The sequence below is a fragment of the Microcoleus sp. AR_TQ3_B6 genome (assembly GCF_036702785.1).
GTDB lineage: Bacteria > Cyanobacteriota > Cyanobacteriia > Cyanobacteriales > Microcoleaceae > Microcoleus.
In genome coordinates this window covers 1-42,930 of record NZ_JAUBVJ010000071.1, presented here as the reverse complement: position 1 = coordinate 42,930, position 42,930 = coordinate 1, and the positions used below count along the sequence as shown (strand labels likewise).

Genomic DNA, 42,930 nt, shown 5'->3' with positions numbered 1-42,930 from the left:
GGAATTAGCGATAGGGAAACAGTAGAACAGATACGTGAAAACCCCTATCTACAATACTTTATTGGTCAATCAAGCTATAGTAATGAGCTACCCTTTGACCCATCTCTATTAGTTCATTTTCGCCAAAGAATTAGTCCGAACCTAATTAATAAAGTCAACGAACGAATGGTTGAAAAAATCCGCTCCATCACTAAGCGTCAAACCCGAAAAAAAAAAAGGATTCGGACGCCAAAAATGAGTCACCCAATCGCGGTAAGTTGATCGTAGATGCAACCTGCGTCCCAGCCGACATTAGTTATCCGACCGACTTAGGACTATTAAACAGAGCCAGAGTTCATACAGAAAAAATCCTAGACATTCTGTATAAACAAATTAAAGAAAAAACCACTAAAAAACCAAGAACCTACCGTAATCTCGCCCGAAAAGATTACTTAGCAGTAGCCAAACAAAGAGGATCCACCCGAAACAAAAGAAGACAGGCAATTAAAAAAGAACTTCAGTACATCAAAAGAAACCTAGTTCATATTGAACAGCTAATCGATTTAGGTGCGACCCTAGAAGGTCTGAATAAAAAGCAATATAAAACTTTGCTAGTCCTCACAGAAGTCGCTCGCCAACCACAGTGGTTATTTGACAACGATAAATAGAGTATTGAGGATAGAATAGTAAGTTTAAGTCAACCCCATATTCGTCCTATAGTCATAGGAAAAGCAGGGAAAAGCGTAGAGTTTGGAGCCAAACTATCAGCCAGTTGTTTTGAAGTATATGTATTTTTAGACCGAATGAGCTGGGATAACTTTAACGAATCAGGGGACTTAAAAGCACAAGTAGAAGCTTATTAGAGATTTACAGGATATTATCCAGAGTCAGTTCATGCGGCTCGGATTTATCGTACAAGAGAAAACCGAGCTTGGTGCAAAGAAAAAGGAATTAGAATCAGTGGATCGCCTTTAGGAAGACCCCCAGCAACTGTCAGTAAATCAAACAAGAAGCAAGCCTGAGAAGATGAAAGAATTAGAAATGCAATTGAGGGCAAATTTGGACAGGGTAAACGAAGATTCGGTCTGAATAGAGTGATGGCAAAACTTGATAATACTTCACAAACAGTTATTGCTATTACTTTTTTAGTAATCAACCTTTCTACCTGGTGGCGCCGGTTTTTTTTTGTGTTTTTATGTCGTTCGGGCAAAACAACACCTGTTTTTGGATTGGAGATAACGTCCAATTATACTTGGAGGGAATTAACACAGGAAAAAATTATCTTAAATCGAGCTTGAATATATCGATCGCTCCTGTTATTGGGAAAGCGATCGCTTATTCAGCAAGCCCTAATTGTATTGGTTAATCTATTTTACACCATAAACTCAGGAGAGCCAAAACCTTTACGTTAAGGGCATGGTTCGCAACCACACACTAGCTAAAGCAATGGATGATGTAGGTTGGGGAATGTTTGTCAATTTCTTGCATTACAAACTAGACCGCGAAGGCAAAGTGTTGGTAGAGATTGACCGATGGTTCCCTAGCTCGAAGCTCTGTTCAAATTGTCACTATCAGGTGAATGAAATGCCATTAGATGTTAGGGCATGGACTTGCCCTAGTTGTGGTACTTATCACGATAGAGACGGCAACGCTGCAACCAATATCAGAGCAGAAGGAATCAGAATGCTATCGGTCTTGGGAACCAAGACTGCTGCTGATGGAGGGGATGTGAGTCCGAAACTGGGACGTAAGTCTAAGTTAACGCAATCCCCGTTGAAGTCAGAAGCTCACGCTGTACCTTTATGTCAGCGCTGGGTAGTTCACACCGACTTTACACCCGACCGCCCCACAGCGATCGCATCTCAATCAAAAATTTGCAGTTAACCCTCAAAATCTCGATCGTCCAATTGCTGTAGAGATCGATCGAAGACCTGGCAGCTGCAAGTAATTACCCCCGAGCTTGCAAAAATGTCAATTTGCATCCCCCATTTCTAATTCCTTGTGTTATTCTGATAATTGTGACTACTCGAATGATACTCAGAACGCAAGTTCTTTCGGTAACGCTGGCAATGGCTAGCGCACAAATCATCACCTTAAATCTTGTATTTAGGTGATGTGCGTTCAAATATGAAGCCATTTAGCTAAACCTGGAGGTGATGCCCATGATAGAAAGTAGTAAACGCATGGGTCATCAGATTGGAAACTACCGGCTGTGCGCCGGGGCCGCTCACTAGCAGTCAGCCGTCGTCTCCAACTGGAAACGGCTTCCACGGGGAACCAGGCTGAGCTAGGGATTCTCCCGGCAGTCAGGTTCTAATCTGAAGACCCGCTAGACCGCTCTCACCTCAAATAGTGTTAAATCTTGAGTATTAAAACTTGAGCTTCAACACTAGTGGTGAGAGCGGATAGTTATGTGTCAGGTCTTCTAGAGGTGGCAGATCGATTTAACCCGGTAAATCTAGGACTTGTCCCAAATTTACAGTGTATAGTCGCCCATCGGGTCTTGCCGTAAGGTCGATCGATGGGGAGTTATGTCTCAAAGCTTTCAACAAAATAGGGAAAGCGCTATTAAACACATTGTCTTTCGGGTGACTATTCCGTTACGTTTACTACAAAACTTCTGTAAGAAGCCTGATGCTTCAACGCTAGTTTTAAACGGTAGCTTATGTACTCATACCTATTACTACCGGATGATGAACGGAATTTACAAAAATTAATATTCTCTACGGATTCAGTTAATCTGCCATGGGTAATAAAAAAAATTATGGCTGACCTACTTAACCCTACTGAAATTCAAGAGCGAGCCAGTCAATTGTCAGACCCGACGGTTGAAGGCAAGCAACTGCGCTGTACAGGTTATTTAAAGATTTTACCCTTAGCGATCGCCTTTGTGAATAAGTTGGTCGCCCCCTCAGAAGCCGCAGGACATCACCCAGACATAGAAAACTCCCACAACAAAGTTACACTTAACTTGACAACTCACGATGCCGGAGGCTTAACTGAGAAAGACTTGACCTGCGGCCCAAGAGATTTCTACGCTAGATTAAAAGAGTTCCTGTTGGTCCAACAAGAGCCACTGTATCTAGAGACAGTCCCCGCTCGCGGAAAGCTCGCAAATAAAAAATCGACTCGGGGTTAGCATCAGGTGTAAAAAAGTCGAGATGCCAAAAGTCCAATGTATAAAAGGCTATTCCCCATCATCCGACCATGATCGTATTTGAAAAGCCAGAGTTCAAGAACGAGTCTGCTGTAGAAAAAACCGATCTGATAGAAAAGCTTTTAGATATTGGCGCGGCTCTGTCGAGCGCCCAAGATTTGGGCGAGTTGTTAAACTTAATTTTATCCAAAAGTAGGGAAATTACCTACAGCGATGCTGGCAGCGTTTACTTAGTAGATCACAGCCAGGAAACATCTAAGCTGTTGTTCAAGGTAGCCCAAAACGGTTCTAAACCCAGACTGTCGTTCAAGGAGTTTTCCCTGCCGCTGACAGACAAAAGCTTGGCGGGATACGTGGCAATTACAGGTCAAAGTTTGAACCTGTCTGATGCCTACGACTTACCCTCCGGCGTACCCTACCAGCTAGATACCAGTTTTGACAGGGATATTAATTACCGCACTTGCTCGGTAATGGTACTGCCGATGCAAAACCGACAGGGCGACACAATCGGCGTACTGCAACTGATCAACCGCAAAACAAAGGCAGATACGGTGCTGACAGCAGACAATGCCTGGGAATCGACGCAGCAGTATTCGGATTGGGAAGAAAGGATAGTTCGCTCGCTCGCTTCTCAAGCAGCAATCTCGATCGAGCGCAATCAACTCCAAGAAAGCATAGAACATTTGTTCGAGGGCTTCGTTAAAGCCTCGGTGCAAGTCATAGAAGCCAGAGACCCCTGTACCTACGGCCATTCAGAACGAGTAGCAGCCCTCACAGTACGCCTGTCAGAAGAAGTAAACACAGTCAGCAGCGGACGACTGCGCTCAATTTACTTTAACAACCGCCAAATTCAAGAAATTCGCTACGCCGCCCTGCTGCACGATTTTGGCAAAATCGGAGTGTCCGAAGCAGTTTTGACGAAGCAGAAAAAGCTCTACCCCGCACAGCTAGAAATCATTCGCCACCGCTTTGGCTTAGCTCAGCGGACTATGGAAATGGAATGCGTCCAGTCTAAATATAAATACTTGCTGGAGCATTCAGCCTACCGAAAACACCCGAGCCAGGAGCCAGAGTGCGCTCAATGCCAGGAAATCGAACAGCTAGACACAAAGCTAGCAGAGGCGAAAACCAGATTAGCCGAATACTGGGAAGTTCTGCTAGAGGCAAACGAGCCTCACGTTTTGGCAGCAGAACCCCTAGCTCAACTGCGAGAAATTTCTCAACAAACTTACAGAGATATAGACGGCGCCAAGAAACCCCTGCTGACCCCAGACGAGATCGTGCAATTGATGGTGTCGAGGGGCAACCTGACGCCGGAAGAACGAGCGGAGATAGAATCTCATGTAAGTCACACTTATGACTTCCTCAAGCAAATTAATTGGACAAAGGATTTAAAAAATGTTCCAGAAATTGCCTACGGACATCATGAAAAACTAGACGGCACAGGCTATCCGCGAGGTTTAAAAAAGTCAGAAATTCCAATTCAAGCGCAATTGATGACGATCGCCGATATTTACGACGCCCTGACAGCAGGCGATCGACCCTACAAACGAGCTTTGCGAACAGATGCAGCGATGAAAATTTTGTGGCAAGAAGCAGCTCACAACAAAATCAACGCTGATTTGTTAGAATTGTTCGATCATCGCCAAGTCTTTAGCGTCCTAGGACACAACTTGGATGTTAAAGTCGAATCAGCCTAGACGAGTCGGGCGTGCTGTGGTAAAAAGTAAATAAGGCGATCGGGCGCCCGACTTGTGTCATCCGTCAAATCAATAGACAGCCCAAGTGTGGTAGGTTTTTGAGGCGGTTGAGTACAGGTTAGAAAACAGGCTCTGTGCAGCGGCCAGTCAGATACATACACTCGGTCAGCCAGAAAGAATCAAAAGAAAAAGTGAATTTTAGGTCTCTTTTTAGAGTATGCTAGTTGAGCAACGACTGACCACATAGAAGACTAGAAAAGTTTCTCTGTAATCGGTGTGAGGATGAGAGTGAATATGTCGAAATTTTTGTGGAGTTACTTACTAATCAGCCCAGCAGTCTTAGGAGCTACCCTAGTAGTTTCTTCGAGGGCGATGGCAGCAGACGCTCAGCAGGCTGCTGAGGCGCTCAATCCCGCTGTCGCAAAAGCTGAAACCGCTGAAACCTCCGAAGCGAAACTAAATGCTTTAGCTGCTGTTTCCGAAACAACCGCAGCCTCCGAGCCAGTCGAAGAAATTTCCCAACCCTCCGCGGGCAACCAAACCCAGGCAGCGATTGCAGATTCGGGCACGGCTGCAACTGAAAGTGCGATCGCCAGATCCAACACATCCCCAGCAGCGGCAAATCCCGAAGCGGCATCACAACCTACAAGTGAATCTTTAGCGGCCGCCGGGCCCACAGTCGCTAAACCAGTAGAAAATTCTGCCCCGGCAGCCCAACTAGAAACTCCAGCCCCGGCAGCTACCGCTGGAGTGGAGCAAATCGGTGCAGCTCAATTAGAAACTCCAGCCCCGGCAGTGGCAGAGTCGGCAGCACAAAGTTTGCCCAAACCGGCTGAATCTTTAGCCCAAACTGCCGCACCACAAAATCAAAACCCAGCCGCCACATTAGAACAGCTCAACCAGTACAGCAGCGAAGGTGCGGCCAGCGGCGAAACTCAAGGTCAAGTTACCTCCGTATCTCAACTTTCCGACGTGCGGCCCACAGACTGGGCATTCCAAGCACTGCAATCCCTAGTTGAGCGCTACGGCTGTATTGCCGGGTATCCCGACGGCACCTTCCGCGGCAACCGGGCCATGACCCGCTACGAATTCGCAGCCGGTTTAAATGCTTGCTTAGACAAGGTTAGCGAGCTAATTAGAGGAGGCAGTGGCAACTTAGCTACGAGAGAGGACTTGGCAGCCCTCCAACGGCTCCAAGAAGAGTTTGCAGCGGAACTGGCAACCCTGCGCGGTCGCGTCGATGCTCTGGAAGCTCGGACAGCCGAACTCGAAGCCAACCAATTCTCAACTACTACCAAGCTAACTGGGGAAGCAATTTTTGCCCTCACCGACGACTTTAGTGGTGACTTGGGTGGCGGTATTAATAACTTGCTGGGCAAAAAGCGCAGAACAGTCGGCAGCGACAACAACGAAGCTGTCTTCCAACAGCGGGTGCGTCTGAATTTAAACACTAGCTTCACCGGCAGAGACTTGCTGCTGACGAGGCTTCAGGTAGGCAACGGTCAACCCTTGAACTTAGGCTTGACCCGCGAAGGGACTCAAACTTGGAACGTAGTCGGCAGAACCGACAACGTTGTTTCCCTCGACACCTTGCTGTACAAGTTCCCCGTCGGTTCGAGACTGAACGTTACCCTTGCAGCCAACGCTGTCGTTTGGGACGACATTCTGCCGACTGTCAACCCTTACTTTGAAGACTTTGACGGCGGCAACGGCGCATTGAGCACCTTTGGACAGCGGAACCCGATTTATCGCTTGGGCGGTGGCTCAGGTATCGGCTTTGACTATGCCTTCGGTGGCAGGGGCTTGCTGGGCGGCGTGTTCGGCCCGACTTCTCTGTCCTTCGGCTACTTGGCATCAAATGCAGCCAATCCTAGCAAGGGTGCAGGCTTGACGAACGGCGACTACGCGGCGATGGGTCAGTTGACTTTTACCCCCGGCCGCAACTTCCAAGTTGCTTTCAGCTACAACCACGGTTACTTTGGTAGAGGTAACTTTGGCTTTGACAACGGTTTAGGGAACGGCCCAGATAAGCTTGGCGGTTACACCGGTACCGGCACGGCTAATACTCTCGGCTATTTGAGTGAGGGCATTACGTTGTCGGATGGCACCTCCTTGCTCCGGGCTCCCAAAGTGGTCACCAACTCTTACGGCGCTCAAGCTTCGTTGCGGCTGAGCCCGAGGTTTATCATTGGGGGCTGGGCTGGTTTAACCAATGCTCGCATTCTCGGCATCGGCGATGCGAGAATCTGGAATTACGCTGTCACATTGGCTTTGCCAGATTTAGGGAAAGAAGGCAACTTGCTAGGCCTTGTGGTAGGTCGCGAGCCTTACTTGGATAAACTTAAGGTTCCGAGCGATTTGCGGGGCTTCACAAATGACCAGTCGTGGCACGTTGAAGGGTTCTACAAGTTTCAGCTCTCGGACAACATTTCTGTTACTCCGGGCGTGATTTGGGTGACGAATCCCGATCAAGATAGCAGTAACGACGACATCATTATTGGTACTCTGAGAACTACTTTCACGTTCTAAGAGCAGGTTAGAGGAGGCAGGGCGGGTCATACCCTCTCTGCTAGCAACTCTAGATCCGACGTTTAGCCCTGCCTGCCGCAGGGCTTTCTTGTGGGGGGACGAATTGGGCTCCCAGAATCTATTAAAAATTAAAAATTATCAGTCATAGACGCAGAAACCCGGTTTCTTGAGGTAATGCCGTCGTGGAAGCGTAGGGAGTCGAAACTACCAACTCGGTTTCACAGAAGCAAGAGTGCCTATCGTCCTCACGCTTCTGTGATGAAAGTCGATTAAGTTCAGTGGAAAACCGGGGTATAATAAAAGGTAAAGTTAGGATTTAGAATTGGGAACTCAATATTGAGTAGACTTTTAACATCTGACTTCGGAGTTGATAATTCTGATATTTGAAGCAATTATGGTAGAACTCTCCTGTAAAAGCGAATACGCAATCTTAGCTTTGCTGGAGCTTGCCGATTGCTACGATGAAGGCGAGCCTCTGCAAATTCGCCAGATAGCGGCTCAGCAAAATATTCCCGATCGATATTTAGAGCAGTTGCTGGCTACGATGAGACGCTGCGGGCTGATTCGCAGCCAGCGAGGAGCTAAGGGAGGTTATATCTTGGCGAGGGAACCCTGGAAAATTACACTCCTAGAAATTATCAACTGTCTCGAAGGCTCAGATTTCGATCGCTCTGAAAAAGACTCGCCCGCTCAAACTGTAGAAAGTGCTGTGATTTGGGAAGTTTGGCAAGAAGCCCGATCGATTGCCAACTCAGTGTTGCAAAAATACACGCTACAGGATCTGTGCGAAAAGCGCAATGGCAGACGGCAGCTCGATATCATGTATTACATCTAGTTAATATTCCCAACTAGGAATTAACATTTACTTAATTACAAACTGACAAAGATTATGCGTATTGCTGGCGACATCACAGAATTGGTAGGGCGGACCCCTCTGGTGCAACTCAACCGCATTCCCCAAGCTGAAGGCTGCGTGGCTCGGATTGTGGTAAAACTCGAAGGCATGAATCCGGCATCATCGGTGAAAGACCGCATCGGTGTCAATATGGTCAATCAAGCCGAGGCCGAAGGGCTGATTAGTCCAGGGAAAACGGTTTTAGTAGAACCGACTTCTGGCAATACCGGAATTGCTCTGGCAATGGTGGCCGCGGCTAAGGGCTATCAGTTGATTTTGACGATGCCGGATACGATGAGCACGGAACGCCGATCGATGCTGCGAGCTTACGGGGCCCAACTAGAACTGACTCCGGGAATTGAGGGCATGAGCGGCTGCATCCGCCGCGCTCAAGAGATTGTGGACAAAACTCCCAATGCGTATATGTTGCAGCAGTTTCGGAATCCAGCGAACCCGCAGGTTCACCGTTCGACAACGGCTGAGGAAATTTGGGAAGATACAGACGGCGAGGTGGATTTCCTGATTTCGGGAGTCGGCACCGGCGGTACGATTACGGGTGTCGCAGAGGTGATTAAGTCGCGGAAACCCGAGTTTAAGGCGATCGCCGTTGAGCCGGCCAACAGTCAGGTATTGTCGGGCGGAAAGCCAGGACCTCACAAAATTCAAGGTATCGGTGCTGGTTTTGTGCCGCCGGTGCTGAATGTGGATTCGATCGACGAAATTATAGTTGTTACGGATGATGACGCGATCGCCTACGGCCGCCGCTTGGCAAGAGAAGAAGGAATTTTGTCCGGTATTTCCAGCGGTGCGGCACTATGCGCTGCTGTGAAAGTCGGCAAGCGTCCGGAAAATGCAGGGAAATTGATTGTGATGATTCAGCCTAGCTTCGGCGAACGCTATCTGAGCACTCCCTTGTTCCAAGATCCAGAACTCAATCTGGCGATGGCCCTCAACTAGCTCAGGGTCCGACCCAGGTCGCAGAAACTGACAGCAGGGCGTACACTGTACGCCCTGCTTGGCTTGGCTTTTTAGCTTAAAGAATTGCCATATATTGTAGCTGCATCGATCGCGATCGATGCCAAATTTCTCAAGGGCTTTTTTTTTGAACGAACCGCTTTCGGCGCGTTATATGAATTCCGGTTGCATTGGAATGATTAAACCGCAGAGTAGGCTCCAGAACGCAGAGTTCGAGAACAGAGAGATGAATACAGGACGATGAAGGGGGGATTTGATATTATATCGTTTCCGGTTGCATGGAAATGATAAAGTCAAGGTCAATAATTCCATATTCCCCGACTCCCCACGGACCACTCCCTACTCCCCATCATAAGGAGTGTAACCGGAATTGATATTAGGGAAGCAACCGGTAAGCGCTCTTGTCGGGAAGGAGGCAACTAACAATTGCTGGGAGGAGGGCTAGATGAGTCCCCAATGTCGATCGGCTTGCCACTTCAAAACCATCAATCTTTTTCTAAAATAGATTTATGATAATTTGAAAACTGATGTTTTCAACTTACACTTTTTGGCATTTATATCAGATAAATACCTAATAATATAGCAAATAATGATATTTTTGTCAAGCTTTTTTTCGCAGATTATCCAGATTTCAAGGAAATAACAGCGTGTCTTCCGTTACCAATCACTACAAAACCCTAAAGATTAGCCCAACCGCAACACAAGCCGAGATTAAACAAGCATACCGCCGTTTAGTCAAAGTATTTCATCCAGACAGCCACAGTTCCAAAGCCGATCACGAAGAGATTGTCCGCCTCAATGCAGCCTATGAAATATTAGGAGATGCCCAGCACAGACAATCTTACGATCGCCAATTTTCCGAGCAAAGCCAACACCAATCACCAGTCGCAACAAACGTCAGCCGCCAGCAAACACAAACAGCACGGGACGCTGACGAACAAATGGAAGAGTGGCTGATTAAAGTATACAAACCTGTCAATAAAATGCTCAACAGCATCTTGAAGCCGCTTAAAAAGGAAATAGACGAGTTGTCCGCAGATCCGTTTGATGACGAACTGATAGAAAAGTTTCAACTTTATATCGAAACCAGTCGCGAGTTTCTCAAAAAAGCTCATAACTTTTTTACATCGATGCCCAATCCCTCTAATGTAGCCGGAGTTGCGGCTCATCTCTACTACTGCATCAATCAAGTAGGAGACGGAATAGAAGAATTGCAGCTATTTACCCTCAATTATGACGATCGCCACTTGCACACTGGTCAAGAACTGTTTAGAATTGCCGCTAGACTGCGGCGGGAAGCACAGGATGAATTAAAATTTAAAAGTTAGTTAGTCAAGGAGAGGGAAGAGTGGGAGAGGGGGAAAGGGGGAGAGTGAGAAAGTGGGGGAGTGGGAAAGTGGGGGAGTGGGAGAATTGCCCAATTACCAATTCCCAATTACCACTTCCCTTAACATTCATCCGTTAAATCCGTTAAATCCCTTACAGTGCAACGGAAGCCGAACTTCTTTCCCGTATCAAATTCCAAAAAGAACTTGAATTCGCTTGCGAATTTTAAGAAAAGGAGTTTGTTCCAGAGAGTCGCCATCTAACAATCCCAAATCTCTCAAAGCTTGCTGGCGTTCCGACAATTTTTGAGCAATCTGATCTGCTAAATTCGGCTGTTCTATTAAAAGTTTTTGCAAGTCGTGGCGTTCCACCACAAACAAAATTGCATCTTCGCTAGTTTTAACAGTCGCCGTTCTCGGAGTTCCCAACAGCAAAGATATTTCCCCAAAAAATTCGCCCTCATGAAGCGTAGCAATATACTTATTGGCTTTTTGAGAAAGAACTTCTACAGTACCCGAAAGAATAATATAAAAAGAATCGCCAGGATCCTCTTCTTTACATACAATCTGTCCCGCTGAAAACAGTTGTCGATAGCCGTATTCAATTAACTGTCGCAGTTCTAAATCCGTACACTGTTCAAAATAAGTTACTCGCCGCAACAAATCTCGCAGCGTCCAATTACTAGGCGATTTAGACGCTGATTTTTTTGGCTCAGAAACCGTGGGATTAGGTTTGAGTTCTGCTGAATGTTTTGTCTTCTGCGGAAAAAGTTTGCCGTTGGAATTATCATCTTTGTTGTTGTGAAAAAATTGAGTTAACTCTTTGGGGTTTCGCAGCCACAAATCGCGCTGGGGAAAGGGAATTTCGATATTTCGGTTGCGAAATTCGTAATCTATTAAAAAATTCACGGCGCTTTTAATGGCATCGCTTTCCTGTGGCTGGTCAATCCAAACTAAAAGTTCAAAATTTAAAGCGTTATCTCCAAAACCGCGAAACCATACTTTAGGAGAAGGATGGGACAAGACATTCGATTCCATCCGCGCCGCAATTAACAGCGCTTCCGTAACTATTACTGGGTCAGATCCGTAAGCAACGCCGACGGGGATGTGGATGCGGCATCTGGGGTCTTTGTAACTCCAGTTAATAATGTTAGTTTCGACAAACTTAATATTTGGTATGATTACAAATAGTCCGTCAATTGTTTTGATAATTGTGGAGCGGATCGAAATTGTTTCTACTGTTCCTAATAACTTGTCTATTTCAATAAAGTCTCCGACTCTAATTTGGTGTTCAAATAGCAGGGTGAGACCGCTGATAAAGTTGGTGGCGAGATTTTGCAAGCCGAAGCCGAAACCAATGCCGACAACGCCAGCTAAGACGGTGAGAGAAGTGAGGTTGATGCCGGCACCTTGCAGGACGAATATACAGCCAAAAGTTGCTAAAATATAGCTAATGATGGTGGAAATTGCTTCTCGACTGCCGCGATCCAATCCCATCCGAACTAGCAGGCTGCGCTTGATTCCTTCACTGATAATCCTAGCTATAATGAAGGCAAATATAGCTAAAACTATCAGTTGGACGATCGCACTGATGGACAGATGAGTGTCCCCGATATAGAATCGCGGGGTTGTCATCGCACCCCAGAAACGTTCAAAAAAGCGATCGGTTCGTACAGTAATCCAATTCATTAATAGTTGGTAATGGGTAATTGGTGATTGATAATGGGTGATGAGTTTTGAACGCAACTGAACGCCAAACTGCTAACTATTGCAGAGCTTAGGCGAAAAACTCGAACTGTGCAGTGGCCTGTGTTGCAAAAAAGATAGATTCCCTTCCGGATACATCCGCACGCGCGTACTTTCTCAAAGGCTGGTAACTGATGAGTTAGTAACAGATGGCGAAAAACTATTTTGTAGCGGTATTTTCTGCCGGATCTCTGTATGGTGGTGTAAAATGAGCCCGGCAGCTCGATCGAGCGACGAGTTGTTGCCAATATCTGGAAAATTGGTAGAAATTCATTTATAGCACCCTCAAATAATCGAAAAATTCCAGCAAAAATTAGTTTATCCTTAAGAAGCGAGTCCTTTACAGAACTTAACAAGCTTACCCTACTTGACTTTTATGCAGTGCATCATCAATCGTCGGGCACAGTTTTCGGCGAGTCACCGGTACTGGCTGCCGGAATTGAGCGAAGCCGAGAATTTTGAACGGTTTGGCCCAACTGCCCGCGCACCGGGACACGGACACAATTACGTCCTTTACGTTTCCATGATAGGCGAACTCGACGAGTACGGCATGGTGCTCAACCTGTCTGATGTCAAGCACGTCATCAAGCGGGAAGTTACCAAGGATCTCGATTTTTCCTTTCTCAACGAAGCGTGGCCGGAATTTGAGCAGACTCTGCCAACTACCGAAAACATAGCACGGCAAATTTGGCTGCGGCTAGCCCCTCATTTACCTGTGACCAAAATTCAATTGTTTGAACATCCCGAACTTTGGGCTGAATATTTAGGAAACGGCATGGAAGCTTATTTAACTTTGTCCACTCATTTTAGCGCGGCCCATCGGTTGGCTCGTCCCGATTTGAGCTTTGAAGAAAACTCGGAAATTTACGGCAAATGTGCTCGTCCGAACGGTCACGGTCACAATTATCATTTAGAGGTGACTGTTAAAGGGGAAATTGATCCGCGGACTGGCATGATTGCTGATTTGGGAGCTTTGCAAAAAGCTGTTGACAATTATGTTGTTGAACCTTTCGATCACTCTTTTTTAAATAAGGATATTGCTTATTTTGAGAAGGTTGTGCCGACTGCGGAGAATATTGCTGTTCGGATCGGGCAATTGTTGCTTGCGCCCGTTCGGGAATTGGGCGCGGAGTTGCACAAGATTAAGCTGATTGAAAGTCCGAATAATAGCTGTGAAATTTTCGCGGCTGATTTAGAGGAAGTGGCGGATTTTAGTCAGCAGCGGGAAGCTGTTTTGACTGGAGTTTAGAGCTGAATATCTGCTGGTAGATTCGCCAGTTTTCTCTGTATATCCGACTGTGCGACAGTCCGAGAGTCCGACAGGGGTTGAAAACCCCTGTCTCATAGCTAAAGTCCTCTGAAAGAGGACTACAATTAATCATATTTTCCTTGAGAAGTTGGCTCATTTTTAGCTTCTTCCCGAGCATTATACTTTTGTTGGAACTTCAGAGCGATCGCCTGGAGAATCCTCAAAGATTGCACCTTGTTTAATCAGGTCTTGCTTCATCGATTCAGAAAAGCCTAAGTTCGAGCTGAATCGGGCTTTCTCAACCTTAGTCTTACTCAGGTTGGCACCACTCAGGCCGGCACCAATCAGGTCGGCACCACTCAGGTTGGCACCACTCAGGTTGGCACCACTCAAGTCGGCACTTCTGAGGTCGGCACCACTCAGGTCGGCATGAATGCGGTAGGCACGAATCCGGTCACCAATCAGGTTGGCACCACTGAGGTTGGCACCACTGAGGTTGGCATCAATCAGGTTGGCATCAATCAAGTTGGCATCAATCAGGTCAGCGCCACTCAGGTCGGCACCACTCAGGTCGGCACTTCTGAGGTTGGCACCACTGAGGTTGGCACGAATCAGATTGGCGCGAATCAGGTTGGTACCAATCATGTTGGCACCAATCAGGTAGGCACTCATCAGGTAGGCACCACTCAGGTCGGCACTTCTGAGGTCGGCACCACTGAGGTAGGCACTCATTAGGTTGGCATCAATCAGGTTGGCACCACTGAGGTCGGCACCGCTGAGGTCGGCACTTGTCAGGTTGGCACCACTGAGGTCGGCACCGCTGCAGTCGGCACTTCTCAGGTTCGCACCACTCAGGTTGGCATATCTCAGGTCGGCATCACTTAAGTCAACCCCACTCAAGTTTCGAGCTCTAATTCCCTGAATAACAATCTCTCGTACTAGACACCACTTATGATTGAGTTCGTTTCTTTCGTCATCCTCTGAGCTTTCACTCAAAATTTGAACATCTGCAACAGGAAAACCGCTTACTTCTTTTAATTCTCCTGATTTAATGCGAGATACAAGCCGATCGATATCCTCTTGAGAACCCTCTACAGTTAATCGGATGCTGCCCTCTTTAATATCAGTAATTTTTATAGTGTCTCCTGCATATTCTCGTAAATTCCATTCAACCCGACTTAGATTTTCGCAGGATTTAATATCACCTATCCATTTTATTTTAGCTTTAATTGTATGAGTTTTTTCATCTATTACAGTCACTTGACGGTAAAATGTTTGTGTGTGCATTTTCTCTCCTCCTTCATTAATATCAGGGTTGAGGCAATCAGTTTTTCCTGGTATTTTAGAGTGTTTTATTTCTGATATTCCTGCTATTTTTGTCCAATCTAATTTCAGTTCTTGACATATCTTCTTAAAGGAATCAAGCTGAATAAGCCGGCACTGAAAAAACTTAGTAATTGTACGGCGTGATAAAAGCTGAGTTTTGGCAAAGTTAATTTTTGAATCAAATCCTAGCCGGAGCAGAGCGTTTTCTGCTATCTTTACACCTTCTGAAGATGCGGGGATAGTTATCTTCTTCTTTTTTCTCATGCTTAGGTTAGTCATAATGTGGAGAGTCTTTTGAGACGATCGCTTACAAAATCGAAACTAGAGCCTAGAACAATCATAGAACAACCACAACAGAGCGACAAGTAAATCATTGTGCAGTCAGGGTTTCAAGCATTTTGCTTCACACTAGAAGTATAAAATTTAGGCTCAACGAAATCTCTGAATAATATCAACTCCGGTAGCATCGGAATTAATATTACTCACAGTCAGGACACGGCAGTGCCGTGTCCCTACCCCCATTAATTGTAGGGACTAAGGCACTCGCGGTGTCCTCTATATCATTCCGATGCAACCGGAAACAATATAACCAGCCAATCACCCACTCTGACTCCACCATAGAAATGATTGTTACCAAAGAACGACTGCGCCAAGCCCACCATAGTTTTAACTTGGCCTTTGTAACTACCGCAGCCTGTGTCTTCATCAGCTTTGCGGGAGTTGGGCTTGTACTTCTGGGCAAAGCTGATGAGGGAACTATCACGGCAACTCATTGTTGACTGTTGACTGTTGACTGTTGACGGGCGGGTGGAAAAACTCAATGGTTGAGTGTTAACTGTTGACTCGATTTTATTATTGTGATGCACCCGGAAACGATATAAGGAGATTTGCTCTTTTGAGGAGGTTGTGCCGACTGCGGAGAATATTGCTGTTCGGAGCGGGCAATTGTTGCTTGCGCCCGTTCGGGAATTGGGGGCAGAGTTGCACAAAATTAAGCTGATTGAAAGTCCTAATAATAGCTGTGAAATTTACGGTGGTGATTTAGAGGAAGTGGCGGCACAAAGTCAGCAGCCGGAAGCGGTTTTAGCTGGGGTAAGGAGTTAAAAATCGGGTCGGTTGGGGCGGGTTCACCCGAATATTTGGCAATTGTGCAGATTGGTGAACCCCGCCCTACCAGCCTAATGATGATTCCGAGAGTTATCCAACCGCATTAGTGGCGAGAATATATTCTTTCATTAAAGTTCCACAGCCAGAATTATTGGCACTTTTCCTGAAAAGTCAGGCTGCGCGCGTATTTTGGAGATAGTAAGTCAGCATTCCTCATGTCAGCTATTCTAACTGCTGAGAGTATGAGGTCGATCGCCCGATCGCTGACAACCCAGCACTAATTTCTCCTAGGTAAGTTGACGTTTATGCGCGTCTCAAATGTAGCTCTATTGACTCTGGCTGCCCTCGCATCCCAGAATTTAACTGCTAATACTAGCGCCAATCCTGCTGTACCTCCTATCTCTCCTCAGACACCGCAGGCTAGCAACTTTGTTGATGACATAAATACTACCGCATCCCGTACCGCTGAGTCAATTAGCTCGCCTGAGACGATCGCCCACGAACAATTTTCCCCAAATACTACCGCATCCCGTCGGGTTGAGTCAATAAGCGAGCCTGAGACGATCGCCCACGATCAATTTTCCCCACGAATTGCTGTAAAATCCCAGACAGGTTTGCTGGTAGCTTCGGCTCAACCAGAGTTATCTGCTGCAAAAAGTCAGGGGACTACTCCTGCTGCATCCGGCGATGAACTAACAAAATCTTTACAAGAAACCTGGCTGACTAAATTAATCGAAACCGGGGTTGAAAGCAATCCTCAAGTTCGCGAGGTTTTCGCTTTTATTTCGCCGCTTGCTGGCAGTGCTGAATCTGGCTACGATTTTAATAATACTATAAATCTGCTCAATATTTTACTAATTCTTGGTACAGTATTTCCACCAGTGACAATTGCCTTTTTTTGGCTGATGCGGCGGCTGATAGTGAAACAGTTGGTTGCTGATGCCAATAAACGATTGCAGGGGATTGGTGTATTGGAATCCGAACTCATAAATTCTCGCCAACTAAATCAAAAATTGAGGGAGGAATTAGAAGCGCAAATGAGTGCAGCTAAACAATCCATTGATTTTTTAACTAGAGAAAGTGAACTTTCCAAATCTTCCGTCGAGCAAATTGAGACTCTCAAATCTCAATTTCTCATGCACCTGCAAGTTTTGCTGACAGAAGTTTACGAGAAAAAATCTCAAATTGTTCAAGAAATTTCCCAAGTTCCCGCAGTTGTTGCCAAAGAAGCTCTCACAGTCGCACCTCAACCGCAGTTAAACAATTCCCAAAATTCGCAACCTGCACCCCCTAGCGATGAAAATTTCATTGCTGACGATTATATCAAGCAAGGCGAAGGGCTTTATTTTCAAGGCAATTATGATGAGGCAGTAATCTGCTTTGAAAAAGCTATTTTAGCGAATAATAATTTGGATGAGGCTTGGTATTGGCGCGGAAATGTGTTAATAAAATTGCAGCGCCACGAAGAAGCACTCGCCTGTTACGACCAAGCAATATCAATTAAACCGGATAACTGCGAAGCGTGGTATAATAAGGCGAATTTGCTGGGAAAATTGCACAGGTACGAAGAGGCGATCGTCTGTTACGAGCGAGCAAGTTCGAGCGAATCCCGCAAATACGGTTGTTGGCACAGTATAGCGGCTTTATTGGGTAAATTGCAGTATTACGAAGAAGCGATCGCCAGTTACGATCGCGCCCTGGCTATCAAAGCAACCGACAGCGAAATTTGGCACAATCGAGGGGCGATGCTGGGCAAAATAGAGCAGTATGCAGCAGCAGTCGATTCTTACAATCGCGCTCTGGCTTTTAATCCCAACCGATACGAAACTTGGTACAATCGAGGCAATATGCTGTGGAGACTGCTGCGCTACAGCGATGCTATTGATTCTTACGATCGGGCGATCTGCCTCCGGCCCGACAAATACGAAGTTTGGTACAATAAAGGCGCTGTGCTCGGAAAAATGCAGCGATATCAAGAATCGATCGAATGCTACGACAAAGCAATAGCCCTTAAACCGCAGGATTTTGAAGTGTGGCACAACCGAGGCGTAGCTTTCGACAAACTGTCGCAGCACTCCGCAGCAATTGCCTCTTACGAATCAGCAATTACCCTTAATGCCGAGTGTTACGAAGCTTGGTTTTGTAAAGGCGAATCTTTGGCTTCATTGCAGCGCCATGAAGAAGCGATCGCAGCTTATGAGAAAGCGATTGCTATTAAGCCAGACTCCTACGATGCTTGGCGTCATGTGGGGATAGCTTTCTCAGAATTAAAGCGCTATAAGGAAGCAATGGCAGCTTACGATCGAGCTATTGCCATCAAGCCTGAAAATGCGGAAGCTTGGCGCGATCGAGGCGCAATTGTATCAGAATTAAAACAGGATACAGAAGGATTTGCCGACGGCGAAAAAGAGAAGGAAGAAGCAGCCACAATCCAATGAATATTCGGACAGTTAGTTAGGCGTAAGGTGCGCCGCTGCCTGTCTACCCGAGTGTTTGGCGTCAGGTGTACCGCTTGGTGTGCACCCCAATTTTTGGTTGGCGTCAGGTGCGTGCTGCTCCGTGTACACCCGAATTTTTGCTGCATAAAATCTCTACCAATATTTTAAAGTATCGTCCTGAAATCGGTTAATTTAATAGGAAAATATAGAGCAGGCAATGGGGATATGAGGTAGAGAATTCAACTAAAAAAGGTTGACGGTGCAGGGTTTAGGCGTACTCTATCTTTCTTTGTGAGAAAGGCTATAGCTTAACTATTAGCAGTAATATAACAATGGGCGATCGGCATTATTTCCTAATGGGAATTAGATATTTTCTAGCTGCTTTAGGGGCTGAAAAGCTCTCGCTCACAAGGAAAACAGGTTGATGACCTAACAACGCCTGAAACCTTTGTGAATACTAGATTTATGCCTAGGAGAGCTAAAAGTCTTTATAGCTCTGGGTTTAAAGCCATTTTGCCTGCGGTTTTTGTCTAATTCACGCTAAGTTGAATAAGTAGTAATTTCCAGGCAAAATTTTAAACAATTCTGGAACATTGCTACAGCCTTCTCATTCTTCACTATTAACAGGACCTCGAAGCACAAATACAGTTACTAATACAGCGGGACAGCAAATAATTGCAGTGAGAGATTTGTTTGAGGAAAAAAAATCTAGTGAATAGTGACATAAATACTAGGTTTTTATCCCGAACATCTGTTAATTAAAATCCCGCATTCTGACGCAGAACAATCTCTACAGGTGCTTCTACCAAAAGAAAAAATAATTAACCTGTGGAGTAAAAAAGATGGCAAACATAACAGGAACTCTCGGCCCCGATGTCATACCGGGATTTTTACCAGACGGTCGCATAATTAACCCGGGAACCTTACTGAGTGATGACACCATCAACGGCCTCGACGGCAATGATGCGATCAATGCAGACTCAGGAAACGACCTCATATTCGCCGGCCCAGGTAACGATATTGTTAATGGCAACGAAGGCAACGATCAAGTATACGGTGGCAAAGACGACGACCAAGTATACGGCGGCAAAGACAATGACTTAGTTAGAGGCGACATCGGCAATGACAGCGTTTTCGGCAACAACGGCAATGACACCGTGTTCGGCGGCAAAGACAACGACACTATGTTCGGCGGCAAAGACAACGATTTGATGCTGGGCGACCTCGGTGATGATGTACTCTACGGCGACCTCGGCTCTGATACAATGAGCGGCGGCGGTGGAAATGACATTTTTGCGATCGGGCGAGTCGGCGACGGCAGACCCACAGCCACCACCGGCGGCCCCGGAGTCTTCGATGCCGACCTGATTACCGACTTTCGTGTCGCCGGCAACGATGTCATCCAGTTATTTGGGGGGCTGCAATTCAGCGATTTGCAGTTCATCGACGGCACCGGCTTCAACGGCATCAGCATCGGCAACACCCTAGTGCGCGATACCGGCACCGGCGAGTATTTAGTCAACATCCAAGGTTTTAGCGCTGCCCAACTGAGCGCGAATCCGGCCTGGTTCCAAGTGGCTGGATTCCCGACACCGACGCCGACGCCGACTCCCACGCCCGCGCCAACACCGACGCCTGCGCCGACACCCACGCCTGCGAGTATCTTCCAGTTCGCCCAAGCGAGTTACACGGTGAATGAAGGCGGCGCGGCTACGATTAACGTTACTCGCACGGGCGGCACGGCGGCTGCAACCATTAGCTACGCTACTGTTGACGGTTCGGCGACTTCTGGAGGCAGTGCACCGGATTACACTGTGGCGGCTGGTTCCCTGAATTTTGCTGCGGGGCAAAATAGCGCTAGTTTCACGATTTCGGCTTTGAGCGACATGATGCTGGAATCGCCGGAAACGGTGAATTTGGTGCTCAGCGGTGGGAATGTGGGCAGCAATCCATCAATCTTGACGATTCTGGATGTGCCGCCCGTCCCAACTCCGACTCCGACTCCAACTCCGACTCCTTTTCCGACTCCGACTCCAACTCCGACTCCGACTCCGACGCCTGCTCCGACTCCGACTCCGACGCCGACTCCCGGTCAAAACACGTTTTTCTTCAGTGCGGCTACTTACAGCGTCAATGAGGGTAGCACTGCTCCGATTACGATCAATCGCGGTGGCGACCTTTCTGGGTCGGCTACGATCGTATTCAGCACTGGGGACGGTACTGCTCTGGCTGCGGGTTCTCAACCGGATTACACGGCTGTGGTTCAAAAAGCGGTGAATTTTGCACCCGGACAAGCTAGCGCGCAAGTTCCGGTTCAAACTTTATTTGATAGCCTCACAGAGCCTACTGAGACGGTGAATTTGTTCTTGAGTGGCGGTAGTTTGGCGAGTCCTTCAACAGCGCTTCTGTCGATTGTTGATACTACTGCTGTGCCTCCTACTTTCTTTTCTTACGGTTCGTCTTCGAGTCCTGTGGCTGATGGCACTCCTGGAAGTTTCACAATTAACCGCAGCGGCAATACTGGGGTTTCGGCTTCGATCGACTTTTTGATTGCTGCTCCCGGCGGCAACCAACCTGTCAATAATGTAGATTTCAATATTGTGGGGCCGTTTACTGCGAAGCCTTCTGGCGGTGCAGTGAACTTTAATCCCGGTCAAACTAGCGTCACTCTGACACTTAATAATATTTCTGGTTTGAATAGTGGCGTGGTGAATTTAGGTTTTGGCCCGGGACCGATCGGTGCTCCGGCATCGACTGCAATTACTCTGCTTTAAGTGTGTTAGTAGGGGCGAGCGATGCTTGCCCTACTAATACAGCATTTTTTAGGTAAGTGAGGTACATAGCTTTCGATAGAGGACACGGCAGTGGCGTGTCCCTACAGCGAGCGATCGCTTGACTGGTGTACGTCATCAACGTGGAATCTGCTGTATGTCTGTAAGTTGTTAAATGCTTTTTGGATAAGGTTTGCCATCTAAATTTTTCCTCTTGTTACCGCTCTGTTTGGGGCGGTTTTTTTTAGGGTAAATTAGTTCGGTTACTTGATTATCTGTTAAATTCGAGGGCTGCTTTCGATCCAATTTCACTGTATTAATAGTTGGCGATGAACCATGCGTACAGTTAACTGGTTCCCAGGCAGAGCCTGGGAACCGATGTAAGCGAGGCTCTGCCTCGGTCCAGACTATGGAGGCAGAGCCTCCGGATATGCGTTACCAGGCTCTTCCTGGTAACGAGTATAAGCCAATTTCACTGTATTAATAGTTGGCGATGAATCATGCGTACAGTTATTGAGGAGTATTTAACCAGGCTTAATAGCGGGCGTTTAAATGCTTTTTGTTTAAGGCTTGTTATCTAAAATTTTCATTTTTTTGCCGCTCTGTTTTGGGCGTTTTTTTTTATGGTAAATTTAGGTAAGCTGCAAACAAGGAGAATAGTTATATGTCTGTTCAGCTTCAAAAACGGTTGTTTACAGTGAAAGAATATCATTTGATGAGTGAGGTTGGTATTCTCTCCGAGGGCGATCGGGTAGAACTTATAGAAGGAGAGATTGTTAAAATGGCTGCAATTGGTAGTCGTCACGCAAGTTCTGTTAAGCGTCTCACCAGGCGCTTCAGCCTCATTCCAGAATATCTGGCGACTCTGGGTGTTCAAGACCCTATCCAGTTGACTCAGAGCACTGAACCTCAACCGGATGTTGTATTGCTGGAACCTCGCGCTGATTACTACGCTACTGCGCATCCAGTACCGTCTGAAGTTTGGCTGTTAGTTGAGGTTTCAGATAGTACGGTTGATTATGACAGAGATGTGAAAGTATCCATTTACGCTCGATCGCTCATTCAGGAAGTTTGGCTGGTAGATTTAGTTGAAAATTGTTTGGAAGTCTACCGTCAGCCAGGCCCGAACGGTTATAGTTTAATGCTCAAGTTTTGGCGCGGTCAACAAGTGGCGCCGCTGGCTTTTCCAGAGTTTGAAGTGAGCGTTGATTTTATATTGGGTTAGTATGCATAAGTAATGGCTGCTTGCGATCGCGCGATCGCCTTTAAGCCTGAGAATGCGGAAGCTGGGCGCGATCTCGGCGCAATTATATCGGAATTAAAACAGGATACAGACAAATTTGACTCGGGGGAATCTGATATTACAAATGCCTCAGATAGCAACGTGGAGCAACCTAAGTCAGCAGATTCGATGTAAGGACTGATTATTACATAGCACTTTTCAGTAATTAATGAGGTACGCCTGGGAATTGGAATGCGATCGGGGCGTAGCTCACCACGCGATCGAACCAGTATATATAGCGGTTCGATCGCGTGGTGAGGTATGCCCTATGCCCACGGAGGCCTATGCCTTATGCCAGATAGTACCTCATGTTACGCTCGAAAGGCTATAAGTGTATCGAACGATTACAACAGAGTATTAGGATTTTAAGGGAGTAGTTAAATGATGCCAAGTACCGCGCCGCCTGAGTCAGGTGGTGATTCATCGAAGAAAGTCGCGATTATCGTAGTTCACGGTGTCTCAGATCAGCAACCTTATGATTCTGCCCGTAGCATCGCTAATCTTTTACTCCATACCAATAAAGAGCAGCCTCCACTCGATACCAATAAAGAGCAGTCTCTACTTCATGCCAATGAGGAAGAGCCTCCTGAAGAGCCTCGATATTCTGCTTGGAATGAACAACTTATCGGAATTCCCGTTCGACGAATCCCTGTACGTAAACGAACTGAGCTTGAGAAATCTGATATTCGTCCGAGGGCTTGGCTTTTACGTGGGCTTTGGGATTGGCTAGATGAACGAGGAAAACGTATTCGCGATTACCTTGATTCAAAACCTTCGAGTATCGCAAATCTAAGTTTTGAGGAAAAATCGCACGCTTTCACTTGTGATTTCTTGGATTCCTACAGTCCAAAAAAAGACCCGAAAGCCAGCTTTTATGAAACTATTTGTATTAAAGCCTGTCGAGACGATCGGCATGAGGTACATCTCTATGAAATGTACTGGGCAGATTTGTCTCGTGTAGGAAGAGGTTTCTTCCAAGTGTTCGGCGAGTTGTATCAGATTCTCTTTCATTTGAGTGCTTTGGGACGGCATACGCTCGACATGGCAGCACTAGAACATCCGGATAAATTCAGGTGGAGGTGTTATGCGAGCTTACATGGTTGGGCAGGAAGAATACTCTCCATTCCGATTCCTTTATTGAATCTCTTTCTAGTGGTAGCTGCCTTACTCAATCTAGTGGGTAATATTCCAAATTCTTACTCATCCTCTGTGGTATCCGTCATCCTTAGTCTTTTGGGAATTTTCCTCCTGGGATGTGTATTTTGGAACAAGGCTATGAAGCTACCCTTACCTTGGCTATTTTGGCTTGGGATAGGGGCCTTGGCATTTATAATGTCTAGCTGGCTCAAGGAATTTAGCTATAAAGTTTTGGCGTTTGAATGGCTCTTCCTGTTATCTCTCTTAACTGCACTAGTCATTAAGAAATATTCTGAGTACCGTCCTGGTGCGGATAGGATTGCGATCTTCTTAGGATTACCCTTGGCAGGTTTCGCCTTGTGGGATTTAGTTTTTAAAGTGGAAAATTTACCTGTGGGAATTCTAAAAGTCAGCTTTAAGCGGATTGAAGTGATTTATTTCCTTTTGGTCGTGTCGTGGATCTTATTTTTTTGCCTCTACTTCGTTGTACTAATTTGGGGATTGTTTGCCCAATTGGGGCTTACTGATGATGCTCAAGCAAAAGAACGCGCCAAACGTGCAAGCTGGACAGCCATTGTTTCACTGTGGATTCCTAGCGTTTCGTTTAGTTCGGTCACCATAACGCTGTGGGCTGTCCTTGCCAAAGTTGGTGTATCACTACTGCCAAAAGACGATGGTTATTGTCCAGCAAAAGACGATGGTCTGTATTGTCCAGCATCATTACTGTCAAAAGACTATCCGTATCGTCCAACTGACTGGTTCAGAAATATATTTTCACTTAAGTACGAAATTTACGATAACATATCTGATTTTATTGACGAAATCATTGTAGATCCGGTTCTTTGGATTGCTATATCTTCGATGGTAATTGTACTCCCGCTAATGGCATGGTCGTTTTGGCCCTCGGTCTGGGCAGAAATTCAACCGCCTGAGTCTACACATCCAACAAACAAAACTAAGGCAGAAGTTCAACAGCCTGACTTAACATCTCAACTAGACAAGCCTAATTCCGATGAAAAGTTGTCGCTTAAGTTTGGAATATGGCTAAACAACGGGTATAGAACAGTGCATTGTTCTCTATCGGCGATATCTGCAGTTTTTATTATTGTGGTCATCCTTTACTGGATCCTAATCGTTTTTTTTCCCAACTTAGGGATTGTTGAATTTATTAACAAATATGCATTTAAAGAACCAGTAACAAGTTTTTTTGCCGTACTTATAACCGCTTCTGCTACTAGCATTTGGGTGATTGGTAGCAGGCTAGAACAGCTTTCTTTAGGGATACGAAATGTTATAGATGTCATTTTGGATGTAGACAACTACCTACGGCTGCACCCGGAGAAGGATAATCCGCGTGCTCGCATCTTTTCTCGCTATTACTCGTTATTGCGTTATCTGTGCAAGGAGACAGATTCGCAAAATCAACCTAAATACGATGCACTTATCCTTGTGGCACATAGCCAAGGAGCAGTGATTACAGCAGATTTACTTCGGTTTATTAAAAATGAAGAACGCAAAGGTTTAAAGCGGCTATTCTCTTCTTCACACCAAGAGAAAATTCCTGTCTACTTTTTCTCGATGGGCAATCCCCTGCGTCAACTGTACAGTGTTGGTTTTCCTCATCTTTACGAGTGGGTGATAAATTATAACGACCCCCATGCAAATGGACATAACGACTACGATGAAAATGGGATTGGCGATAAGCCAAAACCAGAAGATTTGGGGTTAGAGCAGTGGGTCAATACATATAGCAGTGCTGACTATGTGGGACGTTATCTCTGGCGAAAGAGCAAGAGCGAGGTTAACGAAAAGAAACGGGCTAGGGAAGAGAAACTATTTAAACCCAGCTCTTCTGTTGAAGATAAAGATAATATTTCAGAGAAGGGTAAATACCGCGAGTTTTGTTTAGGAGCAGGTGCACATACCCACTACTGGAATGCTACGACCAATCGAGTAGCAGATGAAATTAACCGATTAATTGACAAAGCGACAACAAGTTAATCGGTTTAGCTGTGTAAACCGATTATTGAAAGTTGATAGGAAGCTCAGTAGCAGTGAAATGCAAGATTCGACATCCGACTCTTGCATAATTTCTATTTGGAGAAGATAATGCTTTTACAATAGAGAACCTGTTCTACGATTCCATCAACGATCGCACCCACTGAAAATCACCCTCACTCAGTGCTGGTATAGACTGCACTGAATAATCGATCGCCAAATCTAAAGCAGCCTCCTGATAAACTTCACCCAAAACCTCAGATAAATTCACAACAGGTTCTTCATCTCCTGACTGCAAAGGAAGCAAGAAATGAGGAATCGATTCACGCCGATTAAACGGGTATAGTTTAACTGGTTCCCAGGCTCTGCCTGGTAACCGATGTCCAGAGGCTCTGCCTCGGCTGCGACAATCGAGGCAGAGCCTCCGGATATGCCTTACCAGGCAGAGCCTGGTAACGAGTATAATCATTTAGGATTGCAACTACGACCAGCAACTTGACGTATTGCCAACAAAAAACATTTTTATATTGTATTAAACTTGTTCAGATGTCTTGTGCTTTATTATAGCAAGAGTGCCAGCATATAGAAACAGTGCAAACACTCTTTGAGTGAACATCCCCCTTGACAAACAAGGCTGTTTTATTCGGGTAGTTTGTCAGATAAATTATACTATAATAAGTTTAATTCCTCAAATCAGTGCAAGTTTTATGACTATTGCCAAATCATTTGAATTGGAAGTCACCCATCTGCCAGACCACACTGAATTACCAGAGTCAGACGGTACTTTTGTGAAAAACTTTCAAGAACTTCCTCAAAGCATTATTCTCACTGATTCACTCCGACCAATTTTGCAACGAATTCATCCTGACGGACGCTATCGCATCGGTCAAGATTGTGGGATTTATTGGCGTTTAACTGACCCTCTCGAACGCGGTGCCGAAGCGCCCGATTGGTTTTATGTGCCGAATGTTCCCCCACTATTCAATGGTGAGGTGCGACGTTCTTATGTATTGTGGAAAGAATACCTTGCACCCCTGATTGTTTTGGAATTTGTGTCGGGGAACGGTGCAGAAGTGCGAGACAGAACGCCGCCGCCCGAACCCGGTCAAGCCGAAGAACAAAAGGTGGGCAAATTTTGGGTTTACGAACAGGCGATTCGCGTGCCTTACTACGGCATTTATGAAGTCAAAAAAGCCGCTGTAGAAATGTATCATTTAGAAGACAATCGCTATCAGCGCATGAGTGTAAATGAGCGCGGCCGCTATCCGATTCCTCAGCTTGGAGTTGAGTTGGGAATTTGGCAAGGTGAATATGATGAGATGAATTTACCTTGGTTGCGTTGGTGGGATAGTGAAGGGAATTTGCTGTTAATTGGAGAGGAACGTGCCCGAGAAGAACGCCTTCGCGCTGAAGAAGAACGCCTTCGCGCGGAGGAAGAAAAACAACGCGCCGATCGCCTAGCAGCAAAATTGCGCGAAATGGGGATTAATCCTGATGAGGTGTAATTGTTTTTAGGTTGTTAAATGGGGTGCGATTCCCTTCGGGATAGCTTCGCTCGCTTGTACTTTTTAAACAGCAGAAATATCAGAAGCCCCAAAAGACCGATCGCACTTTCGATCTCCTCACCCCATTGTTTATATTAAGATTTCCTTAATTGCTTTCATCTGGTACAGGCATCAGTGCTACTATTAACAGCTTAGCTAGGGGTGCCCGAATATCCGGGCTGAGAAAACACCCTTAGAACCTGAGTCTGGGTAATACCAGCGGAGGGAAGCTGTTTATCAAGGAAATTAAATATGCGTACCGAATGGATCGCTAAGCGTCAGGGCCAGAGCAATGTATCTCAAATGCACTACGCCCGTCAAGGTGTAATTACTGAGGAAATGCACTTTGTCGCTAAGCGAGAGAATCTCCCGCCAGAACTGATCCGCGCCGAAGTAGCGCGGGGACGGATGATTATTCCGGCTAATATCAATCACCCGAATTTGGAACCGATGGCGATCGGTATTGCGTCTAAATGCAAAGTCAATGCTAATATCGGTGCATCTCCCAACTCTTCCAATATGGAAGAAGAAGTTGACAAGCTTAAACTAGCAGTGAAATACGGCGCTGATACCGTGATGGACTTGTCCACCGGCGGCGGCAATTTGGATGAAATTCGCACTACGATTATCAAAGCTTCACCGGTGCCGATCGGTACTGTACCAATTTACCAAGCTCTAGAAAGCGTTCATGGTAATATGGAAAGTCTGACCGCGAATGACTTTCTTCACATCATTGACAAACACGCTCAACAAGGTGTTGATTACCAAACAATTCACGCCGGAATTCTGATCGAGCATTTGCCTTTGGTAAAAAATCGGTTGACTGGGATTGTCTCTCGCGGCGGCGGCATTTTGGCGCGGTGGATGCTGCATCACCACAAACAAAATCCTCTCTACACTCACTTTAACGACATCATTGAAATCTTCAAAAAATACGATGTTTCGTTTAGTTTGGGAGATTCTCTGCGCCCCGGTTGCACTCACGATGCCTCGGATGATGCTCAATTAGCTGAACTCAAAACTTTGGGACAATTAACTCGCAAAGCTTGGGAACATGATGTGCAGGTAATGGTGGAAGGCCCGGGCCACGTTCCCATGGATCAAATTGAGTTTAATGTCAAGAAACAAATGGAGGAGTGTTCGGAAGCTCCTTTCTATGTTTTGGGGCCGTTGGTGACTGATATTGCGCCTGGATACGACCACATTACCTCAGCAATTGGGGCGGCGATGGCTGGTTGGTACGGTACTGCAATGCTGTGTTACGTGACGCCGAAGGAACACTTAGGATTGCCGAATGCTGAGGATGTCCGAAACGGGCTGATTGCTTACAAAATCGCGGCTCACGCTGCAGATATTGCACGGGGTCGTCCGGGTGCGCGCGATCGCGATGATGAACTCTCGAAAGCGCGTTACAATTTCGATTGGACCCGTCAATTTGAGCTGTCATTAGATCCTGAACGGGCTAAGGAATATCACGACGAAACTTTGCCGGCGGATATCTATAAAACTGCTGAATTCTGTTCGATGTGCGGACCTAAGTTCTGTCCGATGCAGACTAAGGTTGATGCCGATGCTTTGACGGAATTAGAGAAGTTTTTGGCTAAGGAACCTGTAGCCCAAAGCTAATAGGATTAATTCCTAGGGTGCTGATGGCGCACCTTACTTAATCCTAAAGCTGTTTCGTTTCTTGTGGGGCGGGCATCCTGCTCGCCCAAAACTAGGGCGCTGATGGCGCACCTTACTTAAGGTTATATTAAAAGGAGTTTCCGAAAAGGAGAATTGCGATGTCCGTTCAACTTCAAAGACGGCTTTTTACGGTGAAAGAATATCATTTGATGGGTGAGACAGGGATTCTTTCTGAAGCTGAGCGCGTCGAACTCATTGAAGGAGAAATTATTCAAATGGCTGCTATTGGAACTCGTCACGCAACTGCTGTGAGACGACTTAACCGACTTTTTCACCGATTACCAGAAGATAGAGTTATTGTTGATGTCCAAAACCCTGTTCTGTTAAGCGAACGTACTGAACCGCAACCGGATGTGGTATTGCTCCAATTTCGCGATGATGATTACGAGACAGCACATCCAGTTCCCTCAGAAGTGTTACTTTTGGTAGAAGTCGCTGACAGTACAGTGGATAATGACAGAAATGTCAAAATTCCTATTTATGCCCGATCGCTCATTCAAGAGGTTTGGCTGGTTAATTTAGTGGAAAACATCTTGGAAGTTTACCGCCAGCCAACACCAAACGGTTATAGTGTAATACTAAACTTGTACCCTGGTCAAGAGGTTGCACCGATCGCATTTCCTGATTTTACAGTCAGTGTGGATTTGATATTGAGTGCGGCCGATCGCACTTCCTCAACCCCAGAGCAATAAATTTTCTGCTTGATGCTGATTAAACTGCATTTTTCAAAGGCACTTGCTTTGCAGAGGATAAACAATTATGGATAACTTCTAGAGCAACAGCTTTAACTACATTAATACTTACACTATGACCCAGTTGACGATCGGCTTTATCATCATTAGGATGCAAAATAAAACTATCGGAAAAACCTTGTTACCGTGTTGCTTCGCGGGGAGTAATCCTGCGGACTCGGTTCAATAAAACGGATTTTTTTCCAGACCATTAAGCCTGGGGTAAAAAATCATATTTTGTAGTATTTTTTAAGGGAGGCAGAGCCTCTAGATATTCATTACCAGGCAGAGCCTGGTAACGAGAAAGTGTTAATTCGTAGGGTGCGTTAACGCAGTGTAACGCACCGCCAGCCTCATGCACCATTTGAGCTAAGTAAAAGATTTACCTGGATATGTTAGCTCGCGCTGTATCTTGGCACGTTGAAAGAATGCGCCGATCGTTTGAGCTAATTGTGCGAATAGGATGCAGATTTGTTAGCTGAGTATTGACTTCAACTGTTTGAATTTTTCCGGCTGAGATTGTTTTGCCGTACAGTGTATTTCCCTGAATTTTACCTGTGAAGCAGGCAAAGTCCGATCGCGGCGCGTAGATTGCACCAACGACGCGATCGTTCTGGCGTTGAAACACAATGTAGTTTTGAAGAACTTGGTTGGGCTGTGGCGAATCTCCGTACAGGTAAATACCATCTGGCAAAGCAGCAACATTAGTCTTAGATGGATTTTGTTGTGCTTGAAGCGGTTGTTGCTGAATGCCAACGCCAATTAGTGTCAGAGGACAAATAAAGGCTGTTGCCAGTAGTTTCCATTTCCCTTTAATAGATGCAGGTAAAATCATTGCTGCTTCTCCTTGCGCCGGGTCATGTAACATATTAAAACAGTGTTTTCTAGTTAATATCTCACTCAGGTTATAAACTCGCTCTGCTAAAATCTGCCGATTGGTAGAGATTCTGAACCTGCAAGCTTGCGCTTGTTTAGCACCTAAAACTTTATTTTCCCTTGTCCTCCAAGTACCTGAGCTGATTTTGATAATAAAATTAGAGCGGGCATAGTTTATAATCCCACCCAATAAAACACCGATTTCCTCACTTCAAAATGAGGCAGAGCCTCTAGATATTCATTACCAGGCAGAGCCTGGTAACGAGAAAAAAACATCTTGAAAACTATTGTGGAAGAGGCCCGAAAGCCTGTTCATGAAAAGGGTGATATTCGATCGGTTCGATCGCACTTTTGCCTATTTTTTGCTAGCCATCCACTTTTGAAGATCGTTAATCGTAAAAACTGTTTCAAAGTTTAATCCAACAGATTGATAAAACTGGGCACCACCTTGTTCTCTGTCAATCAGCGACAACACGCGATCGACTTTATAACCCGCACCCCGCAACCGTTCCACCGCCTGCATCGCCGACTTGCCCGTCGTCACCACATCCTCCAAAACCGCCACATTCGTGCCCTCTGGCAACAGTGGCCCCTCAATGTACGCCATTGTCCCGTGTCCCTTCGTCTCCTTTCGGACAATTAGCGCCGGAATCGATCGACCTTCGAGAGCCGAAACCACACTTACAGCAGTTACAATCGGGTCAGCCCCCAAAGTCAAACCGCCCACAGCTTGCACATCCGACGACAGCATCGACAACAGCAAACGTCCCGTTGCCAAAGCACCTTCAGCGTGCAGCGTCACCGGTTTGCAGTTAATGTAATAAGAACTTTTCTGCCCCGAAGACAGCACAAAATCACCTTCGCGATAGGCAAACTCGCACAACAAATCTAGAAGTCGATCGCGCAACACCTTTAAATCCGCAGCATCCATAACTCACACCCTTTAAAAAACACAAATAATCTGCCGAGAATCAGTTTATCAAAAAATTGGGTTTAAAATCCCGTCATAAGCTTGACCGAAAGCATCCAGGATACAAGCCCCCGGATTCATTCCGAAAGCAGACTCAGAACCGGTGAAATAAAAAACCTGTAGCCGATGAAACTTGCCCCCCAAATTTATCCGTGGGGTGAATGCTTCAATTCTTTAATCTAAAATCTAAAATATAAAATCTAAAATCGATTGACGGCTTTTTGATAGAATAGCCATGGTTGTAATTCCCAAGGTGGGCGGTTGTGAAGCGGCTTTTAGCCGGCACCCTCGAACCTGAAAGCTTTTTAAAAGCAGAAAGAAGGCTAGGGAAAACCTTGTAAAACAGAGCTGGGGAATCAACCCATTCTCACCCACCAGAAAATCAATAATTTGTTTTAATGAAGTAGGGTGGGACACACCCGAACCCGCTTGTTCGTATCCTAGTACGCTTTTGGAGATAGACCAAGAAGGAGTGGTTGTGAGTTAAGCTTGTCAATTGGTGCAATTGCACGGTTGAAAAGTTTAAGGATTGCCGCAAGGACACAGCGCTTAAAGGTCAGTCGATGAATTAAGAATCCCCGTGGGTTCACCCCGGGGAGTGTCAAAGTGGAATCGGAATTAATTAAGGAGGCCCAAATATATGAGTCAAAAGTTAAAAAGCCTGAGCGGCGCGTTGATTCTCGCTGTCGCCTCTGCCGCAATGGCATCCGTCAAACCAGCTCAAGCACAAACAGCTCGATTTCACCCGATTGCCGACGACTTCAACCGACAATTCTTTGAAGCTTCAGGAGACTTTTACCAAAAGGTCAGCTTGCAAGGTTACTTGGGCGACTATTTAGGCATCGGTTCCCCCAGCGGAGTCGTTGCCTTTCCCGAAAAAGAAATGGAGCGGGATGCCAGTCGCGTCAGCGGCCTTTACCGACGAATAATGCAGCGGCAAGTTTCCAGCGACCCGATTCTCCGCGTCCCAGATGCCGTCAATCCTTTCGATTCCTCTGTCATGGCACTGCCTGCACCTTGCCAGCTAGCACCTCAACCGAGCGGCTGTTTCCCCACTCCCGGCGGGTTCCCAGATCAGTCACTTCCAAGAGAGCAGCAAGATTCACAGACCGATCCAGGCCCCGTCAGAGGACTTTATCAAGTATCGCCGGCTCGCAAGAATTAATCGATCGACTGTTGCGAGTTTTGAGCCGAGGCGGGTTTTCTTTCATCTCGGATTTGTATGAGAGAGAAAGTCTGAACCCGCCCCAAAAATTCATGTTTTGGCAATGCTTTCGGTAAAGGCGCAACTGGCTTTTTTTTAACTATCGCGGTTTTTTTACAGGACTAAATATTATCCAATATTGATCAAACAATGCTGCCGTCAGGCATGATTGTTCCTTTCAAAATAGCTTCGCCCAGATTCGCTCCCGCCAAGTTCGCTCCTCTGAGATTGGCCCCGGTCAAATTCGCCCCTTTCAAATCAGCTTTGCCGAGGTTTGCCCACCGGAAATCGGCAGCGCTCAACTCCGCAAAACAGAGATTTGCCTTGAAAAGATATGCTGCAGTGAAGTGAGCTTCCCCGAGGTTAGCTTTAGAGAAATTGGCTGCATAGCAATGTGCTTCAATGAATTCGGCTTGAGTGAGATTGGCTTGACTGAGATTAGCAAAGTTGAGGTTGGCGCCCATGGCATTAACTCGAAACATCACCGCACCGATTAAATTTGCATCGGCGAAATCGGTTTGTTGAAGATTGGCAGCAGTGATGTCAGACCCAATTAAATTAGCACCGCTCAAATCAGCTCCCCTGAGGTCTGCAGCTCGGAGGTTTGCTCCTGTTAAATTAGCTTTAATTAGATTAGTTTCGAGCAGTTGCGCTCCGGCAAGATTTGCTAAACTAAAATTAGATTCGGCGAGGTTTGCCGAAATTAATTTAGCCTTAAACAAGTCTGTTTTAACAAGGTTCGATCGCCAAAGATGCGCGCCTCTGAGATTTGCTTCGGCGAGGTTAGCTTCGCTGAGATCCGGTTCTATATTTGGGTTGAGACTTCTCCATTCAATCCAAGTAACTGCACCTTTTTTTAACAGCGCTAAATGCTGTGTGTTTGCCATAACTGCATCTCCTTTAACGGCTATTCCTTGCGACCAAAAATTGTTGGATTTTCTCGACCCGTCACGTTTTCCACCGCCGCAATTGCTGCCTGGGAACCTGCTATAATATCTCGTTCTGCGCCGCCGAGGTAAAGCCGTCCGAAACTGCCTACAGCCTGAACCTCTAAGATGTTAATAGATGCGCCTTTTTCTGCTTCATTGGCCGCGAGGGCTGCATAGGCAGCCGGTTCTACTTCTAAGACATAAAGCGTTTGTCCCGCCAGCAGCAACTGTCCGCGGCGGCTGCGGTTGATTAATTGTGTTTGGTGGGGGTCAATGTTGCGAATAATTTGACTGGAAATCACTCGCGGTTTGATACCTTCTTCTCTGCGGACTCCGATGAATTCTAGAATTGCTTTGCCTGCGGCCCGAGTTTCCCCCTGCTGGCCCGAGTGTACTTCCAGAAGGCCGTACAAGCGTTCGACTATCTGCACTCCCGGCCGCACGGAGGCAGATTTGAGGGCGACATCGGTAATTCGGTTAATTTCGATACCAGGCGAGATTTCAATCCACAGCGACGCATCCCCGGGCAGCGGCAAGAATCCGGCGGCGATGGTGCCGATGTATGCTGCGTGCTGCGGCTGCAAGTTGTCTAGAAATACGTAGCTGCGTAGCTCTATACCCAAAAGTTTTTATCTCCGTCGATCGAGTTCCAACAGTTGTCTGTGCAATATCTGAGTTTACCTTTTTTTGTCAACAACACTTTGTCTGTTGTCGGGACTGCCGGAGTTCCTCACAAGCGCGATGTGCCATGCCGGCGATTTTATAGTGCCGCACTGCCTCACAAGCGAGCAATGTTTAATTTCGTCTTGTTGCTAAAAATCTGATATCAATCTGTAGTTATAGGTGGAAGATAAGTATGTTTACTGCTAGAGGTGGATTTAACTTTAATAGGCGATCGATATAGTTGTGATAGTTAAAGAGTTTAACCAACAGAGAGCATTTGAAATATGAAACGTTCTGATTTATCCAAAGCAATCGGTGCAGGTATTATAGTTGCTGGTTTAGCGCTAGTACCAGTTGATCTGCCTGCTTCTGCTCAGACAGATACAACTGGCGGTACTACGAACGGTACTAACAGCACTACCACCACCACAAGTCCTCGCTCGGATGTCGCAAGTGCTGATGCCGATCGCGATTTTGATTGGGGATGGTTGGGATTGCTTGGCTTGTCGGGTTTGTTCGGTTTGATTCCCCGCAAACGCGAAGAAAATGTCCGCTATACCACTACAACGGGCGATCGCGATCCAGCCGTGCGCACCGACTACCGCTAAGAATTGAGTCGAGCGGCTGTGGGCATCATGCAGATAGTTGTAATAGTTAAAGATTTTAACCAACACAGAGGATTTGAATTATGAAACGTTCTGATTTATCCAAAGCAATCGGTGCAGGTATTATAGCTGCTGGTTTAGCCCTAGCACCAGCTCATCTACCTGCTTCTGCTCAGACAGATACAACAGGCGGTACTACGAACGGTACTAACAGCACTACCACCACTACTACAAGTCCTCGCTCTGATGTCGCAAGTGCTGATGCCGATCGCGATTTTGATTGGGGATGGTTGGGATTGCTTGGCTTATCGGGTTTGCTCGGTTTGATTCCCCGCAAACGCGAAGAAAACGTCCGCTATACCACTACAACAACGGGCGATCGCGAGCCAGCCGTGCGCACCGACTACCGCTAAGAATTGAGTCGAGCGGCTGTGGGCATCATGCAGGGACAGGATGTTTTAACCTGTCCGACGATAGCAAATAATCATCAAAAAACCTCCATCTGTGGGGGTTTTTTATTGAAGATGATGCGCGATCGAAGGACTATAAAATTGGTGATATCTGATATCAATTCCGGTTGCACCGTCCGTGATTGTTGACTGTTGACTGTGGACTGATGACTGATGACTGATGACTGTTGACTCGATTTTATTTCTTCCCTTCTTCTTCCCTTCTTCCTTCGCGTTCTTTGCGTCTTCGCGGTTCGTTAAATAAAAACCTTTCAGACACAAAAACACCTTAAACAATGCTTTCGCCCGATCGATCGAGCACCCCCAAAATCGCCTGCACCAACTTCTGGGGGTCTAAAGGCTTAGAAAGGTGGCGCTGGAACCCAGCAGCCAGGGCCTGCTGATAGTCAATTTCTCCAGCATAAGCGGTGAGGGCGATCGCCGGAACCAGTCCCCCTTGCTCCTTAGGCAGAGCCCGCACCTGCTGCAGCAACAGATAACCGTTGGTATCGGGCATTCCAATATCGCTCAACAGCAAATCCGGCACAGACTCAGTTAAAACCGCCAAGGCATCGGCGGCGTTAGAAACTGCTGTAACGCTTGCCCCACAATTCTCAAGCAGAAAAACCACCAAATCTCGGGCATCGGCATCATCATCTACGGCTAACACCTTGATACCGCTCAAATTGAAGGATTGCTCCGGTCCTGCAGCAGCAGGAGTTGTCTGAGGTTGCACGGGCATCAGGGGTATCCTGACGGTAAATGTCGCGCCTTTTCCTTCGCCTGCACTTTCGGCTTTCACCGTGCCGCCGTGGAGTTCGAGGAGATGGCGGACGATCGCCAATCCTAAACCCAATCCGCCAAACTTGCGCGTCATCGTGCTGTCCGCTTGCCGGAAGTAGTCGAATACATAGGGCAGAAAATCAGGTTCGATACCTTTTCCAGTATCAGTTACAGTAATTTGGGCATCAGTGCCAACCCGATCGAGAACGACTTCGATTTTGCCTCCGGGCGGGGTGAACTTGACGGCATTTGAGAGCAAATTCCAGACTACCTGCTGAAGTCTGCCCGCATCGCCCAACACCGGGCCGAGATTCGGTGCAAATTGAGTGCAGATTTGAATCGACTTAACTTCCGCCGACAGACGCACGGTTCCAATGGCAGCGCCGATCGCCCCGGCTAAATCCACCGGTACAATATTCAAGCTGAGCTTGCCTTGCAGAATCCCCGACACATCGAGCAAATCTTCGATCAGCTGGGTTTGCAGTAGGGCGTTGCGCTCGATCGTCTCTAAGGCGTAACGCTGCTTTTCCGGTGTCAGAACGTTCGATCGCAGCAGCTTCGTCCAGCCCACAATCGGGTTTAAGGGAGTGCGCAATTCGTGGGACAAAACAGCCAAAAATTCATCTTTGACGCGGTTAGCCTGTTCTGCTTCTTCCCGCGCTGCCTTTTCCCGGGCTAGAAGGCGTTCCCGTTCGGCTTCTGCAACTTTTCGATCGGTAATGTCGGTGTTGGTGCCACACCAGCGCAGCACCTTGCCTTGCTCGTCGCGAATCGGCACGGCGCGGGAGAGAAACCAGCGGTAAGATCCGTCTGTGCCGCGCAAGGGGAAAGTATCTTCCCAGAGTTCGCCTGTTTCAATGCAGCGCCTAAATTTTGCGACAACCCGATCGACGTGTTCCGGGTGCTGCACCTGCTGCCAGCCCCAGCCCTGCATTTCCTCTAGGGTGCGGCCCGTGTAGTCAAACCACCGCTGGTTGTACCAGAAAATCCCCCCTGTGGCATCTGTCATCCAAGCCAACTGAGCGATGTTGTCAGCTAGAGCGCGGAACCGAGCTTCGCTTTCGTGCAGGTCCTGCAGGGTTCGGGCGTGCAGGATTACCCTCCAGAGGCGAGCCACCACTTCTTGCATCAGCGAAACTTCATCGGGCCGCCAGTGCCGCACCGCCTGTGATGTCACCACCAAAAGAGCCACCCAGCGCCCTTCGTGAAGGCAGGGAACATCGACCAAAGCGCCAATGCCAGCGGCCTCGTAGTTATCGACCAAAGACGCTGTATGGGGGTCATTAGCGGTATCTGAGATGACAACTGCTTGACCTGCCATAGAGAGAGCTTTCATTTCTGGCGTCTTAAAGTGTGAGATTTGATAGGTGCCGGTGGCGCTGCCCAGGTGGGGCTGGTGCCAGTCTTGCGGGACAATTGCCAGGTCCGCTTCGGCATCGATTTCGTGCCATATGCAGCGATCGACATTTAAATATGCTCCCAGACTGTTCATGGATTCCCAGAACATTTCTGCGGGGTTGGAGCCTTGGCGCAAGCGGAGTTCGAGATCGGAGAGAAACTGCTCGTTGAGTTGGGCTTGTTTGCGATCGTGAATATCGGTATTAGAGCCGATCCACTCGACAATCTGGCCCCGGGCGTCGCGAATTGGCACGGCGCGGGACAAATGCCAGCGTTCCATTTGGTCTGCTGCCCGCCGCAGGCGCAGCTCAAGTTGATAAACTTCTCCGGTGATCCGACATTCTTGCCAGAGAGCTTTAGCTTGTGCCACATCCGACGGCGGCATCACCGACTCCCAATTGTTTTTCGCTGCTTCCTGGTAAGACATTCCCAGATATTCCAACCATTTTTGTTGGTTGGTAAAGCGAATTTCCCCGGCGGAGTCTATGTTCCAAATCAGGTGGGGAAGGGACTCAGCCAGGAAGCGGAAGCGGCGGTCGCTTTCTGCTAAGCTTTCTTCGGCTCGTTTGCGATCGTCAATATCAATGCCGATCCCGGCCCATTGCACCACCTGTCCCCCCGCGTCTTTAACGGGCACGATTCGCGCTAGATGCCAGCGGTAGATGCTGTCAAACCGGCGCACCCGGCACTCGAATTCGTAGGATTCCCCTGCTTGAATCGCCTTGGTGCGCGTGGCGACAACTGCTGGTCGATCTTCAGGATGAAATAATTCCAGCACCGGCGCAGCCAGCGGAAATTCTGCTGACATGATGCCCGTGTAGCTTTGCCAGTGCTGGTTGCCAAACTCTACCCTGCCGTCGGCCGTGTTGATCCACATTAATTGCGGGACGGCATCGGCGAGGGTGCGGTAGCGATTTTCGCTTTGCCGCAGTGCTTCTTCTATTTGTCGGCGCTCGGTTTTGTCTTGCATGATTTTCAGGAAACCTTGCACCTCGCCAGCTGCGTCGCGCAGGGGCATCACCAGCCCGCTACCCCAAAAGCGGCTGCCATCTTTGCGGACGTACCAGCGATCGTTTTCTCCTTTTCCCTGAGTCAGGGCGCTGTGCATTTCTGCTTCCGGCGATCGAGCAGCAGAGTCTTCTGGGGTGAAGATGATTCGTCCGTGCTCGCCGACGATTTCAGCTTCGGCATAGCCGAGCAATCTCTCGGCGCCTGCGTTCCAAGTGGTAAAGCGTCCGCCGGTGTCGAGGGTGAAGATGGCGTAGTCTTTGGCGCTGTCGAGAATCAACTGCAGGTGGGCTTCGCGATCGCGCAGTGCTGCTTCTGTTTGTTTGCGCTTGGTAATGTCGGTTGTGAAGCCGACTATTTTGGTCACTTCACCTTGCTGGTTGCGGATCGAACAGCCGCGTTCCCAAACATCGATCCAGCGCCCGTCTTGGTGCCGGACTCGGTACTCGCCTTCGTAGCGATCGGCACTTAATATTGATTCCGCCCCGGCTTGGATGCGTGCCAAATCGACGGGATGGATGCGTTCTCTCCACCACTCTGGTGTTGCCTGTGCATCCTCTGGGCGGACACCGACGAGCGGGTACAGCCCCTCGGAACGGTAAACTGAGTTCGATGCCAAATCCCACTCAAACACGATGCCGTCGATCGCCTTTGTAGCTAACTCAAAGCGGTTATTGCTTTCTTGCAAGGCGAGTTCTGCCATTTTGCGATCGGTAATTTCCTGTACCACGACATTAATCCCGACAATCTCCCCGCCCGTGTCTTTGAGCGGCAAGCAATTCAGCAGCCAAGTGCGCACAACACCGGATTGAGCTTTGGTTTCACCGCTGATTTCCCAATTTCGCTTCGGTTCTCCGGTTTCGAGAATGCGGTTTAACACAGGTTCGGCTGTGTCTGCCAAGTCTGGGACAATTTCGCGTAGGGTGCGGTCGATGTGCATTTCGACGGGCAAGCCGTTGATTTTGGCCAACCGCTGGTTGAGCCGCACGAACCGCAAATCTGTGTCTAAAACGGCCAAACCCACGGGCGTTGTTTGGTATAGCCACTCTATCTCTAGAAGTTGACGGCGCACGGTTTGCCCGCTCTCATGCAGGGCGAGTTCGGCCTTTTTCCGATCGGTAGCATCAAATATTACTCCGATAAACCGCACTGCTTCGCCCCAGGAGTCGTAGAGATGGCGCCCGAACGCGCTCAACCAGCGGATTTCTCCGCTGTCGGCCCGGATGATGCGGTATTCGGGAGAGTAGAGCGATCCTGTTTCCCGAGCTGTTTTGACTGCCTGCTGGACTTGCTTTATGTCGTCTGGATGCACGCATTTTTCCCACACAGCCCGGGTTGTTTCGCTGCCCGGTACCGGTTCGCAGCCGAAAATGCTGAAAAGGTTCGCCGACCAAATTACTCGATTTGTTCGCACGTCTAAATCCCAGGTTGCCATGCCTGAGCCTTCGATGGCGATGCTCAAACGTTCTTCGCTTTGTTTGAAGGCTATTTCAGTTTGTTTGCGATCGCTGATATCTGTGAGGGAACCCACGGCCCGCACGGGATTGCCTGAGGAGTCCCAAATTGCTCGCCCTCTGGCTAAAACCCATTTTTCGCGCCCGTCGGGACAGCGGATGCGGTACTCGCAGCGATAATGTGATGTTTCCCCATGCAAGTGCTGCTGCCAATTGCTTTGCATTATCTCCACATCATCGGGATGAATGTAGCTCAAAAATTGGCTGAAGTCCTTGACTTCTTCGGGCCCGCGTTCCAAAATCTCTAAACCGCGATCGCTCAGGATCTGGCTATTGGTTTGCAGGTTGCGATCCCAAATGCCGTCGTTGTTTCCCTGCAAGGCTAGCTGCCAGCGTTCTTCGCTTTGTCGCAAAGCTTCTTTGGTTCGATTGGCGCGATCGATTTGTAGGGCGGCAACGGCAAAGTCTGCTAGGGCGATCGCGATCTGCAAGTCTTCGGCATCGAACTGGCGATCGTCCTGGTGAGATACCATCCATATTGCCCCCAGCGGTTGATTTTCTGCTTGCAGCGGCACCACTAACGCTTCGGCGATCGGCATTTCTAGCTGCTGCAAGTCGGTAAAGTATTTTTCTGGAGCGAAGTAAAGCTGGGGAGTTTGGCGATCGCACCAGGCTCCGGACAAACGCAATGTGCGGGGTGTGTTTCTGTGTTTTGAGGCCAACCACGCGCCCGCCAAGGCCTCCCACCGAAAGATTTTTTCGGAACTGGCATTTTCTTCTAGCAAGCAGACTCCCACGCTTCCTGCACCGCATAAATCTTGAGCGGTGGCAACCAGTGTTTTGAGCAGGGTGTGGGGCTCCGTTGCCAGTTGTCGGGCAAGGGTTTGCAGCGCCCGGTTTTCTGCTTTGCGATCGTGCGATCGAGGGGTGCGGCGCGACAGTTCCTCGGCGATCGGAATGTCGGTTAAATTAGTTTGTGGGGTTTGCCAAGCTTCCATCAATTAGTCGTCTCTACGTCTTGCGGTCTGAGCTGGCGAGCGTATATCAGCGCGCTGTTAAAGCATCTGCTATATTATATTATCTACCGACAGACAGAATATGCGATCTATCTGGGAAATTACTTTTTACTTTTCCGGCTAGTTGATGGCCTTGGTTGCCTATGCTCTTGCCACCACAATATGCACAATTTTATTCCCGAATCGCGCTTTTTTCCCTATCTGACTTGGACAGAAATTGAGTCTATGCCGGATAAGGAAAATGTAGTTATCATTCAGCCACTAGGTGCGATCGAACAGCACGGCCCCCATTTGCCTTTAATTGTAGAGGCGGCAATTAGCCAGGCGGTGACAGGCAAAGCGCTGGCAAAGTTAGATGCAAATATTCCCGCTTATGCTTTGCCGCTTTTGTACTACGGCAAGTCTAACGAACACTGCCATTTTTTCGGTACAATTATGCTCAGCGCTCAGACACTTTTAGCAGTAATTGGCGAAATTGCTGACTGTATTTACCGGGCAGGATTTCGGAAATTAGTCTTAATGAATGCTCACGGCGGACAGCCGCAGGTGATGGAAATTGCGGCGCGGGATATTCATCAAAAATATCAGGATTTTTCGGTTTTTCCGCTGTTTGTTTGGGGCGTTCCGAATCGGGCTGCTGAATTATTAACTGCGAAGGAGTTGGAGTTGGGGATTCACGCGGGTGATGCAGAAACGAGTCTGATGTTGTCAATTTTGCCGGAGCGGGTGAAAATGGAACGGGCTGTTACAGAATATCCGAAAAATTTGCCGATCGACAGTTGGCTGAGTATGGAAGGGAATTTGCCTTTTGCTTGGCTGACGCGAGAGTTGACTGAAAGTGGTGTGTTGGGCGATGCGACGGTGGCGACGGAAGAAAAGGGAGGTCGTATTCTCGAATCTCTCTCTGACGGGGGTACAAGTTATCAAAGATGTGGACAAATTTCGCCAACCGGGAAGTAATTAAAAAATTAAGAATTAAAACTCAAATAAAACTTACGCAGGGGGCCGGTGAAACCGGGTTTGATGGACAAAAATACTTCGTTAGAGTCTCGCCGACTCGGTAAAAAACCCGATTTCTTTTGTCCGAGTGCGTCTAGGACTCTCAAAAATTGTTCTAATCCGTGTCAAAATAAGTCTAAGAAATTTTTTGAGTTGGAAAACTAACGATGAGTGTAAATTCTAAATTGCAGCGCGCCTTTGAGCAAGGCCGCGCCCTGAAAATTATCAGCGGTTTAAATAATTTTGATGCCGCCAACGTTGCGGCTGTCGTCAAAGCAGCGGATCTCGGCGGTGCTACCTTTGTCGATATTGCTGCCGATCGAGATTTGGTATTGATGGCAAAACAGTTGACAGATTTGCCAATTTGTGTATCGGCTGTCGAACCGGAAAAGTTTGTGCCTGCGGTAGAAGCTGGCGCTGATTTGATTGAAATTGGCAACTTTGATGCTTTCTACGCAGTAGGTCGCCGCTTTGAAGCTTCTGAAGTTTTGGAGTTGACTCGCCAAACTCGATCGCTATTTCCCAACATCACTCTTTCTGTGACAGTTCCCCACATTTTGGAACTCGACAAACAAGTGGAGTTAGCAATAGAATTAGTCAAAGCTGGCGCTAACATTATCCAAACAGAAGGTGGCACCAGCGCCCAACCAATACACGCCGGCACATTGGGATTAATTGAAAAAGCAGCGCCTACTTTAGCCTCCGCCTTTGAAATTTCCCGGGCCGTATCCGTCCCCGTACTCTGCGCTTCCGGCATCTCCAGCGTCACCGCACCCCTCGCTATTGGAGCCGGTGCTGCAGGTATTGGTGTCGGTTCTGCTGTCAGTCAGCTTAATAGCGAAGTGGCGATGATTGCGGCTGTTTGCAGTTTGGTTGAAGCTTTGGCTTTGGTTTCGCGATCGCACTTGGCGACTTCAATTTAATTAAGAAGGAAGAAGGAAGAAGGAAGAAGGAAGAAGGAAGAAGGAAGAAGGAAGAAGGAAGAAGGAAGAAGGAAGAAG

At 47.4% G+C, this 42,930-nt stretch carries 29 protein-coding genes, 5 pseudogenes and 1 riboswitch; of the genes and pseudogenes, 25 read left to right on the top strand and 9 right to left on the bottom strand.

What is annotated here, in order from left to right; translation table 11 throughout:
* The 8 genes and pseudogenes from QUB56_RS26945 to QUB56_RS26910 all read left to right on the top strand — a co-directional run.
* Positions 1 to 1,277 (top strand): annotated as a pseudogene (locus QUB56_RS26945) (IS5 family transposase); the annotation flags it as partial.
* 112 nt (positions 1,278 to 1,389) lie between these two features.
* A pseudogene (locus QUB56_RS26940) lies at positions 1,390 to 1,863 on the top strand (RNA-guided endonuclease InsQ/TnpB family protein); the annotation flags it as partial.
* 880 nt (positions 1,864 to 2,743) lie between these two features.
* A pseudogene (locus QUB56_RS26935) lies at positions 2,744 to 3,026 on the top strand (4a-hydroxytetrahydrobiopterin dehydratase).
* A gap of 160 nt (positions 3,027 to 3,186) precedes the next feature.
* Positions 3,187 to 4,836, top strand: coding sequence for an HD domain-containing phosphohydrolase (locus tag QUB56_RS26930; protein ID WP_332959335.1), 1,650 nt, complete (start codon positions 3,187 to 3,189; stop codon positions 4,834 to 4,836).
* A 294-nt stretch (positions 4,837 to 5,130) separates the two neighbouring features.
* Positions 5,131 to 7,365 (top strand): iron uptake porin, encoded by a 2,235-nt coding sequence (locus QUB56_RS26925; RefSeq protein ID WP_332959334.1) that lies wholly within the window; start codon positions 5,131 to 5,133, stop codon positions 7,363 to 7,365.
* Between the two features lie 394 nt (positions 7,366 to 7,759).
* Positions 7,760 to 8,200, top strand: a complete 441-nt coding sequence (locus QUB56_RS26920; RefSeq protein ID WP_332959332.1) for an Rrf2 family transcriptional regulator — start codon at positions 7,760 to 7,762, stop codon at positions 8,198 to 8,200.
* Positions 8,201 to 8,254: 54 nt separating this feature from the next.
* Positions 8,255 to 9,217 (top strand): cysteine synthase A, encoded by a 963-nt coding sequence (gene cysK / locus QUB56_RS26915; protein ID WP_332959331.1) that lies wholly within the window; start codon positions 8,255 to 8,257, stop codon positions 9,215 to 9,217.
* A 665-nt stretch (positions 9,218 to 9,882) separates the two neighbouring features.
* On the top strand, positions 9,883 to 10,563 hold the full coding sequence (locus QUB56_RS26910) for a J domain-containing protein (RefSeq protein ID WP_332959330.1): 681 nt from the start codon (positions 9,883 to 9,885) through the stop codon (positions 10,561 to 10,563).
* Between the two features lie 186 nt (positions 10,564 to 10,749).
* Here QUB56_RS26910 and QUB56_RS26905 read toward each other — a convergent pair whose 3' ends face one another.
* Complete coding sequence (locus QUB56_RS26905; protein ID WP_332959329.1) at positions 10,750 to 12,249, bottom strand: cyclic nucleotide-binding domain-containing protein; 1,500 nt, start codon at positions 12,247 to 12,249, stop codon at positions 10,750 to 10,752.
* A 79-nt stretch (positions 12,250 to 12,328) separates the two neighbouring features.
* On the opposite strand from QUB56_RS26905, the gene QUB56_RS26900 reads away from it, so the two are divergent.
* The gene (locus tag QUB56_RS26900; RefSeq protein ID WP_332959328.1) at positions 12,329 to 12,586 is read left to right on the top strand and encodes a hypothetical protein; all 258 of its coding nucleotides are present in this window, start codon (positions 12,329 to 12,331) and stop codon (positions 12,584 to 12,586) included.
* Positions 12,587 to 12,682: 96 nt separating this feature from the next.
* A complete protein-coding gene (locus QUB56_RS26895; protein ID WP_332959327.1) occupies positions 12,683 to 13,555 on the top strand; it encodes a 6-carboxytetrahydropterin synthase in 873 nt (290 codons plus the stop codon).
* A gap of 177 nt (positions 13,556 to 13,732) precedes the next feature.
* Here the strand turns inward: QUB56_RS26895 and QUB56_RS26890 are convergent, their stop codons facing one another.
* Positions 13,733 to 14,842, bottom strand: coding sequence for a pentapeptide repeat-containing protein (locus QUB56_RS26890; RefSeq protein ID WP_332959326.1), 1,110 nt, complete (start codon positions 14,840 to 14,842; stop codon positions 13,733 to 13,735).
* Between the two features lie 662 nt (positions 14,843 to 15,504).
* Between QUB56_RS26890 and QUB56_RS26885 the strand changes: the two genes are divergently transcribed.
* The 7 genes from QUB56_RS26885 to QUB56_RS26855 all read left to right on the top strand — a co-directional run bounded on the left by QUB56_RS26885 (position 15,505) and on the right by QUB56_RS26855 (position 25,617).
* Positions 15,505 to 15,660 (top strand): TRADD-N-associated membrane domain-containing protein, encoded by a 156-nt coding sequence (locus QUB56_RS26885; protein ID WP_332959325.1) that lies wholly within the window; start codon positions 15,505 to 15,507, stop codon positions 15,658 to 15,660.
* 106 nt (positions 15,661 to 15,766) lie between these two features.
* Positions 15,767 to 15,985, top strand: a complete 219-nt coding sequence (locus QUB56_RS26880; RefSeq protein ID WP_445243403.1) for a 6-carboxytetrahydropterin synthase — start codon at positions 15,767 to 15,769, stop codon at positions 15,983 to 15,985.
* Between the two features lie 308 nt (positions 15,986 to 16,293).
* On the top strand, positions 16,294 to 18,426 hold the full coding sequence (locus QUB56_RS26875) for a tetratricopeptide repeat protein (protein WP_332959324.1): 2,133 nt from the start codon (positions 16,294 to 16,296) through the stop codon (positions 18,424 to 18,426).
* An 842-nt stretch (positions 18,427 to 19,268) separates the two neighbouring features.
* A complete protein-coding gene (locus tag QUB56_RS26870; RefSeq protein WP_332959323.1) occupies positions 19,269 to 21,200 on the top strand; it encodes a Calx-beta domain-containing protein in 1,932 nt (643 codons plus the stop codon).
* Positions 21,201 to 21,861: 661 nt separating this feature from the next.
* A complete protein-coding gene (locus QUB56_RS26865) occupies positions 21,862 to 22,422 on the top strand; it encodes a Uma2 family endonuclease (RefSeq protein WP_332959322.1) in 561 nt (186 codons plus the stop codon).
* Positions 22,423 to 22,434: 12 nt separating this feature from the next.
* Positions 22,435 to 22,614, top strand: a complete 180-nt coding sequence (locus tag QUB56_RS26860; protein WP_332959321.1) for a hypothetical protein — start codon at positions 22,435 to 22,437, stop codon at positions 22,612 to 22,614.
* 246 nt (positions 22,615 to 22,860) lie between these two features.
* The gene (locus QUB56_RS26855; RefSeq protein ID WP_332959320.1) at positions 22,861 to 25,617 is read left to right on the top strand and encodes a hypothetical protein; all 2,757 of its coding nucleotides are present in this window, start codon (positions 22,861 to 22,863) and stop codon (positions 25,615 to 25,617) included.
* Between the two features lie 133 nt (positions 25,618 to 25,750).
* Here the strand turns inward: QUB56_RS26855 and QUB56_RS26850 are convergent, their stop codons facing one another.
* On the bottom strand, positions 25,751 to 26,083 hold the full coding sequence (locus QUB56_RS26850) for a DUF4058 family protein (protein WP_332959319.1): 333 nt from the start codon (positions 26,081 to 26,083) through the stop codon (positions 25,751 to 25,753).
* 238 nt (positions 26,084 to 26,321) lie between these two features.
* On the opposite strand from QUB56_RS26850, the gene QUB56_RS26845 reads away from it, so the two are divergent.
* The 3 genes from QUB56_RS26845 to QUB56_RS26835 all read left to right on the top strand — a co-directional run bounded on the left by QUB56_RS26845 (position 26,322) and on the right by QUB56_RS26835 (position 29,536).
* Positions 26,322 to 27,119: a Uma2 family endonuclease gene (locus tag QUB56_RS26845; RefSeq protein WP_332959318.1), complete on the top strand. Its 798-nt coding sequence runs from the start codon at positions 26,322 to 26,324 to the stop codon at positions 27,117 to 27,119.
* 187 nt (positions 27,120 to 27,306) lie between these two features.
* Positions 27,307 to 27,403, top strand: a riboswitch (TPP riboswitch).
* A 7-nt stretch (positions 27,404 to 27,410) separates the two neighbouring features.
* Positions 27,411 to 28,784 carry a phosphomethylpyrimidine synthase ThiC gene (gene thiC, locus QUB56_RS26840; RefSeq protein ID WP_332959317.1) on the top strand — a complete coding sequence of 458 codons (1,374 nt, stop codon included), beginning with the start codon at positions 27,411 to 27,413 and terminating at the stop codon, positions 28,782 to 28,784.
* 158 nt (positions 28,785 to 28,942) lie between these two features.
* Positions 28,943 to 29,536 (top strand): Uma2 family endonuclease, encoded by a 594-nt coding sequence (locus QUB56_RS26835; RefSeq protein WP_332959316.1) that lies wholly within the window; start codon positions 28,943 to 28,945, stop codon positions 29,534 to 29,536.
* Between the two features lie 19 nt (positions 29,537 to 29,555).
* Here QUB56_RS26835 and QUB56_RS26830 read toward each other — a convergent pair.
* The 3 genes and pseudogenes from QUB56_RS26830 to pyrE form a co-directional block, all read right to left on the bottom strand.
* Positions 29,556 to 29,705, bottom strand: a pseudogene (locus QUB56_RS26830) (hypothetical protein); the annotation flags it as partial.
* 252 nt (positions 29,706 to 29,957) lie between these two features.
* On the bottom strand, positions 29,958 to 30,443 hold the full coding sequence (locus tag QUB56_RS26825) for a hypothetical protein (RefSeq protein WP_332959315.1): 486 nt from the start codon (positions 30,441 to 30,443) through the stop codon (positions 29,958 to 29,960).
* A 363-nt stretch (positions 30,444 to 30,806) separates the two neighbouring features.
* A complete protein-coding gene (pyrE, locus tag QUB56_RS26820) occupies positions 30,807 to 31,382 on the bottom strand; it encodes an orotate phosphoribosyltransferase (protein ID WP_332959314.1) in 576 nt (191 codons plus the stop codon).
* Positions 31,383 to 32,061: 679 nt separating this feature from the next.
* On the opposite strand from pyrE, the gene QUB56_RS26815 reads away from it, so the two are divergent.
* Positions 32,062 to 32,586, top strand: coding sequence for a hypothetical protein (locus tag QUB56_RS26815; protein ID WP_332959313.1), 525 nt, complete (start codon positions 32,062 to 32,064; stop codon positions 32,584 to 32,586).
* A gap of 182 nt (positions 32,587 to 32,768) precedes the next feature.
* On the opposite strand, the gene QUB56_RS26810 is transcribed toward QUB56_RS26815, so the two are convergent.
* Positions 32,769 to 33,512, bottom strand: a complete 744-nt coding sequence (locus tag QUB56_RS26810; protein WP_332959312.1) for a pentapeptide repeat-containing protein — start codon at positions 33,510 to 33,512, stop codon at positions 32,769 to 32,771.
* Between the two features lie 20 nt (positions 33,513 to 33,532).
* Positions 33,533 to 34,177, bottom strand: coding sequence for a hypothetical protein (locus QUB56_RS26805; RefSeq protein WP_332959311.1), 645 nt, complete (start codon positions 34,175 to 34,177; stop codon positions 33,533 to 33,535).
* A 324-nt stretch (positions 34,178 to 34,501) separates the two neighbouring features.
* Between QUB56_RS26805 and QUB56_RS26800 the strand changes: the two genes are divergently transcribed.
* Together QUB56_RS26800 and QUB56_RS26795 are read left to right on the top strand one after the other, a co-directional pair.
* A complete protein-coding gene (locus QUB56_RS26800) occupies positions 34,502 to 34,825 on the top strand; it encodes a WGxxGxxG family protein (RefSeq protein WP_332959310.1) in 324 nt (107 codons plus the stop codon).
* 80 nt (positions 34,826 to 34,905) lie between these two features.
* The gene (locus QUB56_RS26795) at positions 34,906 to 35,235 is read left to right on the top strand and encodes a WGxxGxxG family protein (RefSeq protein ID WP_332959309.1); all 330 of its coding nucleotides are present in this window, start codon (positions 34,906 to 34,908) and stop codon (positions 35,233 to 35,235) included.
* A 325-nt stretch (positions 35,236 to 35,560) separates the two neighbouring features.
* Here the strand turns inward: QUB56_RS26795 and QUB56_RS26790 are convergent, their stop codons facing one another.
* Positions 35,561 to 40,912 (bottom strand): PAS domain S-box protein, encoded by a 5,352-nt coding sequence (locus QUB56_RS26790; RefSeq protein ID WP_332959308.1) that lies wholly within the window; start codon positions 40,910 to 40,912, stop codon positions 35,561 to 35,563.
* Between the two features lie 180 nt (positions 40,913 to 41,092).
* On the opposite strand from QUB56_RS26790, the pseudogene QUB56_RS26785 reads away from it, so the two are divergent.
* Together QUB56_RS26785 and QUB56_RS26780 are read left to right on the top strand one after the other, a co-directional pair.
* A pseudogene (locus tag QUB56_RS26785) lies at positions 41,093 to 41,894 on the top strand (creatininase family protein).
* A gap of 202 nt (positions 41,895 to 42,096) precedes the next feature.
* Positions 42,097 to 42,852 (top strand): DUF561 domain-containing protein, encoded by a 756-nt coding sequence (locus QUB56_RS26780; protein ID WP_332959307.1) that lies wholly within the window; start codon positions 42,097 to 42,099, stop codon positions 42,850 to 42,852.
* Positions 42,853 to 42,930: the final 78 nt, after the last annotated feature.

Bases quoted from the DNA above. Each gene is read 5' to 3' on its own strand.
- QUB56_RS26850 (WP_332959319.1), bottom strand. From the start codon at position 26,083: ATGATTATACTCGTTACCAGGCTCTGCCTGGTAAGGCATATCCGGAGG.
- QUB56_RS26920 (WP_332959332.1), top strand. From the start codon at position 7,760: ATGGTAGAACTCTCCTGTAAAAGCGAATACGCAATCTTAGCTTTGCTG.
- QUB56_RS26895 (WP_332959327.1), top strand. From the start codon at position 12,683: ATGCAGTGCATCATCAATCGTCGGGCACAGTTTTCGGCGAGTCACCGG.
- QUB56_RS26925 (WP_332959334.1), top strand. From the start codon at position 5,131: ATGTCGAAATTTTTGTGGAGTTACTTACTAATCAGCCCAGCAGTCTTA.
- thiC (WP_332959317.1), top strand. From the start codon at position 27,411: ATGCGTACCGAATGGATCGCTAAGCGTCAGGGCCAGAGCAATGTATCT.
- QUB56_RS26780 (WP_332959307.1), top strand. From the start codon at position 42,097: ATGAGTGTAAATTCTAAATTGCAGCGCGCCTTTGAGCAAGGCCGCGCC.
- QUB56_RS26855 (WP_332959320.1), top strand. From the start codon at position 22,861: ATGATGCCAAGTACCGCGCCGCCTGAGTCAGGTGGTGATTCATCGAAG.
- QUB56_RS26870 (WP_332959323.1), top strand. From the start codon at position 19,269: ATGGCAAACATAACAGGAACTCTCGGCCCCGATGTCATACCGGGATTT.
- cysK (WP_332959331.1), top strand. From the start codon at position 8,255: ATGCGTATTGCTGGCGACATCACAGAATTGGTAGGGCGGACCCCTCTG.
- QUB56_RS26835 (WP_332959316.1), top strand. From the start codon at position 28,943: ATGTCCGTTCAACTTCAAAGACGGCTTTTTACGGTGAAAGAATATCAT.
- QUB56_RS26930 (WP_332959335.1), top strand. From the start codon at position 3,187: ATGATCGTATTTGAAAAGCCAGAGTTCAAGAACGAGTCTGCTGTAGAA.
- QUB56_RS26860 (WP_332959321.1), top strand. From the start codon at position 22,435: ATGGCTGCTTGCGATCGCGCGATCGCCTTTAAGCCTGAGAATGCGGAA.
- QUB56_RS26905 (WP_332959329.1), bottom strand. From the start codon at position 12,249: ATGAATTGGATTACTGTACGAACCGATCGCTTTTTTGAACGTTTCTGG.
- QUB56_RS26800 (WP_332959310.1), top strand. From the start codon at position 34,502: ATGAAACGTTCTGATTTATCCAAAGCAATCGGTGCAGGTATTATAGTT.
- QUB56_RS26865 (WP_332959322.1), top strand. From the start codon at position 21,862: ATGTCTGTTCAGCTTCAAAAACGGTTGTTTACAGTGAAAGAATATCAT.
- QUB56_RS26845 (WP_332959318.1), top strand. From the start codon at position 26,322: ATGACTATTGCCAAATCATTTGAATTGGAAGTCACCCATCTGCCAGAC.
- QUB56_RS26795 (WP_332959309.1), top strand. From the start codon at position 34,906: ATGAAACGTTCTGATTTATCCAAAGCAATCGGTGCAGGTATTATAGCT.
- QUB56_RS26790 (WP_332959308.1), bottom strand. From the start codon at position 40,912: ATGGAAGCTTGGCAAACCCCACAAACTAATTTAACCGACATTCCGATC.
- QUB56_RS26890 (WP_332959326.1), bottom strand. From the start codon at position 14,842: ATGCACACACAAACATTTTACCGTCAAGTGACTGTAATAGATGAAAAA.
- QUB56_RS26825 (WP_332959315.1), bottom strand. From the start codon at position 30,443: ATGTTACATGACCCGGCGCAAGGAGAAGCAGCAATGATTTTACCTGCA.
- QUB56_RS26815 (WP_332959313.1), top strand. From the start codon at position 32,062: ATGAGTCAAAAGTTAAAAAGCCTGAGCGGCGCGTTGATTCTCGCTGTC.
- QUB56_RS26885 (WP_332959325.1), top strand. From the start codon at position 15,505: ATGATTGTTACCAAAGAACGACTGCGCCAAGCCCACCATAGTTTTAAC.
- pyrE (WP_332959314.1), bottom strand. From the start codon at position 31,382: ATGGATGCTGCGGATTTAAAGGTGTTGCGCGATCGACTTCTAGATTTG.
- QUB56_RS26810 (WP_332959312.1), bottom strand. From the start codon at position 33,512: ATGGCAAACACACAGCATTTAGCGCTGTTAAAAAAAGGTGCAGTTACT.
- QUB56_RS26875 (WP_332959324.1), top strand. From the start codon at position 16,294: ATGCGCGTCTCAAATGTAGCTCTATTGACTCTGGCTGCCCTCGCATCC.